We start from the raw sequence: 55331 nt of genomic DNA on the forward strand, positions 1-55331 counted from the left end.
TACTGCCCTCGCGAGGGGGTGGGAGAGTAGGACGCCGCCGGACACCCATTCACGAAAGGCCCACCCCACACCGGGGTGGGCCTTTCGCATACCCGTAACACCCCACCACGCCGTCGTGCCGATAGGCTCGTCGGGTGACTGGAGCACCGCACCTTCCTGCCACCGGACCGACGTCGTCGTGGCGAGCCCAACACTTCGTGAGCCTGCTGGACTTCGCGCGGCCGTCCCTGGGAGGGGACGGGACCGCCGGGTGGCTCGACGAGGCCGGGGCCGTCGACCCGGCACAGCCGGCTCACCTGTGGATCACCTGCCGGATGACGCACTCCTACGGGCTCGGACATCTCCTGGGGGTCGAGGGCGCAGGTGCGCTGCTGGACCGGGGGATCGCCGGCCTGTCGCGGGCGTTGGCGGACGCCGACGAGGGTGGCTGGCTGGCCTCCCGGGGGCCGGGCGACGCGTTCGACGGGATCAAGCAGGCGTACGGTCATGCGTTCGTCGTGCTGGCCGGTTCGACCGGGACCGTGGCGCGCGTGCCAGGTGCCGTGACGCTCCTCGAGGCGGCACTGTCGGTGCTCGACCGACGTTTCTGGGAGGCCGAGCACCTGCTGCACCTCGACGAGCGGTCGCGCGACTGGGGCACGGTCGACCCGTACCGCGGGGTCAACGCGAACATGCACTCCGTCGAGGCGCTCCTTGCCGCGCACGACGCCACGGGGGAGACCCGCTGGCTCGATCGGGCGGCGGTCGTGGCCGACCGCGTGATCGGCTGGGCTGCCGGCAACGACTGGCGGATCCCGGAGCACTTCGACACGGAGTGGCGGCCGCAGCTCGAGTACAACGCCGACCGTCCGCACGACCCGTTCAAGCCGTACGGCGCCACACCGGGCCACGGCCTGGAGTGGGCGCGGTTGCTCCTGCAGGTGGACGTCGCCGCGAGGACGCAGGGTCGGCGCACCGACGCAGCACGGCAGCTGTTCGATCGCGCCGTGGCCGACGGGTGGGACGGGCCCGGGGGCGGCTTCGTGTACACGACGGACTGGCACGGGACCCCGGTCGAGGCGCGCCGCTTCCACTGGGTGGCGGCCGAGGCGGCCGCGGCGGCCGACGTCCTGCACCGCACGACGGGCGAGGCGCGCTACGCCGAGCTCGCCGACACATGGTGGGCGTGGATCGACGCCCACCTGGTGGACCACGAGCGGGGCTCCTGGTTCCACGAGCTCGACACGGCCAACCGCCCCTCGGGCCGGACCTGGGTCGGCAAGCCCGACATCTACCACGCGGCCCAGGCCGTGATCCTGCCGGACCTGCCCCTCACCGGGTCGTTCGCGGCGTCCGCCCGGGAGGCCGGGCCGCTGCTGGCCGGCACCCGACTGGGCGACGCGGTGACGACCTCGTGAGGATCTCCGCGAAGGCCGACTACGCGGTGCGGGCGGCCGCCGAGCTCGCCGCGTCCGGCGAGGGCCCCGTGCCGGCCGAGGCTCTCGCCCGCGCGCAGCAGGTGCCCCACCGCTTCCTCGAGGCGATCCTGAGCGACCTGCGGCGCGAGGGCATCGTCGCGAGCCGTCGCGGCGCGGGCGGCGGGTACGTGCTGGCCCGTCCGGCCGACAAGGTCACCGTCGCCGACGTCGTGCGCGCCGTGGACGGGCCGCTGGTGTTCGTGCGCGACGCGCGGCCCTCGGACCTGGAGTACACCGGCGCGGCGGCGTCGCTGCTGCACGTGTGGGTGGCGCTGCGCGTGAACGTCCGGGCCGTGCTGGAACAGGTGACCCTGGCGGACCTCGCGGCCGGGACGATCCCCGACGTCGTGCGACGGCTCACCGAGCAGGAATCGGCGTGGATCAACCCGTGAGCCCCGCTCCCGCGGCCTGACCGGCACGGGGCGGTCGGGGCGCGGCACGGCCCGCGCCGACCCCGGAAGGCGCGTCTCAGCATGCAGACAGATTCTTGAGACCGTTGAATCCGATAGAGCCGATCGGGTAACTTCACTGCAGACGCGGCGGACCCGCTGCCGCGCCGAAACGGAGGGAACCCCCGTGCGGACTCTCGTCCTCCTTGCCCTCGTGGGCCTCGGTGCGCAGCTTGTCGACGGCAGCCTGGGCATGGCCTACGGCGTCACCTCGACCACCCTGCTGCTCGCGATCGGTACCAACCCCGCGGCCGCGTCGGCGACCGTCCACCTCGCCGAGGTCGGGACGACGCTGGCGTCCGGTGCGTCGCACTGGCGGTTCGGGAACGTGGACTGGAAGGTCGTCACCAAGATCGGCATCCCCGGTGCGGTCGGCGCGTTCGCCGGCGCGACCTTCCTCTCGTGGCTGTCGACCGAGATCGCCAAGCCGCTGATGTCGATCCTGCTGCTGGGGCTGGGCCTGTACGTGCTGCTGCGCTTCACGCTCCGCGGGCTGCGCACGGACCGCCTCGGGCAGCCGCTCCGGAAGCGGTTCCTCACCCCGCTCGGCCTGGTCGCCGGGTTCATGGACGCCACGGGTGGCGGCGGCTGGGGGCCGGTGGGCACGCCCGCCATCCTCGCGAGCGGCCGCATGGAGCCCCGCAAGGTGATCGGCTCGATCGACACCAGCGAGTTCTTCGTGGCCGTCGCCGCGAGCCTCGGCTTCCTCTTCGGCCTCGGGACCGCGGGCATCAACCCGACCTGGGCCCTGGCGCTGCTCATCGGCGGCCTGATCGCGGCGCCGATCGCGGCGTGGCTCGTCCGCCTGGTGCCGCCGCGCGTCCTCGGCTCCGCCGTCGGCGGGATCATCGTGCTCACCAACGTCCGCACCCTGCTGAGCCTCGACGAGTTCCCGGTGAGCGACGGCGTGCGGGGTCTCGTCCTCGGGCTCATCGCGGTCGGCTGGGCCGCCGCCGTCGCCTACTCGTTCCGCGAGCACCGCAAGGCGGTCGCGGCGGAGCGGGCCGAGGCGGCCGGCGAGCACCCCGAGGCCGCGGCGACGACGGTCGCCTGACGCCTGCCCCCGGCACGGCCGAGGCCACCGACGACACCGCCACCGCACGTCACCCGCCGTGCGGTGGCGGTGTCGCGCCGTCCCGGTACGGTGGTGAAGCCAGGATTACTGCGCGCCTGACCCAGCTGCACGGCACTGGGGGTGAGCCTCGATGTCCAGCACGACCAACGACACACCGCGCCGCGAGCTCGTCGCCCTCGCGGAGCTGCTGGGTGCGGGGAGCCAGCTGCTCGTGGGCCGGTACCGCGTCGACGTCGCCACGGGGGAGTGGTGGTGGTCGGACGAGGTCTTCCGGATCTTCGGTCGCGAGCCGGGCAAGATCGCGCCGGGACCGGAGGTGCTGCGCGCCCACCTGCATCCCGACGACCGCGAGCGGCTCTCCCGGACGGCGGTGGTCGCGCTCGGCACCGGGCGGCCGTTCTCGGGGGCGCACCGCGTCGTGGACGACCACGGGCGCACCCATACCGTCGTCGTGACCGGACAGGGAAGGCATGGGGCCGACGGCGCGTCGTCGCAGATCGTCGGCTACGTCATCGACGCGAGCCCGGTCGTGCGGGACGCGCTGGAGCGCGAGGCGCACCGGGCCGTGTCCCGAGCGTTCGTCGCGGCCGCGGCCGCCGAGCAGGCCAAGGGCGCCATCATGGCGGTGTGCGGCGTGGACGAGTCGGTCGCCACCGAGGTGCTCGCGGACGCCGGCGCGCAGGTCGGGATCTCCGCCCAGTCGGCGGGCGAACAGGTGATGAAAGGGCTCGCGCGGCCCGTCGGGGACCGCGACGCCGCGCTCACGGCGGCGGAGGTGGTGCGGTCCGCCCCGCCGGCCCAGGACGCGGCGGACCGGCTCAGCCAGGCGCTCGCCACCGTGCGGCCGGTGGACCGGCCGCACGGGCACGACGCGCAGCTCGCCCGCCGGCGTCCGCGCGCGAGCCACTGACCCGCAGGGCGGGCCCGTCAGGAGCGGGGGATCAGCGGCCGGGGACGAACCGGGCCGCCGCGCGCACGGCGCCCTTGCGGGCGAGGCGCTTCGCGAGCACCGCGACCCCGCCCGAGACCGCCGCGAAGGTGACGGCCTGGATGATCGAGATCTCGTCGTCGTCCACGTTGGTGGGCGCCACGCTGCCCGTCGTCTTCTCCCAGACCACCCCGATCAGCTTCTGCGCGACCCATCCGGCGGCGATCGTCAGCACCACCGTGCCGACCTTCACGCCCAGCGGCTGCTCGGTGTCCGTCACGTGCTCTCCCTCGGTAGGTCCCGGCGCGGCCTCGGCACGACCGCGCGTCGTCTCGCGTGCGTCCGCGGCCGCCGGGCGGCGTCACGGCACGTCAGGCACGTCACACCCCGAGGCCGAGGACTGCACCACGGTAGCGCGGCGTCGGCGGGTAGGCTCGTGGTGATACGACAGGGGAGCGCCCACCGGCGCTGAGAGTGCGGACCGCCGCAGACCCTCGAACCTGACCCGGTTAGCACCGGTGGAGGAAGTCGGGAATCTCGTTCCCTGCGGACGGCCGCACCACGACGGTGCCGGGTGCCCGCAGGACCCCCTTCTCGCACCTTGAGGAGGACAGCATGAAGCTCACGACCACCGCCCGGACCACGGCCGCCACCGCGGGCGTCGTCGCCCTGCTGCCGCTGCTGGCGGCGTGCGGCGGGACGCCCACGGACGACGCGAGCGGCGCGGCGTCGAGCACGGTCACGCTCGTCACCCACGACTCGTTCGCCGTCTCCGACGACGTCCTTGCCGCGTTCGAGAAGGAGTCCGGTCTCACCGTCGAGCAGGTGGCCCCGGGCGACGCGGGCACGCTGGTGAACCAGCTCGTGCTCACCAAGGACGCGCCGCTGGGCGACGTCGTCTTCGGCGTGGACAACACGTACGCGTCGCGGGCCGTCGACGCCGGGGTCCTCGAGGAGTACCAGCCGGCCGACCTCGCCCCGGAGGTCGCGGCCTACGCGCCCGACGACCTGGCGGGCACGCTGACGCCGGTCGACGTGGGCGACGTGTGCATGAACCTTGACGACGGCTGGTTCGAGAAGCACGGCGTCACGCCCCCGACGACGCTCGAGGACCTCGCGAAGCCGGAGTACGCGGACCTCACCGTCGTGACCAATCCGGCGACGTCGTCCCCCGGCCTCGCGTTCCTGCTCGCGACGATCGGCGCGTTCGGCGCGGACGGCTGGGAGGCCTACTGGGCCGACCTACGCGACAACGGCCTCAAGGTGGCCGAGAGCTGGGAGGACGCGTACTACGTGGACTTCTCCGGCGCCGGCGAGGGCGGGCAGCGCCCGATCGCGCTGTCGTACGCGACGTCGCCTGCGTTCACCGTGAGCGACGACGGGAAGACCTCCGCCACGAGCGCGATGCTCGACACCTGCTTCCGGCAGGTCGAGTACGCGGGCGTGCTGGCGGGCGCCGAGAACCCCGAGGGCGCCGAGAAGCTGGTGGACTTCCTGACGAGCGCCGAGTTCCAGGCCGACGTGCCCGGCCAGATGTACATGTACCCCGCGGACCCGGGCGTGGAGCTGCCCGCCGACTGGCAGCAGTTCGCGCCCCTGGCCGACGAGCCGTTCGACGTGGCGCCCGCCGACGTCGCCGCGCACCGCGACGAGTGGATCGAGCAGTGGACGGCGACGGTCGTCGGCTGACGCGCCCCGTGCCCCGCGTCCCGCGCGCCACCGCCCGCCCGGCAGCCCGGGCGGCGCGGTGGCGCGCCGCCCGGCGGGGTGCAGACCGATGGGGCGCGTGGCTCGGCTGGGGCGCGGCCGTCGCGCTCCCGCTGGGCTTCCTCGCGGTCTTCTTCGCGTGGCCGGTGGTGTCGCTCGTCCTGCAGGGGTTCTTCACCGAGACCGCGGCGGGGCGGGAGCTCGACCTGTCCGGCTTCGCAGAGGTGCTGTCCCAGGAGCGCACGTGGCGGATCGTCGGGCAGACGCTCGCCCAGGCGATCACGGGCACGGCGCTGTCGGTGCTGCTCGGCCTGCCCGGCGCGTACGTGCTGTACCGGTGCCGGTTCCCGGGGCGCACCCTCGTGCGCGGCCTGGTGACCGTGCCGTTCGTGCTGCCGAGCGTCGTCGTCGGCGTCGCGTTCCGCGCGCTCTTCGCCCCCGGCGGGCCGCTCGGCTGGGCGCACCTGGAGGAGAGCTTCGCGGGCATCGTGCTCGCCCTGGTCTTCTTCAACTACGCGGTCGTGGTGCGCACCGTCGGCGGCATGTGGGAGCGGCTCGACCCGCGCGCCGAGCAGGCCGCCCGCGCGCTCGGCGCCACGCCGTGGCGCGCGTTCCGCACCGTGACGCTGCCCGCGCTCGGCCCGGCGATCGCGTCGGCCGCCGCGGTCGTCTTCCTGTTCTGCGCGACGGCGTTCGGAGTCGTCCTCGTCCTCGGCGGCCTGCGCTACGGCACGATCGAGACGGAGATCTGGACGCGCACCACCCAGTTCCTCGACCTGCGCTCGGCGGCGGTGCTGTCGGTGCTGCAGCTCGTCGTGGTGGCCGGCGCGCTGCTGGTCAGCTCCCGCGCCCGGGCGCGCCGGGAGCGGGCCCTGCACCTCACGAGCGACAGCGTGTCCGCGCACCGGCTGCGGCTGCGCACCGGTGCCGACGGCACGGACGTCGTGCCGGCGCTCGTCACCCTCGTCGTGGTCGCCGGGCTGCTCGTGCTGCCCATGGCGGGGCTCGTCACGCGGTCGCTGCGGGCTCCCGACGGCTCCTGGGGCCTCGACAACTACGTGGCCCTCGGCACCACCGGCGGGCGCAACGCCCTGACCGTCACGGTCTGGGAGGCACTGGGCAACTCGCTGCGCACCGCGGCGTGGGCCGCGCTGATCGCCGTCGTCGTGGGCGGCCTCGTGGCGCTCGTCGTGTCGCGTCGCCCGCGGCGTGCGGGTCTGCGGAGCGCCGTCGGGGTGCTCGACGCCGCGTTCATGCTGCCCCTGGGCGTCTCCGCCGTGACGGTGGGCTTCGGCTTCCTCATCACGCTGGACAAGCCGTTCGGGCTCGACGTCGACCTGCGCACCTCCGGCGCGCTCGTCCCGATCGCGCAGGCCGTCGTCGCCATCCCGCTCGTCGTGCGCACGATGCTGCCGGTGCTGCGCGCCATCGACCCGCGGCTGCGCGAGGCGGCCGCCACGCTGGGCGCGGCGCCGGGGCGGGTGCTGCGGACCGTCGACGGCCCGCTGGGCGCGCGGTCGCTGGGGCTGGCGATCGGGTTCGCGTTCGCGGTCTCGCTCGGAGAGTTCGGTGCGACGTCGTTCCTCGCCCGCCCCGACACGGCCACGCTGCCTGTGGTGATCTACCGGCTGATCGGGCGGCCCGGGGCCGAGAACTACGGGATGGCGCTCGCGGCGTCGGTGGTGCTGGCCGTGCTCACCGCGACCGTCATGATGGTGGCCGAGCGCCTGCGCGGCGACCGGCCGGGAGGGGAGTTCTGATGGAGCAGGGCCAGACGACGGGGCTCGCCGTGCGCGACGCCGTCGTGCGGTACGGCGCCACGCGCCGCCGACCGGGGGCGGTCGCGGTGGACGGCGTCTCGCTCGACGTCGCGGCAGGCGAGATCGTCGCGCTGCTCGGGCCGAGCGGCTGCGGCAAGTCGTCGCTGCTGCGCGCCGTCGCCGGGCTGGAGCCGCTCGCGGGCGGCACCGTGGCGTTCGACGGCGCGGACCTCGCGGGCGTGCCCGTGCACCGGCGGAACTTCGGCCTGCTCTTCCAGGACGGCCAGCTCTTCCCGCACCGGGACGTCGGCCGCAACGTGGCCTACGGGCTCGAGACCCTGGGCGTGCCGCGTGCCGAGCGGGCCGCGCGGGTCGCCGAGCTGCTCGCCGACGTCGGGCTCGCGGGCTACGAACGCCGGTCCGTCGCGACGCTGTCGGGCGGGGAGAAGCAGCGCGTGGCGCTCGCCCGGGCCCTCGCGCCCCGCCCGCGGCTGCTGCTGCTCGACGAGCCGCTGTCCGCCCTCGACCGCCGCCTGCGCGAGCGGCTCGCCGTCGACGTCCGCGACACCCTCCAGGCCACCGGCACCACCGCCGTCTTCGTCACGCACGACCACGACGAGGCCTTCACCGTCGCCGACCGCGTCGCCGTCATGGACGCCGGGCAGCTGCTCCAGGTGGACGCCCCCGACGTGCTGCTGCGCGCGCCCGCGAGTCCGCGCGTCGCGGAGTTCCTGGGGCTGTCCGCGGACGGCGACGTGCCGGTGCCCGGCCGCCCCGAGGAGCCCGTGCGGGGCTGACAGGGCCTGCGCTCATGCCTCGCCGGCGTCGTGCACGAGCAGGGCGACCTGCGTGCGGTTCTCCAGCCCGAGCTTCTCGAGCACGCTCGACACGTGCGCCTTCACGGTCGGCACGCTGAGGTAGAGCCGGGCCGCGATGTCGGCGTTCGACGCGCCAAGGCCGAGCTCGACGGCGACGTCCCGCTCGCGGGCGGTGAGCGCGTCCAGGGCGGCGCGGGCGCGGTCGCGCGACCCGTCCGAGCCGGCGACGGCGGCCATCAGCCGCCGCGCGACGTCGGGCGCCAGCACCGGCTCGCCCGCGGCGGCCGCGTGGACGGCGGCGGCGATGCGGGCGGGCGGCATGTCCTTGAGCAGGTAGCCCGCGGCCCCGGCGCGCAGCGCCCCGCCCACCTCCTCGGCGGTGTCGAACGTGGTGAGCACGACGACGGCCGGCGGCGACGGGCGGGCGCGCACCCGCCGGGTGGCCGCGATGCCGTCCATGCCCGGCATGCGCAGGTCCATGAGCACGACGTCGGCCGGGTGCGCGTCCAGGACGCCGGGCACCTCCGCACCGTCGGCCGCCTCCGCCACGACCCGCATCCCGTGCGCGCCGTCGAGCATGAGGCGCAGGCCCGCGCGCACCAGCGCGTCGTCGTCCACCAGGACGATCCGCACGGGGGTCTCGTCCACGGGGCCGGTGGCGGGGAGCGGGCCGGGCCCGGGCGTCGTCGTCACGCGTCCCACGGTAGCCACGCCTCCACCGTGAAGCCGCGCGACGCGTCGGGGCCCGAGCTCGGCCCGGTGGCCAGCGTGCCGCCCAGCAGCGTGGCGCGCTCGCGCAGCCCGACCAGCCCCGTGCCCGTGCCCACCCCGTCCGGGGCGACGGCGCCCGGTGCCGCGCCGTCGTCCACCACCCGCACCCGGACCTCGCCCGGGGCGGTCGCGACGGTCACCCGCACGGCCGCGCCCGGCGCGTGCCGGCGCGCGTTGGTCAGCGACTCCTGCACGACCCGGAACACGGCCGTCGCGACCGTGGCCGGCGGGACGTCGTCGCCCGTGCGCTCGTACGTCACGTCGGTCCCGGCGGCGCGGGAGTCGTCGACGAGCCGGCGCACGTCGTCGAGGCCGGGTACGGGGCCGAGGTCGTCCGGGCCGGCGCGGAGCAGGCGGATGACCTGCCGCAGGTCCTCGAGCGCGTCGCTCACGCCCGCGCGGACCCGCCCCGCGGCGGCGGCGAGCGCGGCCGGGTCGGCGTCCGGGCGGTACTCCATCGCGCCCGCGGTGGCGGCCAGGAGCGAGAGGCGGTGCGCGAGGGTGTCGTGCATCTCGCGGGCGATCCGGGTGCGCTCGGCCGTGCGCGCCTCCGCGACCCGCCGCTCCTGCTCGGCCTCCGCGCGGCGCGCCCGGTCGCGCAGGGACCACAGCACGAGGGACCGCTCGCGCCCGTACGCGCCCCAGCCGAAGAGCGCGGCGTGGACCGCGACGTCGCACAGGAGCCACCAGCCCAGCGGCAGGCCCACCGGACGCCACAGCGCCTGGACCGCGTGCCCCAGGATCCCCGCCCCCGCGACCCACGCGGCGGTGCGGACCGGGTACCAGCGCGCCACCTGCAGCGTGCCCACGGTCGCCGCGGGAGTCGCCGCCCCCGACACGGCGGCCAGGGCGGCGAGCGCGAGCGCGGCGGGCACGCTGCGGCGCGTCATCAGGAACGGGACGAGGGCGAGGGACGCGAGCGCGACGGCGACGTCGACGACGGCGGGCACCTGCGGCGTCGTGCCGACGACGGAGGTGTCCGGTGCGGCGGTCACGACGGCCGCCGTCGCGGCGGCGGTGAGGACGGCGACGAGCCCCCAGGCGGTCGCGACGACGCCGCGCGGCACGGGCGGGGGTCCCTGGGCGGGCGGCGGGCCCGGGACGCCGGCCGGCCGGGGGCCGACGACGGCGGGCTGCGGGGTGGTGCCGGTGGACGTCATGACCGGGACGCTACGGCGGGCGGTCGCACCGCGACACCGTCGAAAGTCGGGGGTGGTCCCGACCGGCGACCAGGCGACGACCGACCGCGGCAGGGCGCGCGGCAGGCACGCCGCGCGGGAACGTCGTCGTGCCGGCAGGGTGCCGGCGCCGAGGAGGGGACGACATGGACACCACGACGAACAGGACCGGCGAGACGCAGGGCCGCACGCCGCGAGGACCGGCGGGGCGCACGTGGCGCGACCGGGCGTGGTGGAACCGTCCGCGGACGGTCGTGGTGGGTGCCGTGCTCACGGGGGCGGTGGTCTTCCTGGTCGGCACGCTGGCCGGCGTGGACCCCCAGGTCCGGGCCGGGTCGGGCACCCTCGAGGTCACGATCTCCCTGGTGATCGCCACGAGCCTCACGGCGGCACTGGGTGGCTGGGGCGTCCGCGCCCTCCTGCTGCGCCGCCCGGACGGCGGCCGCACGGCGTGGCTGGTGCTGAGCGGCGCCGTCCTGCTGGTGTCCCTGCTGGGCCCGCTGGGTGCCGAGAACGCCGGCGCGACGGCGCTGCTCCTGCTGGAGCACCTCGCCGTCGGCGGCGTGATCATGGTGGGCCTCAGCGGGGCGGAGCCTCGGGGCGCCAGAGCGGCGTGACGACGTCCCGTGCCGCGAGCATGAGCGCGAGCAGGGGGCCGCGCTGCCGCTCGAACGCGGCCCGGTCCACCAGCCCGCGGTCCAGGCGGCGGTGCAGCATCGCCAGCTCGGTCGCCGCCTGCTGGTAGTCCCGCATCGCGCGGGCCGGGCCGGGGCCGCCCGCGGCACGCACCTGGGCGCGGGCCCGGCGGCGGCGCTTCAGCGACGTGAGCATCACGACGTCCGGCAGGGCGACGACGCCCAGCGGACCGTACTGCGGCAGGTGCTGCCCGATGAGCGCCACGATGCGCGCGCGGTCGTGACGCACGACGACGAGCAGCCCGACGACGACCCCCAGTCCCAGCAGGTACACCGCGACGACGGCCTCGACGCCGAGCGACGCGGCGCCGTTCCACAGCGCGTGGTACGTCATCGCGCCGAGCAGGCCGAGGAGCACGGGCCACACCCGGGCCCAGCCGCGCGGGGCGAGCGCGGCCGTCGCGATCCCCAGGCCGGTGAGGGACGTGCACAGCGGGTGGATCAGCGGCGACAGGAGGCCGCGGGCCACGAACGTCGCGGCCAGCCCCTCCGGGCCGGCGACCGTGTAGTAGTGGATGTTCTCGATCGTGGCGAAGCCGAGGCCCACCATCGAGCCGTAGATGATGCCGTCGGTCGGGCCGTTGAGCTCGTGCCGGCGGAACCAGAGCATGCCGACGAGGACCAGCGCCTTGAGGGTCTCCTCGACGACGGGCGCGGTGAGCACCGCCGTCGCGACGAAGCCCTCCTCCTGGCCGAGCAGCGGCGTCCACAGCAGGGTGAGCCCGGCGGTGTTGATCCCCATCGCGACCAGCACGGACACGCCCGCGCCCCACAGGAACGCGAGCACCAGGGCGTCCGGCGGCTCCGGCTCGAGGCGGTCGAGGGCGAGCACGCCCGCCAGCAGCAGCGGGAGGGGCAGGACGGCGAGGAACAGGCCCTCGAGGAACGTCGGGCCCTCCGCGGACGTCACCACCAGCGCGGCGAGCAGGCACGCCGACGACACGGCGATCGCGACGATGACGCCCACCGACGGGCGGCGCGTGGGGCGCCCGTCGAGGATCGCGCGAGGGTCCAGGGCCGGCATGGGCCCTGATCCTAGGTGCGACGGGGCTGCGGCACCGCGATGATCTCCCCAGCGGACCAGGTCGACCCCGCCGTCCGCCCGTCCCGGAGGAGCCCTCATGGCCACGGTCGTGTCCACCCTGTTCATCTCGCTCGACGGCGTCGCGGAGATCGACCCCGCCTGGCACTTCCCCTACTTCGACGACCACATGGCCCGCGCCGTCGACGACGACTACCGCGACACCGACGTCCTGCTGATCGGCCGCGTCACCTACGACAGCTTCGCCGGCGCGTGGCCCGGTCGGGAGGAGGCAGGAGAGGAGGACGCGGCGTTCGCCCGGCGGCTGGGGGACATGCGCAAGGTGGTCGTGACCCGCTCGACGCACGACCTCGGCTGGCGCCACGTCGAGCGGCTCGACGGCGACCTGCCGGCCGCAGTCGAGGCGCTGAAGGCCGAGGACGGCGTGGAGAAGATCCTCGTGCCAGGGTCGCTGTCGGTCGTCCGCCAGCTCCTCGCGGCGGGGCTGCTCGACGAGCTGCGCCTGCTGGTGCACCCGGTCGCGGCCCGCCGCGGCGCGCGCCTCTTCGACGAGGGCGACACGGTCTACCCGCTGGCCCTGCGCCGGTCCGAGGCCTTCCCGACCGGCGTGGTCCGCCTGGTCTACGCGCCGGGCGAGCTGCCGAGCCTGGCGGAGTACGACGACGTGAAGGGTCAGGTGCCGAGCGGCGACTGAGGGTCGCTCGTCCGACGGACGACCACGACGGCGACGTCGTCCTCCCGGCCGGCGTCGGTGAACCTGTCCACGAGGCGTGCGCACACCTCCGCAGGGGTGAGCCCGGCGAGCGTGCGGGCCGCGTCCACGAGCTCGTGGACGCCCTCCCGCAGGGTGCGGTCGCGGCGCTCGACCAGCCCGTCCGTGACGAGCACCAGGAGGTCGCCCGGGCCCAGCGCGTCGCGCCGTGCGGGCCGCTCGTCCGGGCTCGCCAGGCCCAGGAGGCGGGCCGGCGACTTCTCCGCGACCACCGTCCCGTCGGTCCGGACCACGAGCGGAGGCAGGTGGCCGGCGTCGGTCATCTCGATGCTGCCGTCGGCGGGGTCGATGACGCAGACGCACACCGTGGTGAGCTCCGGGTGGTCCTGCCGCAGCGAGTCGTTGAGCAGGTCGAGCGCGCGGGCGGCATCGTGGCCCTCGCGCAGGTAGGCGCGGAGGGTGAGGCGCACCTCGGCCATGACGGTGGCCGCCCGCAGCGAGTGCCCCTGGACGTCCCCGATCACGACGGCGACCCGGCCGTCGGGCAGGTCGAAGGCGTCGTAGAAGTCCCCGCCGACGTCGAGGCGCTCGTCCGACGCCTCGTAGCGGGCGGCGACCTCGACACCGCCGCGCACCGTGAGACCGGAGGGCAGGAGCCGCCGCTGGAGCGCCATCGCGATGCGGTGCTCCTCGGCGAACGTCTTGAGGTTCCGGAGGGCCACGGTGATGCCCTCGGTGAACCGGGCGGCGACCTCACGCTCCTCCGCCGACGGGCTGCTGGAGGCGTCGTCGGCCTGCAGCGCCAGCCCGCCCACGAGGTTGCCCTCGGCGTCGCGCAGCCACACCGTCCACCAGGCGGACCGCGGCACGCCCGCCTGCGCCAGCAGGGGGACCCAGTGGTCGGGCACGTCGTCGGCGCCGAACGTGGCCGACGAGACCGGCCCCGGCGGCAGCACGGGGAGCGTCCCTCGCCCGCGCACCAGCGGCGCGTCCGGGGCAGGGCACACCGCGCGGACCACGGTCTGCTGGTCGACGACCACCATCGCGACGGCGGGCCGCCCGAGCACGGCGCAGGCGCCCTGGGCGACGAGGTCGGCCACGAGCTCCTGGGTCCGGGCCTGGTGCAGGAGGGCGAGCGCGTCGGCGAGCGCCTCGAACCGACGCACGGCGCGCCCGGCCCCGCGATGGGCGTCGTGCGCGCGGCACAGTGCGCCCACGGTGGCCAGGAACTCGTCCTGGTCGAGCGGCTCGGGCAGGTAGGCGTCGGCGCCGCCGGCCAGCCCGGCGGTCCGTGCGGCGGCGTCGATCGACGTGGCGGACACGTGCATCACCGGAACGTGGGCGGTCAGCGGGTCCGCCTTGATCCGGCGGCAGACCTCGGACCCGGTGAGGTCCGGGAGGTTGACGTCGAGGACCACCGCGTCGATCGTCGCGGCCACCAGGTCCAGCGCCTCCGCGCCGGTCCCCGCCTCGAGCACGTCGAAGCCCGCGCCCCGCAGCCACGTCGCCATGACGTAGCGGTGCGCGCGGGTGTCGTCCACGACGAGGACGGTGCGGTCGGCGGGCGTCATGCGGCACCGCCGTCACGGAGCGCGCGGGTGAGGGAATCTCGGTCGAGCGTCGACTTCGGCAGGAAGGGCGCCGGCCGCCCCACCCCTGTCTGGTCCGGGGCGGGGCCGCTGGACATGAGCGCGACGGCCAGGTGGGGGTGCTCGGCACGGAGCCGCGCGAGCAGGCCCACGCCGTCGAGCTCCGGCAGCCGCACGTCCACGACGGCCGCATCGGCAGGGGCGTCCCGCAGGAGAGCGAGCGCGTGCCGCCCGTCGTGGGCGACGCTGACGCGGTCGGCGTCCTCGCGCAGCAGTCCCGCGACGTACGCGCCGTACGACCGGTCGTCGTCGACGACCAGGACGTGGCCGAGCCCGGTCTCCGCGTCCCGCCCGGCCGTGGCGGGGGAGCGCGTGGGCGTGGGCACCGCCGTCGCGGTCCCCGCCGGGTCCGGGGGCGCGACGGGGAGGACGACGGTGAACGTGCTGCCGACGTCGGGGGCCGAGCTCGCCGTCAGCGTCCCGCCGAGAGCCTCGGAGGTGCGCCGGGCGTAGGGCAGGCCGAGGCCGGTCCCCCGGACGCCCGGCTGGAGGCGGTTGGGCACCTGGACGAACTCCTCGAACACGGCGTCCAGGTGCTCGGGGCCGATCCCCAGGCCGGTGTCCTCGACGACGAACCGCACGGCGTCGCCCTCGACGCGGGCGTCGAGCCGCACGCTGCCCCGTTCGGTGAACTTGACGGCGTTCGTCAGGAGGTTGCGCAGGACCCGCGCGACCAGCCGTCGGTCGCTCACGAGCGCCAGCCCGGGCTCGCACGCGACCACCAGCTCCACCCCGTCGCGCACCAGGGGGAGCGTCGTGCCCCGGAGCTCGTCGAGCAGCGCGGGCACGTCGATCGGCGCGGGCGCCACGTCCTGGTGCCCGGCCTCCGCGCGCGCGAGATCGAGGAGCTCGTCGACGAGGGTGAGCAGCGTGGCCGCGCTGTCGCGCACGAACTCCACCTGCTCGGCCTGGTCCCCGGACATCGTCGACGCCTGCAGGAGCGAGGTCAGCCCGATGATGGAGTTGACCGGGCTGCGCAGCTCGTGGCTGACGTTGCGCAGGAAGCGCGACTTGGCCTCGTTCGCGGCCGCCAGCTCCCGGCCGCGCTCGTCGAGCTCGGCGTACAGCGCGACGACGCCGGTGTTGGTCTCCTCCAGCTCTGCGGAGAGCTGGTGGTACATCGCGAGGACGCCGCGGTTGGTCTCCTCCAGCTCGGTGTTGAGCCGGCGGAGCTCCTCCCGCTGCGTCACCAGCTCGTCGTGCGTGCGCAGCAGCTCGGCGTTCTGCACCCGCAGCTCGTCGAGGGCGTTGGCCCCGTAGCCGACGGTGATCGCGCGGCGCAGGGCGTCGGTGGTCGCCGTGTCGAGAGGCGCGGAGGCGCCCAGCTCGACCACGAGGGTGACGTGGCGGCCGTCCGCGCCGAGCACGACCTCGTCGACGAGACGCCGTGCCGCCGGGACGCCACCGTCGGCGGCGCTGCCCGTCGTGGTCAGGCCGGCGGCCGACTCGAGGTCCGCACGCAGGAGCGGCCGGGCGCCCCGGTCGAGGCCGATGGTGACCTCCACGGGCCCGAGCGCGACGGCGGCACGACCGACCTCGGAGAGCGCGGTGGCGACCCGCACCTGGGTGTGGACGTCGAGGCCCAGGGCGCGGGAGATCTCGCGGCCCGCGCGGCGCAGGGCGAGCAGGTCCGTGTCGCCCTCGAGCCGGGTGGTGAGGAGCGGGGTGCCGGCCGTGGTCACGGGGTGCCTCCCAGGGGGACGACCACGACGCACGCGTCGTCCCGTCGCACGGCGAAGTCGCGCATGAGCACGCCCGCGACGACGAGAGGGGTGCGAGCCGTCAGCCCGGGGTAGGCGGCCAGGCTCGCGCGGTCGGTGAGCCCGTCGGAGTGCAGCACGAGCAGGTCGCCGGCGCCGACGGGCACGGCGACCTCGCGGACGGCCCGTGCGTGCGTGCCGGCGATGCCGGGCTGGCTCACGAGGCTCCGCGGCCGGTCGGCGCCCTGCACGGTGCCGCCGATGTTGCCGAGCCCGGCGTGCCGCAGCGTCCCGCGCTCCGCCCGCGACACGGAGACCGCCGCGCCGCGCGTGCCGCCCAGAGCGCCGTGGACCCGTGCGAGGAGTGCGGAGGGGCCGGCGGGCTCCGCCTCGAGGAACGCGCGGACCGCCGACTGCGACGCGACGGCGGCCAGGGGACCGTGGCCGAGCCCGTCGGCGACGAGGACCGAGGTCACACCGTCGTCCGTCCGGAGGGCGAACGCGTCGCCGCAGACGGCCTGCCCGGTCATCGGCCGCGTCAGCCCCGCCCCCGGTGCGGGATCGGGGCGGGAGCCGGGGGAGGCGAAGGTGGCGGCCACCACCGTGCCCTGCCCGGGCGCCGACCAGGCGTCCCACGACGAGGTGAGCCGCGGCAGCGTGCCGAGCCCGATGCCGAGGGTGCCGCGCGAGGACACCCCGTCCCGCATCGCGGCGTCGAGGTCGCGCATTCCGGGGCCGGAGTCCACCGCCAGCACCTCGAGCGCGGCATGGTCGTCCCAACGACGGACGCGCAGCACGACCGACCCCGAGCCGGCGTGCCGGGTCTGGTTGGACGCCAGCTCGGACACCACGAGGCCGGCCTCCGCGGCGCGCGCCTCGCCCAGCCCGAGGCTCAGCGCGGCCGTCGTCGCGGCGCGCCGGACCGCGCCGACGGCGGAGGGATGGTCGACCGTGTGCCACACCCCGGCCTCCAGGGCGACCGCCGCGTCGGGCGAGGACGGCCCCGACGGGGAGATCATCGCGACCAGGTCACGATCTCGACCCGGGTCCCGGCTCCCGGTGCCGTGTCGATCGAGAACTGCTCCACCAGCCGCCGTGAGCCGGACAGCCCGAGGCCCAGCCCGTTGCCGCTGGTCCAGCCGTCCGTCAGCGCGAGGTCGAGGTCGGCGATGCCCGGACCCTCGTCGGAGAAGACGGCCCGGACACCGGACCGTCGGCCGTCGGCGACGAGCTCCACCTCGACCTCGCCGCCGCCGCCGTAGACCAGCGTGTTCCGCGCGAGCTCGCTCGCGGCCGTGACGAGCTTCGTCTGGTCGACGAGGGAGAGCCGCGCCTGCTGCGCGACCGTGCGGACGAGCTGTCGGACCCGGACCACGTCGGAGTCGGCACGCACCTCGAGCCGTTCCGTCGCCGTGGCCGAGGGCGCGGTCGTCATCTCGACTCTCGTTCGGCGGCCGCCGCGAGCAGCACGCTCTCGGCGGACTCGTGGGCGGGGGCGAGCATCGCGAGACCGCGCTCCACGTCCAGCGCGGTGCGGACGCCGCCGAGGGACAGCCCCAGCTCCACCATCGTGATGGCCACGGCGGGCCGCATGCCGACCACCACCGTCTGCGCGTCCAGGACGCGGGAGATCGCGGCGACCGACGCCAGCATCCGGCCGATGAAGCTGTCGACGATCTCCAGGCCCGAGATGTCGATGACGACGCCGCGCGCGCCGGTGCGTGTGATGCGCTCGGCCAGGTCCTCCTGCAGCTGCAGCGCGGTGTCGTCCTGGAGGTCCACCTGGATCGACACGAGGAGCGTCGACCCGATCTTGAGGATGGGGACGGCGTCGCTCACGCGGTCACCTCGGTGTGCGAGCGGCGACCCTCCCGCAGCGCGTCCACGAGCGCGTCCGCCAGCGTCGCGCGGGTGCGGATGTCCCCGAACTCGATCCCGAGCGCGACGACGGTCTGCGCGATCTGGGGACGGATGCCGCTGATCGTGCACTCCGCGCCCATGAGGCGCGCCGCGACGACCGTCCGCAGCAGGTGCTGGGCCACCTGCGTGTCGACCGCCGGCACGCCGGTGATGTCGATGATGGCCTGCGTGCTGCCCGTCTCGACGAGGGTGTTGAGCAGCTTCTCCATGACGACCTGGGTGCGCGCGGAGTCGAGGGTCCCGACCAGCGGCACCGCCACGATGCCCTCCCAGAGCTTGACGACCGGGGTCGACAGCTCCAGGAGCTGCTCGGCCTGCTCGCTGATGATCGACTCGCGGGCGGCGGCGAACGCCTCGAACGTGAACAGCCCGAGCTCGTCCACGAGGCGCAGCAGCGGCAGGACGCGCGTCATGGTGTCGTCCGACCCGGCCAGCCCGTACAGCCCCTCCTTGAGCGCGAACACGCCCACGGCGGTCTCGCGGGGCGTGAAGCCGAGCCGGGCGCGCGCGGCGGAGACGTCCGCCAGGATCCCGCGCAGCTGGTCGAAGGCCTCCGACTGCAGGTCGGTGCCTCCCGCCTGCAGGCCGTCGACGAGGGCCTGGTAGATGTCGGACTGCTCGCGCTCGAGCTCGCCGCGGGTGGTGCGTCCGCGCAGCTCGTCCACCGCGGCGTCCAGCCAGGCGGGGCGGACGGTCTCCGCATGGTCGACGAGGGTCTGTGCCAGGGCACTCGGCGCGACAGCAGTCATCGCGGGATCCTTCCGGACGAGGGGGGCTGGCCGTCTGCTCGACCGCGGTCAGTGTACGCAGCGCCGGGAGCGCTGCCGCACCGTCGTGCGGCAGCGCTCCCGTGACCAGCGGCGCAGTCCCCGCGCACCCGGCAAACTTCACCCGCTCGCCGTCTGGTTCAGGCGCGGTGCTCCCGGTAGTAGCGGATGAGCGCCTGCGTGGAGGAGTCCTGCGCGGCCAGGGCGGCGTCGTCGCCCGACACGGCGGGCGCGATCTCCAGCGCCAGCTTCTTGCCGAGCTCCACGCCCCACTGGTCGAAGCTGTCGATGCCCCACACCACGCCCTGCACGAAGGTGATGTGCTCGTACAGCGCGACGAGCTGACCGAGCACCGACGGCGTGAGCGCCGGCGCGACGATCGACGTCGTCGGCCGGTTCCCGGAGAAGACGCGGGCCGCGACGATCTCCTCGGGCGTGCCCTCGGCGCGCACCTCCTCCGCCGTCTTGCCGAAGGCGAGCGCCTTGGTCTGGGCGAAGAAGTTGGCGAGGAACAGCTCGTGCACGTCGGCGCCCGCGGCCACGGCCTTCCCGTCGCCCTCGTCGTCCTTGAGGGGGTACGCGGGGGTGGCGACGGCGATGAAGTCCGCCGGGATGAGGCGCGTGCCCTGATGGATGAGCTGGTAGAAGGCGTGCTGGCCGTTGGTGCCCGGCTCGCCCCAGAAGACCTCGCCGGTCTGGGTGGTGACGGGGGACCCGTCCCAACGCACCGACTTGCCGTTGGACTCCATGGTGAGCTGCTGCAGGTACGCCGGGAAGCGGTGCAGCTGCTGCGCGTACGGCAGGACGGCGTGCGTGTGGGCGCCGAGGAAGTTGCCGTACCAGACGTTCAGCATGCCCATGAGGACGGGCACGTTCGCCTCGAACGGCGTGCTGCGGAAGTGCTCGTCGACGGCGCGGAAGCCGGCCAGCAGGTCGCGGAAGACGTCGGGGCCGAACGCGATCGCCAGCGACGTGCCGATGGCGGAGTCGACCGAGTAGCGGCCGCCCACCCAGTCCCAGAAGCCGAACGCGTTGGCCGGGTCGATGCCGAAGTCGGCCACCTTGTCGAGGGCGGTCGAGACGGCCACGAAGTGCGCCTTGACGGCGGCCTGCTTCGCGTCCGGGTCGTCCTCGATGACGCCCGCCGCGATGAGGCTCTCCCACAGCCAGGCCCGGGCGAGCCGCGCGTTGGTGAGCGTCTCCAGGGTGCCGAACGTCTTGGACGCCACGACGAACAGCGTGGTCTCCGGGTCGAGGTCCGCCGTCTTCTGCGCGACGTCGGTGGGGTCGATGTTCGAGACGAACCTGGCCTCGATGGCGTCCCTGCCGGTGCGGCCGTACGGCTTGAGCGCCTCATAGACCATGACCGGCCCGAGGTCGGAGCCGCCGATGCCGATGTTGACCACCGTGCGCACCGGCTTGCCCGTGATGCCCGACCACGACCCGTCGCGGACCTGGTCGGCGAACGCGCTCAGCTTGTCGAGCTCGGCCTGGACGTCGGCGTCGACGTCCTGCCCGTCCACGACCAGCGGCGGCTGCGTGCCGGGTGCGCGGCGCAGCGCCGTGTGCAGGACGGCGCGGTCCTCCGTGACGTTGATGTGCTCGCCGGTGAACATCGCCTCGATGCGCTCGGGCAGGTGCACCTCGTGCGCGAGGCGGACCAGCAGGTCCAGCGTCTCGTCCGTGGCGAGGTTCTTCGAGAGGTCCACGTGCAGGTCGCCCGCGACGTGGGTCATGCGCGCGGCGCGGCCGGGGTCGGCGGCGAACCAGCCGCGCAGGTCGCCCCGGAACTCCTGGTAGTGGGCGTACAGGTCGCCCCAGGAGGTCGTGGTGGTGGGATCGACGGGGGAGGAGGTCATGGGCCCCACGGTACTGACCGCCCCGCCCGGTTGCGCGGCCTGTTCACGCTGCCAGGATGACGACTGCCGGGGACGGACCCGGCCTGGCGCAACGGAGGCACGCATGGCGAATTTCACGGTCTGGAAGTTCGACGACCCGGGTGCGGCCGACCGCGCCTTCAAGGCCGTCAAGGGCGGCGAGGCGGACGGTCTGGTGAAGGTCGTCGACCACGCTGTGGTGAGCTGGCCGGAAGGCGCGAAGAAGCCCGACACGCACGGCTCGCACGACGACACCGCCAAGGCCTCGGGCTGGGGGGCCGTGTGGGGCCTGCTGCTCGGGGCGCTGTTCTTCCTGCCGGTCCTGGGGGCCGCCGCCGGGGCGGCGATCGCCGGCATCACCCGGTCGCTGTCCGACGTCGGGATCACCGCGAAGGACATCGAGCAGATGAAGAAGGAGATCGTGCCCGGCACGTCCGCCCTCTTCATCGTGACCGAGCCGATCGACCCCGACCGGCTGGGGGAGCGGCTGCACGGCGTCAACGCGACGCTGGTCAGCACCAACCTCACCGACGCGGAACGCCGGAACCTGCTGGAGGCGTTCGGGCAGTGACCCCGGGCGGCCCCGACGCCGCCCGCACGACGAGCCCGCCGCGCCTCTCGGGGCCGGCGGGCTCGTCCGTGCCGTCGGGGCCCCGCGTCAGGCGGGCTGCCAGCGGCCGCCCCACCGCCGGGTGAGCGTGCCGCCGAAGGTGTCGGCCAGCGCGTCGACGCGGTCGTGGACGGCGTCCGCCACGCGGTGCGCGGCGGCGTCGTCCTCCGCGGTGAAGCGGACCGTGAGACGTGCCCGGCCCCGCACGACGCCGACGTCGTACGCCTCGACGGTGACGAGCTCGCGCGCCGCGTCCGCCGCGGCGGGCAGCACGTCGGCGGGGTCCACCCCGGGCTGCAGCAGGCCGACGGCGAGGCTCACGCGGTAGGAGGGCACCCGGCGATCCTGCCACCCTCACGGGACAGCGCCTCCGACCAGCACCGTCCCGTCACAGGTCGCCCCGGTCCCGGACACCTGCGCCCCCGTAGACTCGCCGCCGTGACTGCCGACCCCTCGACAGACCCCGTGCCCATGCTCTCCACCGGCCAGGACTCCGCCCCTCGGGGCGGCGTCGCCCTGGAGATCGCCGTGCAGGACGTCGCGGGCGCGCGCGACGCGGTGGCGGGCGGCGCGGACCGCCTCGAGCTGTGCGCCGCCCTCGCTGGCACGGGCGGGCTCACCCCGTCCCTCGGCATGGTCGCCGCCGTCGCCGACGCGCTGCGCGGCTCGGGCGTCGGCGTGCACGTGCTGGTACGCCCGCGGGCAGGGGGCTTCGTCTTCGCGGCCGACGAGGTCGACGTGCAGGTGCGCGACGTACGCGCGGTGCTGGACGCCGGCGCGGACGGCGTCGTCGTCGGCGCCACGACCGCGGACGGCGCGCTCGACGCCGTGGCGCTCGCGGCGTTCGTGGACGCGGCCGGCGGCGCGGACGTCACGTTCCACCGCGCGATCGACCAGGTGCCAGGCCCGGTCGCCGTCCTCGACGTCCTCGCGCGCGCGGGCGTGCACCGCGTCCTCACCTCGGGCGGCGCCCCGCGGGCCGGCGAGGCCCTCGATGTCCTGGCGGCGCTCGCGACGCGCGGCCGCGAGCTCGGCGTCGAGGTCATGGCCGGCGGCGGCGTCCGCCTGGACGACGTCCCCGCCCTCGTCGGCGCGGGCGTGCACGCCGTCCACCTCTCGGCCAAGCGCACCTTGGTCGCCGACGGCGGCCCCGGGGGCGGGGGCAGCAGCGGCTACGACGTCACCGACCCCGAGGTCGTGGCCGCGACCCGTGCCGCCCTCGACGCCGCGCTCGCGGCGACGCCCGACGCCGGGGCGGGCGCGTGACCGGCGTCGTGCACGCCGCCGCCGTCGCAGCCTCGGCGACGGACCCGTCCGCCGAGTACGACGGGTTCATCGGCTGGGTGCTGGGCCTCATGACCACGCTCGGCGAGATCGGCGTCGGCGCCGCCGTCCTCATCGAGACGTTCGTGCCGCCCATCCCGTCCGAGGCCGTGCTGCCGGCGGCCGGCTTCCTCGCCTACGACGGGCAGATGAACGCCTGGCTGGCGATCCTCGCCGCCACGGTCGGCGCCGTGCTCGGCGCCTGGGTCTGGTGGTACCTGGGCCGGTTGCTCGGGCGCGACCGCACCCGCGCGATCGTCGACGCCATCCCCCTGATGGACGGCTCCGACTTCGACAAGGCCGAGGCGTTCTTCGCGAAGTGGGGGCGCGTCGCGGTCCTCGTGGGGCGCTGCGTGCCGCTCGTGCGCAGCTTCATCTCGATCCCCGCGGGCATCGAGCGCATGCCGTTCTGGTCGTTCACGCTGTACACGGCCATCGGATCCGGCGTGTGGAACGCCATCTGGGTGGGCCTCGGCTACGCCTTCGGCCCCGCCATCGAGCCGGTCCTGGCGCAGTGGAGCGGCATCATCTCGAACGCCGTGCTCGTCGTCATCGGGCTGCTCGTGCTGTGGTTCGTCGTGGTGCGGCTGCGGCAGCGCTACCTCGCCCGGCGCGGTCCGCGCGAGCCCGAGCGCCGGCACGGACGCGCCCGCTGACGGCGCCGAGGCAGGACGGGTACTACCTCGCGGGATCTCGTACTACCTCGGCAGTGCGGGTACTACCTCGCGGGATCTCGTACTACCTCGGCAGTGCGGGTACTACCTCGCGGGATCTCGTACTACCTCGGCAGTGCGGGTACTACCTCGGCGGGGGCGCCGTGGAGGCACGGACGACGAGTGACGTGGGCAGGCGCAGGTGCCGCTCGCGGGCGGTGCCCTCGAGGAGGTCGAGCACCATGCGGAGCGCCTCGGCGCCCATGCGGTGCAGGGGCTGCGCGACGGTGGTGAGCGGGGGAGCGCTGCCCCAGGACTCGGGGATGTTGTCGAAGCCGACGACGGACAGGTCCTCGGGGACACGCAGGCCGAGCTCGGCGGCGACCTCCAGCACGTGGATGGCGGACAGGTCGTTCGCGGCGAACACCGCGGTGGGCCGGTCCGGCCGGTCGAGCAGGGTGCGCACGGGCGCGTCGGCGAGGTCCGGCCGGTAGCCGCCCACCTTGATGAGCAGGGGGTCGACGGCGATGCCGGCGCCCTCGAGCGCCTGCCGGTAGCCGAGCTCGCGCAGGCGGGCGGACTCGAGGTCGGCGCGGCCGCCCAGGTGCGCGATCCGCCGGTGGCCGAGGTCGATGAGGTGCTCGACGGCCTCGCGCGCGCCGGTCGTGTTGTCGGAGTCGACGGTGGGCGTGCCCTCGGGCCCGGTGTGCGGGTCGACGGCGACCACGGGCACGGGGGAGTCCGCCGACATCACCATGGTGGGCGTCACGACGATCGCCGCGTCGACCAGGGTGCCGGCCAGCCGCGACAGCGACCGTCGCTCCCAGCCCGTGCGCGCACCGCCGTCGGTGCGGCCGGCGTAGGCGAGGAGCTCGTAGCCGGTGCCGTCGACGGCGGCCGAGATGCCCTTGAGCAGCTCGGTGGAGTACGGCTCGAACTCCGCGACGAGCACGCCGATGACGTTGGTGCTGGTGCGGCGCAGGCTGCGGGCCACCAGGGAGGACTCGTAGCCGAGCTCCTCGACGACGGCGAGCACCCGCTCGGACGTGCCGGCGGCCACGCCGTACCGGTTGTTGACGACCTTCGACACGGTGGCGACCGAGACGCCGGCGACGCGGGCGACGTCCGAGATGGTGACGCGCCCGGCGACGGGCGCGGAGGGACCCCTGGACGGGTCGGCGGCGGTGCTCACGAGTCGACAGTATGCGCCATGAGGGCGGCGGTCACGCGGCGTCGTCCGGCGTCGGGGGCGACGACGGGTGAGGTTTCGAAATCGTTATCGACAACGATTGACGGTCGCGCTGTCCGCCTGCCACTCTCGTGTCAGGCACAACACCTACCTCGCGGCAGCGTCGCTGCCGTGCCCGTCGACGAGGACAAGGGATCGATGATGACGAGGACGAGGTTCATGCGAGGCGCCACCGCGGTCGCGCTCGGGACCACCGTGGCGCTCCTGGGCGCCGCCTGCGCGGGCCAGGGCACCGGCTCGCAGGGCGACGACGACGGCAGCAGCGCCGACGCCAGCACCATCACGTGGTGGCACAACTCCAACACCGGTGAGGGCAAGGAGTACTACGACAAGGTCGCCGCCGACTTCGAGAAGGACCACCCCGGCACGACCGTCGAGGTCAGCGCCATGGCCCACGAGGACATGCTCACCAAGCTCGACGCCGCCTTCCAGGCGGGCGACGCGCCCGACGTGTTCATGGAGCGAGGTGGCGGCGAGCTCGCCGACCACGTCGAGGCCGGGCTGCTCAAGGACCTGTCGGAGCCGGCCGCCGACACGATCAGCACCATCGAGCCGTACATGTCCGGCTTCCAGGTGGACGGCGCGTCGTACGCGCTGCCGTTCTCCATGGGCGTCGTCGGCTTCTGGTACAACAAGTCGCTGTTCGAGAAGGCGGGGATCACCGAGACCCCGACCACGATGGACGAGCTGTACGCCGCGTTCGACAAGCTGCAGGCCGCGGGCATCACGCCGGCCTCGGTCGGTGCGGGCGACAAGTGGCCCGCCGCGCACTACTGGTACTACAACGTGATCCGCCAGTGCTCGGCAGACACCCTCGACACCGCGGTCACCTCGGTCGACTACTCCGACCCGTGCTTCGTCAAGGCGGGCGAGACGCTCGACGAGCTGCTCGCCACGGAGCCGTTCAACAAGGGCTTCCTCACCACCCCGGCCCAGACCGGCGCGACGTCGGCGTCCGGCCTGCTCGCCTCGGGCAAGGTCGCGATGGAGCTGGCCGGCCACTGGGAGCCCGGCGTCATGCAGGGGCTCACGGAGGACGGGTCCGGCCTCGGCGAGGACACGGGCTGGTTCCCCTACCCCTCGATCGACGGCCAGCAGGGCACCGACGGCGCCCAGATGGGCGGCGGCGACGCCTGGGCCGTGTCGAAGGACGCGCCCGACGTCGCGGTCGACTTCGCGCAGTACCTCCTGAGCGACGAGGTCCAGCAGGGCTTCGCGGAGCTCGACATGGGCCTGCCGACCAACCCGACGGCCTCGGAGAAGGTCTCCGACCCCGCCCTGGCGGAGCTGCTGGAGGTGCGTGACAGCGCCCCGGAGATCCAGCTCTACCTCGACACGCTGCTCGGCGCGTCCGTGGGTGGCGCGATGAACGACGCGATCGCCCTGCAGTTCGCCGGCAAGGCGACCCCGCAGGACGTCGTCGACGCGGTGCAGTCCGCCGCGGAAGCGGACCAGTGACCGCACGATGACGGACACCGCAGTCCGGTCCGCCGACCGTGCCCCGGCACGGTCGGCGGACCGCCGTCCGGAGCGCCGCGGCAGGTCCGCCGTGTGGCGCAAGCGGGCGGAGATCGCCCTGTTCGTGACGCCGGCGCTCGCGCTGCTCGTCGCGTTCGTCGTCGTCCCCGTGGCCACCGCCGTGCAGATGTCGCTGTACAGGTGGAAGGGCTTCGGGCCGATGGTCGACTTCGTCGGCCTGCGCAACTACGTGTCGGTGCTGACCAACGAGGTCTTCACGGACGCCGTCGTGCACAACCTCGTCATCGTGGTGGGCTCGATCCTGCTGCAGCTCCCGCTCGGGCTCGCGATCGCGCTGCTGCTCAACCGCAAGATGTGGGGCCAGGGCCTGCTGCGCACGATCATCTTCGTGCCGTACGTGCTGGCGGAGGTCATCGCCGGCGTCGTGTGGTTCCAGCTGCTGCAGCCGGAGTACGGCGTCATCGACACGATGCTCGCCGCCGTCGGCCTGCACGGGCCGGAGCAGGGCTTCCTCGGCACGCCCGAGTACGCGCTGGGGACCGTGCTCGTGGTGCTCACCTGGAAGTACCTCGGCCTCGCCGTGATCCTGTTCCTCGCGGGGCTGCAGGGAGTGCCCGACGAGCTCTACGAGGCCGCCCAGCTCGACGGCGCCTCCTGGTGGCAGGTGCAGCGGCGCATCACCATCCCGCTGCTCGGCCCGACCATGCGGACCTGGGGCTTCCTGTCGATGATCGGCTCGCTCCAGCTCTTCGACATGGTGTGGATCCTCACCGGCGGCGGGCCCGCGAACGCCACGACGACCATGGCGACGTTCCTCGTCAACGAGGGCACCAAGCGGCAGAACTTCGGCATCGCCGGCGCCGCCTCCGTGGTGCTGTTCGTCATCGCGCTGGTGCTCGCGCTCGCGTACCAGAAGTTCATCCTGAGCCGCGACAGCAAGGAGGGCGGCCGATGAGCGCCGTGACGACCCCCGCCCGCACCTCCGGCCCTGCCCCCGCCCGCAGCGGCCGCAGGACGACCTTCTCCGGCGGGAACCCGCTGGTCTACGCGATCGCGCTGGTCGTGGTGGCGGTGACCCTCGGGCCGGTGCTGTACGGCGTGCTCGGTGGGTTCCGCACGAACGCCCAGCTCGCGGAGGACCCGGCCGGCCTGCCCAGCCCGTGGGTGTGGGACAACTACGCCGGCGTGCTCTCGGCCGGCTCGCCGTTCTGGGGCTACTTCCTCAACTCCACGATCATCGCCGTCGTCACGACCGCCGTCGTCGTGGTGTTCGGCATCATGGCCGCCTACCCCCTCGCGCGGTACCGCTTCAAGGGGCGCGAGGCGCTGTTCATGGTGTTCGTGATCGGGCTGCTGTTCCCCGCGACCGTGGCGATCATCCCGCTGTTCATCCTGATCACGCAGAACTACCACATGGGCAACACCTGGTGGGGGGTGGCGCTGCCGCAGGCGGCGTTCGCGCTGCCGATGACGGTCGTCATCCTGCGCCCGTTCCTCCAGGCGCTGCCCACCGAGCTCGAGGAGGCGGCGCAGCTCGACGGCGCCAGCCGCGTCGGGTTCTTCTGGCGGATCCTGCTGCCCCTGTCCGGGCCGGGGATGGTGACCGTCGGCGTGCTCGCGTTCGTCGGCTCCTGGAACGCCTACCTCCTGCCCCTGCTGCTGCTGCAGGGCGACATGCGGACGCTGCCCCTCGGCGTCGCCGACTTCTCCTCGGAGCACTCGGCCGACACCGCGGGCGTGTTCGCCTTCACGACGCTGGCGATGATCCCTGCGCTGGTGTTCTTCCTCGCGATGCAGAAGCGCATCGTGAACGGCCTGCAGGGAGCCGTGAAGGGATGACCCAAGGAGAGCACGTGACCCACCCTGTCCCCACGGCGCCGGAGCTGCCGGCGCTGCCCGTGGTGTCCGAGCGCGTGACCGCGCTGCACGCCCGCATGACCCTGGAGGAGAAGCTCGCGCAGCTGGTCGGCTACTGGCTCGACCAGGGCGGCGACGTCGTCGCCCCCATGCAGGGCGAGATGGCCGCCGGCGACGGCGGCCGCCTCGAGGAGGTCACCCGGCACGGCATCGGCCACTACACCCGGGTCTACGGCACGCGGCCGGTCGACCCGGCGGAGCGCGCCGCCTGGCTGTGGGCGGAGCAGCAGCGGCTCCGGCGCGAGACGCGGCTCGGCATCCCCGCCCTCGTGCACGAGGAGTGCCTCACGGGCCTGTCCGCGTGGAAGGCGGCGACGTTCCCCACGCCGCTCGCCTGGGGTGCGTCGTTCGACCCCGACCTCGTGGCCGAGATGGGCGACGTCATCGGGCGGTCCATGCGGGAGCTCGGCATCCACCAGGGCCTCGCACCTGTGCTCGACGTCGTGCGGGACCCCCGCTGGGGCCGCGTCGACGAGTGCATCGGCGAGGACCCGTACCTCGTCGGCACGGTCGGCACCGCGTACGTGCGGGGCCTGCAGGACGCCGGCGTGCACGCGACGCTCAAGCACTTCGTCGGGTACTCGGCGTCGCGCGCCGGGCGCAACCACGCGCCCGTCTCGGCGGGCCCGCGCGAGATGGCCGACGTCTTCCTCCCGCCGTTCGAGATGGCGGTGCGCGACGGCGGCGTGCGGTCGGTCATGGCGTCGTACGTCGACGTCGACGGCGTGCCGATGCACGCCAGCCCGGAGCACCTCACCGGGATCCTGCGCGACGAGTGGGGCTTCGACGGCACCGTCGTCGCGGACTACTTCGGCGTCGCGTTCCTCGAGGTGATGCACCGGGTGGCCGCCGACCGCGGCGAGGCGGCGGCGCAGGCGCTCGCGGCCGGCCTGGACGTCGAGCTGCCGTCGGGTGACGCGTACCTCGAGCCGCTCGCGGACGTCGTCCGTGCGGGCGGCCTGGACGAGCGGTACGTGGACCGCGCCGTGCTGCGCGCCCTCGCGCAGAAGGAGGAGCTCGGCCTGCTCGACGACGACGCCTTCGCCGGCGAGCCGCCCGCCGTGGTCGACCTGGACTCGCCCGCCCACCGCGACGTGGCGCGCCGCCTGGCGGAGGAGTCGCTCGTGCTCCTCGGCAACGACGGCGTGCTGCCGCTGACCGGGTGGAGCGCCGCACCGTCGCGCGTCGCCGTCGTCGGCCCCAACGCGCACCGCAGCGACGCGCTCATGGGCTGCTACTCGTTCGCCAACCACGTGCTGGCGCACCACCCCGAGGTGCCGAAGGGCTTCCACATCCCCACCGTGTTCGAGTCGCTCGGCGGCGCGTTCCGCACCGCGGGCCTGCCGCAGCCCGAGCTCGTGCACGCCGCGGGCTGCGACGTCGAGGGCGAGGACACGTCCGGCTTTGCCGAGGCGGTCGCCGCCGCGTCGTCGGCGGACGTCGCCGTCGTCGTCGTGGGGGACCACGCGGGCCTGTTCGGCCGCGGCACCGTGGGCGAGGGCAACGACGCGGAGTCGCTGGAGCTGCCCGGCGTGCAGCGCGGGCTCGTCGAGGCCGTGCTCGCCACCGGCACCCCCGTCGTCATGGTGGTGCTCAGCGGCCGGCCGTACGCGATCGACTGGGCGCTCGACGTCGCCGGGGACTCCGACGACCGGCGCCCGGGCGCGGTGCTCCAGGCGTTCTTCCCCGGCGAGGAGGGCGGCACGGCCGTCGCCGCGGCGATCGCCGGCGCGGTGAACCCGTCGGGCCGCCTGCCGGTGTCGCTGCCGCGGTCGGCCGGGGCGCAGCCGTACTCGTACCTGCACCCCGTGCTCGGCGGGCCGTCCGACGTGACGTCCACGGACTCGACGCCGCTGCGGCCGTTCGGCTTCGGCCTGTCGTACACGACGTTCGCGTACACCGACCTGGCCGTCGACGGCGAGGTCGCCGCGGGCGGCAGCTTCGCCGCCGCCGTCCGGGTGACCAACACCGGGACCGTCGCCGGGTCGGACGTCGTGCAGCTCTACGGGCGCGACGTCATCGGGTCGGTGACCCGGCCCGTCGCGCAGCTGCTCGGGTACCGCCGCGTCGCGCTCGAGCCGGGGGAGTCCGTCGTCGTGACGTTCGACGTGCCGACGACGCGGCTCGCGTTCGCCGACCGCCGCCTCGTGCGCGTCGTCGAGCCGGGCGACGTCGAGGTGTGGGTGGGGTCGCACGTGGCCGCCACGCCCGACGCCGAGGCCGAGGACGTCCAGCACGCCACGGGCGGCGCCATCACCAGCGCCCGCCGCTCGGAGAAGCGCGACCTGCCGGGGACGGCGACGCCGCGCGCGACGCTCGTCGTCACCGGCGACACCTACGAGGTGACCGTCGCCGACCCGCGGGTGGTGACGTCCACCGTCGCGTGACCGGCAGGGCCGGGCCCGGGGTGACCCCTCGGGCCCGGCCTGTGCCTGCTCGGTCAGAGGTGTTGCGCCCGCCCCGTTGACCGGACGGCTCCCCTGGCCCGATGTCAGGAGTCCGCCAGCCAGCCGCGCCGGGCCGCCTGCACGCCGGCCTGGAACCGGCTGCTCGCCCCGAGGCGCGCCAGCAGCGCCGTGATGCGGCGGCGGGCCGTGGCCACGTGCACGTCCAGCTGGCGCGCCACGGCCTCGTCCTTGAGGCCCGCCGCCAGCATCGTCAGGAGCTCGCGCTCCTCGGTGGTGAGCGCGCCGTCCGGGTGCGGGGCGTCGCCCGGCGGTGCCACGACCGGCACCGCGTCCTCCCACAGGGCCTCGAAGAGCGGCACGAGGACGTGCGCGAGCACGCCGCCGCGCAGCACCAGGGCCGTGGTGGCGGCGTCGGCGGACGACGACGGCGGCAGCAGCGCGGTCTCGCGGTCCACGACCAGGAGCTTCGTAGGCAGCGTCGCGCGCACGCGGACGGTCATCCCTGCGCCCCCGAGCTCGAGGATCCCCTCGGCCCGCCCGGGCGTGTCGAGCCCGTCCTGGGAGACGATGCGCCGCGAGACGACGCCGCGGGCGAGCGCCTGGTCGACGTCGTCGTCCGCGCCGACGCTGAAGTGCGCGGACGAGGCGTCCGAGCGGCCGGTCCCGATCTGCACGTACGGCGGCGTGTCCAGCACGAGCACCTCGTGCCGCGCGGACATCACGAGGTGGGTCGTGAGACGCGCGATCTCGGGGGTGCCGACCACGAGGCTGGCGTCGCCGACGGGCAGGCGCGCGTCGGAGGGCCACAGCCCGTCGGCCAGGCCGTCGACCATCGCGTCCACCGTGCGCAGCTCGGCCTCCTGCTCCGCGAGCTCGGCCATCCGCCGCGTGACGACGGTCCGCAGGGCCGCGCGCGGGGCCACCGCCCCGAACGCCGTGAGGAAGCCGTCCGCGGCGAGCCGCGCCAGCCCGCGCTCCGTCCGGTCGAGGTCGAGACCCGACAGCGCGGCCAGCTCGCCCGACGCCGTCGCGCCGGTGCGGAGGGCCGCGCGGTACAGCCGCAGCATGTCGTCGTCCAGCCCGAGCCGGGACAGCTCGGGCGGGTCGGACCCGAGGTCGACGGGGGCGGTCCCGTCCTCGGTCGGCGGGCGGTCGGGCTCGGCGGTGGGCACGCCCGGAGTGTGCGGTCTGGCGACAGGGGAGACAAGCCGACACGTCGTCCCGCGCACGACCGCGGCCGGGCGCCCCCGTGGGGCACCCGGCCGCGGCCTGTCAGGAACGACAGGTCAGCACCTGCCGACCGGGCGGTCCCGCTTCACCAGGTTGGTGTGGCTGGTGGTGCCGTCCAACCACAGCACACGGGATCCCTCGTCGGCGGCGGCGAACATCTGCTCGCCGCGGCTGCAGGACACCCGCTGCGCGCCCTTCGTACCGTCGGCGGGCACCTGGAAGAGCTTCGGCAGCGTCGCGTTGGCCCACGTCGTCGCCGGCGGGATCGACGTGACCGTCACCGCGGTGCCGGACGCCGTCAGCGAGTAGGGGTAGAGCGCGCCGTCGGCCGCCTCCGGGGCCAGCGTCACCGGCGTGGAGCCGTCGAAGGACGCCTTGCGCACCGCGGCCTGCCCGGCGTCGGTGATGTCCGTGTCCTCGATCCAGACGACGCCGTCGTCGGTGACAGCGGTCTGCCCGATGCCCATCACCGTGGCGTTGTCCATCGGCATGAGGGTCTTGGTGCCGGCGACGGTGTCGAAGACCTCGACGCCGAGCTGCGGGCCGTCCACCGTGTACCAGAGCTTCGCGTAGGCGATCTTGCCGTCCTTGACCGAGGGCAGCGCCGTGGACACCGCGGGGGTGCCGGGGTCGACCAGGCCGGACGCGCCGGTCTTCAGGTTGACCCACCCGACGTGCTGGGTGCCGGTGGTGTAGTCGGTCACGGTGCGGACCGCGAGGTCGCCGTCGACGGCCAGGGACCCGACGGGGCCGTTGTGGCTGAAGACGACCCGCTTCGGCAGGCCACCGGCCACGGCACGCGACCAGATGTCGATCTGGGTGCCGGTGTACTCGGCCCAGACCACGGTGGTGCCGTCGGTGTCGGCGTACACGTTGAAGTTGCCGTTGTTGCCGCTCACGAGCTCCGGCCGGCCCTTGCCGTCGGTCCTGCCCACCCACACCGAGTACGGCATCGAGCCGTCCTCGTTGCTCCGCGAGACGGCGTACCTGCCGCCGCCGGCGCCGACCCCGGTGTCGCCGACGTTGACGTCCGCGATCAGGAGGTCGCTGTCGACGCCGAGCGTCTTCTCCCAGCCGGCCACGATGCCGTGCGCGTCGAAGGCACCGTTGACGATCTTCAGCTGCGCCTTGGTGGCGCCCAGCTCCTTTGCGGCGGCGACGACGGCCGCGCGGCCGTCGAGGAAGTCGTCGAGCGGGGTCATGTACGCGGACAGCGCACGGTAGACGATCTGGTCGGCGAGCTCGGAGCCGAGCCGTTCCCGGACGTCCCACAGGGAGCCCGAGAAGATCGTGGAGTTGAGGTGCACGCCGCCGTTGTCGCCGCTGATGCCGGCGCCGACGAAGTCGGCGAAGGTGGTGGCGCCGTCGTTCAGGTCGCGCAGCGCGCAGTCCCTCGGGGCGGCGGTCGTGCACAGGTCCTCGCCGAGGAGCGCGGCGTCCGGGTCGTCCATCGAGACGCCGCCCGCCTCGAGGTCGATCGCGTTGCCGAAGTAGTCGGCGACGGCCTCGTTCATCGCCCCGGACTGGCCCACGTACACGAGGTTCGCGGTGTGCTCGACGACCCCGTGGGTCATCTCGTGGCCGACGACGTCGGTGTCCGCCGAGAAGGTGCGGAAGTCGCCGCCGCCCTGGCCGTAGACCATCTTCTGGCCGTCCCAGAAGGCGTTGTTGTAGGGGCCGCCGTTCGAGGTGACGCCCACGATCGAGTTGATGAAACCGTCCCGCCCGTCGAGCCCGGCCCGGCCGAAGGTGTCCTTGTAGTAGTCGTAGACCTGGCCGGCCGCCCAGTGCGCGTCGACCATGCCGGAGTCGGTGAACTCCTGGCCGAGGTCTGCGGTGGCGCTCTCGCCGATCGTCGCCTGGCTGGGCCAGACGCCGGAGGCGTAGGCGGCCTCGGCGCCGTGGGCGTCGTAGGTCTTGATCAGCGGGCCCTCGAACGGCTTGTCCTCGGCCCGGCGGGTGTAGTCGAGCATCTGGAAGGGCTTGTCCGCGCCGGCCTGGTAGAGGCCGAGGTCGACCGTCTCGCCGTCGTAGCGGACGCCGGTCCCCACGACGGAGCCCGGCGTGGAGCTCACTGCCGCCTCCGGGGCCTCGGCGGTCGAGGCGGACCCTGCCGCCGCGGCGGCGGGGTCGCCGTCCGGCGCACCGAAGGTCTTGATCGCGCTGTACTGCAGCACCGGGAAGCCGCCGGCGCCGTCCACGTACACCTCCTGCCTGACCGGCATCCCGTCGGCGTCCACGCCGGTGACGGTGATGTGGCGGGTCAGCACGCCGTCCCCCTGCGGGAGGATGGCCACGCCCTGCGACTCGCCGCTGAACGACGTGAGGGTCTCGGGCGTGTCCTTGCGGAGCATGCCCCCGGGGGTGCCGGCGACGGCGGCGACCGCGCGCTGGACCGCGACCTTCTCCGAGACGGCCGGGGTCACGGTGTCCAGGTCCAGGTCGGTGTAGTACTTCCCCGACGTGCCGGTGACCGTGCGCCGGCCGCCGGACTTCTCCATCCGGACCACGTACTCGCCGCCGAGGACGTCGACGCCCTGGTACTGCTGCTGGAGGCGGACGACCTCCTGGCCGTCGGCGCTCTCGGTGCCGGCGGCCTTCAGGGTGGTGGCCGGGTCGGCGATGTGGAAGCGGGCCTTGCGGGACTTGAGGTAGCCCCGCGCGGCCGTGGCGGGGGTGGCCGACGCGTCGGCCTTCTCTTCCAGCCCGGTGACCAGCGCGGGCGTGTCCGTCGTGGTCTCGCCGCCCGGGGTCGGCGTGGTCGCGGTCGCCGCCGGAGACTGCTGCGCGGTGCCGGCCGTCTGCGCCGACGCGACGGAGGGCATCCCCGTCATGACGAGACCGGCGACGACGAGCGCCGTGAGGCCGTAGCCGGAGGCCCGCCGGCATCTCTGCCCGGTCCTCGGCGTGTCCGTCCCTGCCCGTGCCCTGTGCTCGTGCGCTGAGGTCGCCATCGGCGTCTCCTTCGTCCCAGGTGAACCAGCTCGACGGGTTCAGGGAACGTGCGGACCGGTATCACGGTCAACGATCTGCCGTGCCGACTAGTCGGCGTGCACAGATGTGAACGGGGGAGGCGAGCCTTCCGTGCGTGGCCGGGCACCCGCCAGGATGGGGCATGGCCAGCGTGCTGCACGTCGTCCGGTCCGTCGTCGCGCCGATCACCCGGACGCGCGCGTTCCGGGCCGTCGCCCCCGCCGCCCTGCCGCCCGTGGAGCGCGCGCTGGCGCGGCTCACGCGCGGGCGGTTCCAGCTCTCCGCCGTGCTGGTGCCCTCGCTGGTGCTGCACGCCGTCGGGGCCCGGTCGGGCGAGCCGCGCGACACGTACCTCATGTACACACCGGTGGGCCGGGGGAGGCTCGTGGTCGCCGGCACGTCGTTCGCGCGCGACCGGCACCCTGCGTGGACGTACAACCTGCTCGCGCACCCGGACGCCGCCGTCAGCGTCCGCGGCCGGCGCTTCGATGTCCGCGCGACGCCTGTCACCGACGACGGCGACCGGGACGCGCTGTGGGCGCGCATCGAGGCGCAGTGGCCGGGGTACCGCGCCTACGAGCGGGAGTCCGGGCGGGTGGTGCGGCTGTTCGTGCTCGAGCGGGCGGACGCGGGCGACCGCTGATTCGTCCATGTCGTCCGCCGGATCGGACATTCCCCGCCCCTGCGCGGGGTCCCTACCGTGATCGTCAGGCCGCTCGAGGACGAGGGGGCGACGCCACGGCGGCGTCGCGGTCCTCGTGCCTCGGTCGCATCGCACGACTGACCAGCACGACACCCGATCACCGGAAGGCCGCGCCGTGCCCCACCCCGCGTCGAAGGTGCCCTCGCACCTCCCCACCCGCCTGGCGATCAGCCTGTGGGACTTCACCTGGTACACCCAGACCACCCCGGGTGAGGCGTTCGCCGACCTCGACGCCGCGTTCGGGCAGGCCGTCGAGCGGGGCTACAACACCGTGCGCATCTGCGCGATGCCGTTCCTCCTCTTCGGCGAGCACCGCATCGACACCTCCGCGCTGCGCCTCACGAGCATGGGCGGCGACGTCGGGGTCCGGACGCGGTGGTACGACGCCGCCGGCGGGGCCGTCCTGGACGGGCGGGCCCGTCTCCTGGAGCTCTTCCGGGCGGCGGAGCGCCACGGCTGCTACGTCATCCTGTCGTCCTGGGAGTACCAGCAGAGCCCGGCATTCCTCGAGGGGCCGGAGTGGTACGAGGCCCTCATGGCGGTGGATCCCGACGACCGTCACCGCGTCATGGCCGACGCCATGTCCGACCTCGTGCAGTTCCTCAAGGACCACGGCCTGGCCGAGCGCATCGCCTACGCGGAGCTGCACAACGAGGTCGACCTGAGCCGCCTCTCCCTGGCGGGCGGTGGCGGCCCGTCCGACGTCTACTGGCCGCAGCGCCCGTTCGTGGAGTCTGCGGTCACCCGCATGCAGCAGCGCCACCCCGACATCCTGGCCACGAGCTGCTACGGCATCCCGCCGCACCTCGACATCGCCGCCGTCCCCGACAACGGCGAGGTCGCCCACTTCCACGTCTACGTCTACGGCGTGCTCGGCGCGCTCGAGAAGTGGGCGGGGGTGCGCTCGACGGAGGGCTTCCCCTCCCCGGAGCTGCGGTCCCTGCTGCGCGACGACGCCCCCGACGTGGCGTCGTACGAGGGCAAGGTCGACCCCTGGCGTCTGTCCGCCACCGGCGTCTCCGCGAGCATGTTCTACAGCCACGACTGGATGGACACCGCACGCTGGGACCGGTGGCTGTACGAGAACTACGGTCAGTGGCGCGAGGCCATGAGCACCGCGGTCGACGAGCGGCTCGACGTGCTGGCGCGCCACGCGCAGCGCACGAGCACCCCCCTCGTGATCGGCGAGGGCTGGGTCGGTTACACCCCGCTGCTCGCCGAGTTCGAGGACGGCCCCGTCGGGCAGGGTATCGCCGAACGAGCGATCACCCGGTGCATCGAGCTCGGCGCCTGGGGCGCCGTCCTCGGCTCCAACTCGGCGCCCCACCACCCCGGCTGGGACAACGTCGAGTGGCAGCGGCGCTGGAACCGCCGCCTGATCCAGGGGGACGCCTCCGCCTGAGGGGCGCTCGACCCTGCCGCGCCGGGGCCTCGGCCCTCCCGCCTAGCGGCCCCGGGCGCGATAGGTGGTCGGTGACGACCCGTGCACACGGGTGAACTGGCGCGAGAAGTACAGGGCGTCGTCGTACCCGCTGGCCTGCGCGACGGCTGTGACCGGGAGGTCCGTGCTGTCGAGGAGTTCTCGCGCCCGGGCCATCCGCAGCCCGGTCTGATAGCGCAGCGGCGAGGTGCCGACCTGTGCCCGGAACAGGCTGCCGAGCTGCGACGGGCTCAGCCCGACCATGGCCGCCAGCGACTCCACCGACGTCCGGCGCGGGGCGGTCGACCGTAGGTGCTCGACGGCGCGCTCGACGGGGTCCGGTGCGGGGCCCGGGGAACGGCGCCCCGTGGCCACGACCTGCGCGAGGGCGTGCCAGGCGGCCCCGCCGGCGCGCACCAGCCCGCCCGCCGTGCCGTCGTCGAGGGCGTCGATGGCCTGCGAGACGAGGCTCGCCACGGACGCCGGTTCGCGGAGGTGCGAGACCGGGCCCCCGGCGGCGTCGCGGGCGGCGCCGACGAGTTCGTCCGCGTCCCGCCCGGTCACGTGCAGCCACCAGAGCGTCCAGGGGTCGTCGTCCGCGGCGGCGTACTCGTGGGCCGCGCCGGCGGGCAGCAGGACGACGTCCCTCGGCCGGACGGCCGTCCGCCCGTCCGGCGTGCGGCACCACCCGGACCCGTCGGTGCAGACCAGCAGGACGTGCTGCCGCGCGCCCTCGGGCCGCGCGCGCCCGTGCCGAGCGGCGTGGGGGAAGAAGCCCGCGTCGGTGACGAGGAGGCGTCCGGTCACGGGGCGCGCGAGCGCCGCGCGCACCGTGGGCCGCGGTACGACGACCATGCGCTGACCCGCGAAGCCGTCCCGGAGCGCCGCAGCGGCGTCGACCGTCGTTTCGTCCATGTGCGCCAGGGAATCGCCCATCGTGCCGCGCGGTCAAGCGGCCTACGTTCGTCCCATGCCAGGAGAAGAGTCGCGGATCGTCCTGCCGGCCGTCCCGGACAGCCTCGCCGACCGGCCCGTGCGCGGGTGGCGCGAACCGGTGTCCATCGACACGTACGACATCGGCGAGCCGGACCGGTACCCGGCGTACCTGGACCAGCGGGTGTACCAGGGGTCGTCGGGGGCGGTGTACCCGATGCCGTTCGTGGACCGTGTCGAGCAGCAGAAGGCCCCGCGCGAGTGGGACGCGGTCCACCTGGAGAACGCGTTCGTGCGGCTCATGGTGCTGCCCGAGCTCGGCGGGCGCATCCACGTGGGCCTGGACCGCACGCGCGGCTACGACTTCTTCTACCGCAACGACGTCATCAAGCCCGCGCTGGTGGGGCTGCTCGGGCCGTGGCTCTCGGGCGGCGTCGAGCTCAACTGGCCGCAGCACCACCGCCCGGCCACCTTCCTGCCGACCGAGTCGTGGATCGAGGAGGAGCCCGACGGGGCGGTCACCGTCTGGTGCTCCGACCACGACCCGTTCGCGCGCATGCAGGGGATGCACGGGGTGCGGCTGCGCCCGGACAGCGCGCTCGTCGAGCTGCGCGTCCGTCTCGTCAACCGCACCGACGACGTGCAGACGTTCCTGTGGTGGGCCAACGTGGCCGCGGCGGTGCACGACGACTACCAGGCGTTCTTCCCCACGGACGTGACGGTCGTCGCCGACCACGCCAAGCGCGCCGTGACGACCTTCCCCGCGGCGTCGGACCGCTACTACGGCGTCGACTACCCGGCGCGGCGCACGCCCGAGCGGCCGGACGGCGACCGCCTGGACCGGTACCGCAACATCCCCGTGCCGACGTCGTACATGTGCCTGGGTTCGCAGGACGACTTCTTCGGCGGTTACGACCACGCGGCGGGCGCCGGGTTCGTGCACTGGGCGGACCACCGCGTCTCGCCCGGCAAGAAGATGTGGACGTGGGGGAACGCGCCGTTCGGCTGGGCGTGGGACCGGCACCTCACGGACACGGGCGGCCCGTACGTGGAGCTCATGGCGGGCGTCTTCACCGACAACCAGCCCGACTTCGCGTTCCTGCGCCCGGGCGAGACGACGGCCTTCTCGCAGTACTGGTACCCGATCCAGGACGTCGGCCCGGTGCACCAGGCGACGCGGGAGGCCGCCGTCCGGCTCGACGTCGAGGGCACGGCGGTCCGCGTCGGCGTCGCGGCGACGTCCCCGCGGCCCGGGGCGCGGGTCGTGCTGCGCGCCGGCGGCGAGGTGCTGCTGGACGAGCGGGCCGACGTCGCGCCCGGCGCGCCGCTGGTCCGCGAGCTGACGGGGCCCGCCGGCGTCGACCCCACCGCCTACGAGCTGGTCGTGGAGCACGCCGGCGTGACCCTCGTGGCCTGGCGTCCGCGGGCCGGCGCGGACCCCGACGCCCCCGCACCGGCACCAGCCACCGAGCCGCCCGCGCCGGCGGAGATCGGCTCCGTCGACGAGCTGTACGTCACCGGGCTGCACCTGGAGCAGTACCGGCACGCGACGCGCTCGCCGGAGCCGTACTGGGCGGAGGCGCTGCGCCGCGATCCCGGGGACGCGCGGTGCGCGACGGCGCTCGCGGCCCGGCGGGCGCGCGCCGGCCGGCTCGACGAGGCCGAGCGGCTGCTGCGCACCGCGACGGCGCGACTCACGGTGCGCAACCCCAACCCGCGCGACGGCGAGGCGCACTACCGGCTGGGCGTGGTCCTCGCCCGGCAGGGCCGGACTGCCGAGGCGCGCGAGGCGCTGGGGACGGCGTCGTGGGACCAGGCGTGGCGGGACGCCGCGGCCGTCGCCACGGCGCGCCTCGATCTCGCCGAGGGGCGCGACGCCGAGGCCGCGGAGGGGCTGGACGCGCTGCTGCGCCGCAGCCCCGAGCACGTGCAGGGGCGCAACCTCGCGGCGATCACCGCGCGGCGGGTCGGGGACGCGGACCGCGCCCGCGACCTGGTGCGCGGGACGCTCGCCGTCGACCCCCTCGACGCGTGGGCACGCGACCTCGGCGCCCGGCTCGGGCTCGCCGACCTGCCAGCCGGCCCGACCTCCGACTCGACGATCGCGCTCGACGTCGCGCTGGAGCACGCGTCGGCGGGCGAGGTCGAGGACGCCGTCGAGCTGCTGGAGGACGTCGCGACGCGCCCGTCCCCGCGCGGGCAGCGGGACGTTCGCGTGCTCGCGCTGCTGCACCGCGCCGACCTCGAGCTGGCCCGCGGCGACCGGGCGGCCGCGGCTGACGCGCTCGAGCGGGCCCGGCGCGCCCCGCGCGGCTGGGCGTTCCCGGCCGCCACGGACGACGACGCCCTCGCGCGGCTGCGCCGGGCCTGGCCGCAGGACCCGCTCGTCGCGGGGCTCGCCGGGCACCGCCTCTACGCGGCGGGCCGCCGCGAGGACGCGGTCGGGGCCTGGGAGGTCGCGGCGGCGGGCGACGGGACCGACCCCGTCGTGCTGCGGAACCTCGGCGTCGCGGCCTACAACGTGCGCGGGGACGCCGCGGCGGCGGCCGGCTGGTACGCCCGGGCGCGGGACCTCGCCCCCGACGACGCCCGCCTGCTGTACGAGGCGGACCAGCTCGAGGCGCGGCGGGGCACGGCCCCGGAGCGCCGGCTGGCGACGCTGCTCGACCGCCCCGACCTGGTCGGCGCCCGGGACGACCTGTCCGTGCAGCTCGCGGAGCTGCTCACCGCGCTCGGCCGCGCGGCGGAGGCGCTCGACGTCCTGGCCGGCCGGTCCTTCCAGCCGTGGGAGGGCGGGGAGGGGCGCGTGCTGGCGGCCTGGGACGCCGCGCACCTGGACCTCGGCCGCCAGGCCCTGGACGGCGGCGACGCCGCGGCCGGGCTGGGGCATGCCACCGCGGCCCTCACTCCGCCGCAGTCGCTCGGGGAGGCGCGCCACCCGCTCGCCAACACCGCCGACCTGCACCTGCTGCTCGGCGACGCGCTCGACGCGCTCTCCGTCGTCGACCCGTCGCGGGCCGACGAGGCCCGGGACGCCTGGCGCACCGCGGCCGACCAGCAGGGCGACTTCGAGGGCATGGCCGTCCAGGAGTTCTCCGAGCGGACGGGGGCCTCCGTGCTCGCGCTGCGCAGGCTCGGCCGCGACGACGAGGCGCGGCGGCTGCGCGACGGCCTCGCGCGGTACGTCCAGGAGGAGTCCGTCCGCCGGGCGACCGTCGACTACTTCGCGACGTCGCTGCCCGCCATGCTGCTGTTCGCCCACGACGTGCAGGACGACCACGACGACCGGGTCCGTGGCCTGCGGGACCAGCTCGCGGCCCTCGACCGGCACGTCGCCGCCACCGCCTCGGCCTGACCGGCCCCGCCCCGACCCCGCTTCTCGAAGGAGAGAGCCCATGCCCGACGCCCTCGACAGCCGACGGTCCGTCACGCACCGCGTGCGGGTCGACCGTCCGTCCCCGCCGCGCCGCGGCCACCTCGAGCTGGGCGACCCGCCCGGTGCGCCGGACCTGGTGGCGGTGACCAGCCGATACCTCGAGCGGGCCGGGGCGCCCTGGTTCCCGGTGACGGGCGAGGTGCACTACTCGCGCGTCCCGCGGGAACGCTGGTCCGAGGTGCTGGGGCACGCGAGGGCGGGCGGGCTGGACTCCGTCGCCACGTACGTGTTCTGGCAGGCGCACGAGCCCGCGCCGGGCGACTTCCGCTGGGACGGGAACCTCGTCCTTCGTGCCTTCGTCGAGCTCGCCGGGCGGCACGGTCTGGACGTCGTCGTGCGGCTCGGGCCCTGGGCCCACGGCGAGGCGCGGTACGGCGGCTTCCCCGACTGGCTCGTCGAGCGCGGGCTGGCGACGCGCACGAACGACCCGGCGTACCTGGAGCTGGTCCGCGCCTACTACGCGCAGACGGTCGCGCAGCTCGACGGCTTGACCCACGCCGAGGGCGGACCCGTCGTGGGGGCCCAGGTGGACAACGAGCTCTACGACCAGCCCGAGCACCTCGCCACCCTGCGCACCATCGCGGAGGAGGCGGGCCTGCGGGTGCCGCTGTGGACCGCGACCGGGTGGGGCGGCGCGCAGGTGCCGGCCACCCTGCTGCCGCTCTACTCCGCGTACGCCGACGGGTTCTGGGAGGACGGCGAGACCGAGTGGCCGGCGTTCTCGCCGGTGCACTTCCGGTACAGCACGGTGCGCGACGACCTCAGCGTGGGCGCCGACCTGCGCGAGGCCCTCGACGGCATCGTCGTCGCGCCCGACGCCGTCCCCTTGAAGGACGACGACGCCCTGCCGTACGCGACGTGCGAGCTGGGCGGCGGGATGCACGTCGCCTACCACCGGCGGCCGCTGGTGACGCCGGACGACGTGGCCGCTCTCGCGCTGGCGAAGATCGGCAGCGGCTCCGTGTGGCAGGGGTACTACATGTACGCCGGCGGCACGCAGCGCGTGGGGCCGCGCGGCACCGAGCAGGAGTCGCATGCCACCGGCTACCCGAACGACGTGCCCACGCGCACCTACGACTTCGGGGCTCCCGTCGGCGAGCACGGCCAGGTGCGCCGCCACCACCACCTGCTGCGCCGCCAGCACCTGTGGCTGCAGGCCGACGGGGCGGCGCTCGCGGCCATGACCACGACCGTGGGCGGCGGGAGCGAGGACCCGGACGAGCTGCGCTGGTCGGTGCGGTCGGACGGGCGCCGCGGGTACGTCTTCCTCACCACGTACCAGCCGGCGCGCCGGCCGCTGCCGCCGCAGCCGGGCGTCCGGGTCGCCGTCGAGCTCGACGACGCGACGGTGACCGTGCCCACGCGTCCCGTCGACCTGCCCGCGGGCGTCTCCGTGGCCTGGCCCGTCCGGTACCCGCTCGCCGACGGGCTCGTGCTGCGCAGCGCGACGGTGCAGGTCCTCACACGGATCGACGCCGGGCGGGACCTCGTCGTGCTCGTCGCGACCGACGGCGTGCCCGTCGAGCTCGCTGTCGACGGTGACGTCGCCGCGACCGGCCCGGTCGAGGCGCGCGCCGAGGACGGCGTGACCGTCCTCGACCTGGTCGGCGAGCCGGGGCCAGAGACGGTCGTGCGTCTGCGCGGCCCGTCCGGAGAGGTCGACGTCCTGGTGCTCGACGAGGCGTCCGCGAACCGCCTGTACCGGCTCGACGTCGGCGGCCGCGAGCGCCTCGTCCTCGCCGACGCCCCGGTGCACGCGCTCGACGGCGCGCTCGTCGTGCACACGGAGGACCCGGCGGTCACGGTGTCGATGCTGCCCGCGCCCCGGACCCTCGAGGTGGCGGGCGGCGACGAGGCCCACCTCGACCCGTCCGGCGCCGCCGGCCCGTGGTCGTCGTGGACGCTCGCCGTGCCCGCCGCCGGGCGTCGCCGGGTCGCGACGGACCTGCACCCGGACGCCCCCGCGCCGCCGGAGCCGACGCGCGGCGGCCCGATGGACCGGCTCGGCGCGCCGACCGACTTCTCCGGCGCGGCCCGCGTGCCCCTGGACGTGCCCGCCGACGCGCTGGGCGGCGTCGACCGCGCGCTGCTGCGCGTCGCGTGGAAGGGCGACGTGGGCCGCGCCGTCGTGCACGGAGCGGGCGGCGACGTCGTCGTGAGCGACCACTTCTGGCACGGCCGCGAGTGGGACGTCGACCTCACGCCGTGGCGCGACGACGTCGCCCGCGACGGCCTGACGCTGGAGCTGCTGCCGTGGCGCGCCGCGACCGGCGTCTGGGTGGACCCGTCCGTGCGCGACGTGCCCGACGGGATCGCCGTCGCCGCGGTCGACGTCGTCCGGGTGGCGCGGGTGGTCCTGGCCGTGGGGGAGGGGGCATGAGCGGCACGGCGGCCCGCATGGTGACGGGCGCGGGCGCGGGCGCGGTGACGGGGACCGCGGCCGCCGCGGGGGTGCCCGCACACCTGCCCGGGCGGCTGGCGATCACGCTGTGGGACTTCTCCTGGTACGTGCGCACCGGGCCGGGGGAGCCCTTCGAGGACCTGGACGCGGCGTTCGCCCGCGCGGTGGAGCTCGGGTACAACGCCGTGCGGGTCTGCGCGATGCCGTTCCTGCTGTTCCGGTCCGGCCTCGACACGACCGCCCTGCGGCTCGGGCCGATCGGCGGCGGCTACGCGTCGCGGGTGCGCTGGTACGACGTGCGCGAGCCGACGACGATCGACGCCCGCGCGCACCTGCTGGAGCTGTTCCGCGGCGCCGAGCGGCACGGCATGACGGTGATCGCGTCGTCGTGGGAGTACCAGCAGAGCCCGGCGTTCGCGGCCGACCGCGCCTGGTACGACGCCCTCCAGGCCGTGGATCCCGAGGACCGTCTCACCGTGCTCGGCGAGGCGATGGCCGACCTCGTGGACCTGCTGCGGGACGAGGGGCTCGACCACGTGCTGGCGTACGTCGAGCCGCACAACGAGGTCCAGGCCGGGCACCTCACCGCCGGGCTGCCCGGCGTCGAGGACCCGGTCGTCGAGCTGCGCGACCGGCTCGAGCGCGGCATCGCCGCGTTCTCCGCGCGCCACCCCGGCGTGCTCTGCGGCCCGAACTACGCCGCCGTCCCGGTCACCGCGATGCGGGGCCTGCCGCGCAACGCCCAGGTTCTCGGCGTCCACCCGTACGTCTACGGGGTCCTGGACGACCTGGTCCGCGAGTTCGCGCTGCGCGGCGACCCCGCCGACTTCCCGCAGGCGCGGGCCGACGCCGAGCTGCTCCGGCCCGGAGCGCCGCGGCTCGGCGAGTGGGCGCCGCCGGCGGACGAGGAGTGGAAGCGGCGCGCGTCGATCGTCGGCCACGCCGAGATCTACGTGCACGACTGGTGCGACCCGCAGGCCGTGGACCGGTGGCTGTACGAGCGCTACGGCGCGCACCGCATCGCGATGGCGGAGCGGCTGCGCGAGTGGATCGGCGTCGCGGCCGACCACGCCGCCCGGCTCGGGATCCCGCTCGTGCTCGGGGAGGGCTGGGTGGGCTACACGCCGCGCGACACCCGGTTCGAGGAGGGGCCGGTCGGGGCGCAGATCTGCCGGGACGCCGTGCGGCACGCGGCCGACGTCGGCGCCTGGGGCTCGGTCGTGTGCTCCAACGCCGCGCCGCAGCACGCCATGTGGCAGGACGACGAGCTGCAGCGCGAGTGCACCGCCGTCGTCCGCGGCACGGCCGCCTGAGCCCGCCTAGGGTGACCGCATGGCCGCCGCGAACGACCCGTACGAGCTCGTCCCCACCGCGCCCGACGTCGACGCGTACCTGCGCCTGCGTCGGGACTCGGGCCTCAGCCCGAAGACGGCCGAGCAGGCCGGCTACGCGGTCGCGAACAGCTGGGCGTTCGTCCACGTCAGGCACCGGCCGACGGGCGAGGCGGTCGCGATGGGGCGGGTGCTCGGCGACGGCGGCTGGTACTTCCACGTCGCCGACATGGCGACCCTGCCCGACCACCAGCGGCAGGGACTGGGACGACAGATGCTCGAGTGGCTGCTCGCCCAGATCGACGAGCGCGCGCCCGCGCACCCGTACGTCACGCTCATGGCGGACGCGCCGGGCCGCCCGCTGTACCGCAGCCTCGGGTTCGTCGAGTCCGCGCCGCAGAGCCTGGGGATGGTCCTGGCCGACCGGCCCTGACGGCCGGTCGGCCGCCGTCAGCGCCCGACCATGCTCATGCCGGCGTCGTTGTAGCGGTTCCCCCGCACCCCGACGCGGGCGGCGAGGGCGTCCAGGCCCGCCCGCTCGTCCGCCGACAGGGCGACGGCGGTGGCGGCGGCGTTCTCCTCGACGCGTTCGAGGCGTCGGGTACCAGGGATGGGCACGACCCACGGCTGCTGGGCGAGCAGCCACGCGAGCGCGACCTGGCCGGGCGTGGCGCCCTTCGCGTCGGCGAGCGCGCGGACGTGGTCGACCAGGGCGAGGTTCGCGGCCCGGTTCTCTGCGGTGAACCGAGGGATCGTGCGACGGATGTCCCCGTGCGTGAAGGACGTGCCGGGGTCGACCGTGCCCGTGAGGAACCCCTTGCCCAGCGGGCTGAACGGGACGAACCCGATCCCCAGCTCGGCGAGGGCGGGCAGCACCTCGGCCTCCGGGTCGCGCGTCCACAGGGAGTACTCGCTCTGCACGGCGGTCACGGGGTGCACGGCGTGGGCGCGGCGGATCGTCGCGGCCGACGCCTCGGAGAGCCCCAGGTGGCGCACCTTGCCCTCGGCGACCAGCTCGCCGACCGTGCCCGCGACGTCCTCGATCGGCACGTCGGGGTCCACGCGGTGCTGGTAGAACAGGTCGATCCGGTCGGTGCGCAGCCGGCGCAGCGAGGCGTCGGCGACGCGGCGGACCTGCTCGGGCCGGCTGTCGAGGCCCACGCTGCGGCCGTCGCGGATGTCCCAGCCGAACTTGGTGGCGATCACCACGGCGTCGCGGACGGGCGCCAGGGCCTCCCCGACGAGCTCCTCGTTGACGTACGGGCCGTACACCTCGGCGGTGTCGACGAACGTGACGCCGCGGTCGACGGCGCCGCGCAGGACGCCGATCATGTCGTCGCGGCTGCCCGGGTTCGGCCCGTAGCTCTGGGACATGCCCATGGCGCCGAGGCCGATCGCCGAGACGTCGAGGCCCTGTCCGAGGGTGCGGGTGTGCATGTGCGGTCTCCTGGTGGTCGGTGGTCGGTGGTCGGTGGTCGGTGGTCATGCCTCCGCGGCAGCGAGCCGGCCTGACGCGACCGCGTCCAGGAAGGCGGCGTAGTCGCGGTCGTTCTGGTCCGCGTAGTCGGCGGCGAAGTCCGCGACCGCCCGGTCGAAGACGTCGTTGCGGCCGAGGTAGGCGGCGAGGGCGATGCGGTCGCCGGTGCGGGCGTGGGCCCGCGCGAGCGCCTCGCCGCAGAGCTGGGCGTAGGCGCGTGCGCCCGCGGCGTCCATCACCTCGACGTCGACGCCGCCCTTCCAGTCGTAGAGCTGGCGGAGGTAGTAGTCGCGGACGACGCCGTCGACGCCGGCGACGCGCTGCCAGCCGAGGAAGACGTCGCCCGCCGCCTGCATGAGCCGCTGCCCGCGCACGACCCGCTCGCCGTGGTTGTCGTACCGGCTCGGCGGGAGGAAGCGCTCCAGCACCGACCGCTCCGCCTGCTTGGCCTGCAGCACGAGGGTGTCGGCCTCGTCCCGGCCGCGCAGCAGCACCACCCACGCGCGCGTGCCCACGCTGCCGACGCCGACGACCTTGCGCGCCATGTGCACGTAGGAGAACTCCGCCATCGGGTGGCGCTCCGGCTGGAGCGTCGACAGGTACGACGCGATCAGGCCCCGCATCCAGTCCTCCGCCCGCTCCCGGTCGCGTGCGAGGGGCACGAGGTCCTCGACCGGGACGACGAGCGGTGGGCTGGCGGCGATCCGCGGCTCGCCGTCGACCACCTCCACGAGCTTGGCGGCGGCACGCGTGCTGTCCTTCGTGCGGGCCTTCGCGAGGTCCGCCTCCATCCGCTCCACCTGCTTGCGGCCGAGGCGCTTGGCGCGGTGCTCCGTCTTGATCCAGGCCACGACGCGGTCCGCGTCGAGCCGGTCGTACCACCCCTCGAGCACACCGGACCCGGCCAGCCGCAGCAGGCGCTCGCGGTAGGCCCGCACGACGGCGAGGTCGAGGTCGCGGCGCTGTCCGGCGTCGAACCCGCGGTGCCGGCCCGCCACCTCGACGCTGGCGACCAGCCGCTTCACGTCCCACTCCCACGGGCCGGGGAGGGTCTCGTCGAAGTCGTTGATGTCGAACACCATCGCCCGCTCCGGCGTGCCGAAGACGCCGAAGTTCGACAGGTGCGCGTCGCCGCAGACCTGGGTGACGATCCCCGACACGGGGGTGCGGGCCAGGTCGGTCGCCATGAGCAGCGCAGCGCCCCGGTAGAAGGTGAACGGCGACACCATCATCCGGCGGTGACGGATCGGCACGAGGTCCGGCTCTCGGGTCGCCTCCTGCTCCTCGAGCAGGGCGACCGGGTCGGGGCGGTCAGGCGGGGGCGCCCACCCCGCGTGGGACGACCTCGGGGCGCGGCGTCGGGCGGCGCGGCCGTGCTCGGCCCGGAGCCCGAAGTCGGTCGGCGGGGGCGGCGCGAGCTGCTCTGCCACGTCGTCACGGGTGCTCATGGGCCCACCTCCGATACCTCCTCGATGGTGGGCCCCGCCGCCGGGGGTCGCACCCGGGGGTCGCGACCGCAGGAAGGTCAGCGCGGGTCCACGCGCAGCGTGGTCGACGTCGCGGCCGGGCTCGTGATCGAGCGGACCGCCGAGCCGTCGCCGTACTTGGCGTGGTAGGCGCGGTCGACGGCGTCGTCGTGGGCGTCGTCCCGGGTGAAGGTCACCTCGGTGCGGACGCCGCCGGCGTCGATCACGCCGGTACCGGTGCGCTGCACGCCCCGGTACCAGGCCCCCTCGGCGCCGCGCACCGACCGCAGGTACAACGCGCCGTCGACGACGACGTGCCACACGATCCGGGGCGTGCGGAGCGAGCCGTCGGGCCGGTGCGCTGCGACGCGGAGCTCGCCGTCGCCGTCGATCGCCGCCAGGTCGGCGGGGTTCCAGTCGGTCATGACTCCTCCTCGGTGGGGGGCTCGGGGGTGCACGGGGCGACGTCGTCGACGGCGCGCAGGGCGTTGAGCGTGCGCGGGTAGCCGACGACGGGCAGCAGCTGGGTGACGACCGCGACCAGCGTGGCGCGATCGTTGCCGACGTTGAGGTTCGCGCGCACGTGCCCGGCCACCTGCGGGTCGGCGCCGCCGAGGGCGACGAGCAGCGCCAGCGTGACCAGCTCGCGGGTCGGCACGTCGAGGCCGCCGCGCGTGTAGTGGTCGCCGAAGCAATGCGCGGCCAGGGCACGCTGCACGTGCTGCTCGTCGGCGGGGGCGTTCGCGTGCATGGCGTCGACGACGTCGGCGCCCACGATGCGCTTCTGCACGGCGAGGCCGTCGGCGTCGCGGGTCGCGGGCGTCACCGTGGCCTGCCCGGGCAGGGGGAGCTCGACGTCGCGGTCGGCGAGCAGCTCGCTCGCCACGACCAGCGCGTCGACCGCCCGGCCGAGCCCCGCGTACGGGACCGCCTGGTACAGCACCTCCTTCAGCGCGACGGGCGTGACGCCGGTGGCGAGTGCGTCCTCGAGCTCGACCCGCAGGACGGCGGTGCCGCCGGTGGCGACGAGCGCCGCGACCCGGAGCAGGGCCCGCAGGCGCGGGTCGAGCGGGGCGTCGCGCTCGACGTCGTCGGCGAACCGGTCGGCGATCGCGACGAGCTCCGGGTCGGTGGCCACGAGCGAGGTGGCGGTGAGGGGCATCGGTCAGGCCTCCGGGATCTCGCGGCCGAACGTCTCGAGCGTGACGTCGGCGGGCTCGGGGCCGCCGCGCCGGCCGGTGTCGAGGGCGTCGATCGCGGCCAGCTCGTCGGCCGACAGCTCGAAGCCCGTGACGTCGAGGTTCTCCGCGATGCGGCTCGGGGTGACCGACTTGGGGATGGCGGAGCGGCCCTGCTGCAGGTGCCAGCGCAGCATCACCTGTGCGGGCGTCGCGCCGTGCGCCTCCGCGAGGCCCACGATCGTCGGGTCCTGCAGCGTGCTGGTGTGCCCGGTGTCCCGGTAGAACGTGATGCCGCCGATGGGCGACCAGGCCTGGGTGAGGATGCCGTGCTTCGCGTTGGCGGCGAGGACGTCGGGCTGGCGGAAGTACGGGTGCACCTCGACCTGGTTCACAGCCGGCACGACGGAGGTCTCGGCCAGGAGCCGGTCCAGGTGCTCGGGCATGAAGTTGCTGACGCCGATGGCGCGGACCTTGCCGTCGGCGAGCAGCGTCTCGAGGGCCTGGTAGGCCTCGACGGTGAGGTCGAACCGGCTCGGCAGCGCCTGGTGCAGGATCAGCAGGTCGATGGTGTCGACGCCGAGCTTGCCGGCGGACTTGTCGAACGCGTGCAGCGTCGCGTCGTAGCCGTAGTCGCTGATCCAGACCTTCGTCTCGAGGAAGACCTCGTCGCGCGGGACGCCGGAGCGGCGCAGCGCCTCGCCGACCTCGCGCTCGTTGCCGTACGCGGCGGCGGTGTCGATATGCCGGTAGCCGACGCGCAGCGCCTCGACGGTCGCCGCGACGGTCTCGTCCGGCGGGGTCTGGAAGACGCCGTACCCGAGGGCGGGCATGGTGACGCCGTGGTGAAGCGTGAGGGTGGGGACGGGGTTCGTCATGTCGTCCACGCTACGAACGTGTCGCCGATCCTGGGAGACCCTGCTGGTACCTGGCTGGTCAAACCCCTGAACCTGCGTGTGCTCGTCATGCCGAGCCGCCGCGAACCCACGGACGTGGCGCCGCGAATCCGCGAGAAACTGGTCATGGCGACCAGTCGACGCCCGGTCGGGGCGGCGGGGAGTCCCGGACGTGCCCGGTAACGCCAGTACCTCCCGGCTCCGAGGGCTTCGACGTACCGTCGAGGGCATGGACCTGAAGGCGGAGACGCGCGAGTTCCTGGCCACCCGCCGGGCGCGGATCACCCCGGACAAGGCCGGCCTGCCCGCGTACGGCGGCAACCGGCGCGTGCCGGGGCTGCGGCGCGAGGAGGTGGCGATGCTCGCGGGCGTGAGCGTCGACTACTACACCCGGCTGGAGCGCGGGAACCTCGGCGGCGTGTCCGAGGAGGTGCTGGAGTCGCTCGCGGAGGCGCTCCAGCTCGACGAGGCGGAGCGGCTGCACCTGTTCGACCTCGCGCGGGCCGCCAACGCCTCCGGCGCGGCCCGGTCGCGAGCGCGCCGCACGCCCGCCGGCTCGGTGCGACCGTCCGTGCAGCGGATCCTCGACGTGATGGGCGACGTCCCCGCCTTCGTCCGCAACGGCCGGCTCGACGTCCTCGGCACGAACGTCCTGGGCCGCGCCCTGTACGCGCCGCTGTACGACTCGCGGGAGCAGGTCGCGGGCAAGCCGGTCAACAGCGCCCGCTTCCACTTCCTCGACCCCGACGCCGCGGCCGCGTTCTTCGGCGAGAAGTCGCCGCGGATGGCGCACGACGCCGTCGCGATCCTGCGCGCCGAGGCGGGCAAGAATCCGTACGACAAGGCCCTCACCGCCCTCGTGGGCGAGCTGTCCACCCGCAGCGAGGACTTCCGCCGGCTGTGGGCGTCGCACGACGTGCGCCTGCACCGCACGGGCACGAAGGCGTTCCACCACCCGGCGGTCGGGCTGCTCGAGCTCGACTACGAGGCGCTCGTGCTCCCCGCCGACCCGGGCCTGCAGATGAACGTCTACACCGCGCAGCCCGGTTCGCCGTCAGCCGACGGGCTCGCGCTGCTCGCGTCGTGGGCGGCGACCACGCTCGCGGCGCCCGCCGAGGACGCCTCCACCCGAGAAGGAGCCACCGACCGATGAAGAAGATCCCCCGCCCGGCGACCACCAAGAACCCGCCCGAGCAGTTCCACGGCGACGTGTGGCTCGACCCGATCACCACGCCGCAGGAGGGAGACCAGCGCATGGTCGTGGCGCTGGTGCGGTTCGCGCCCGCGGCCCGCACCGCGTGGCACTCGCACGCCCGCGGGCAGACGCTGCACGTCGTGTCGGGCGTGGCGCTGGTCGGCACGCGCGACGGCGTCGTCGTCGAGGCCCGGCCCGGGGAGACCGTGTACTGCCCGCCGGGGGAGGAGCACTGGCACGGGGCCTCACCGGACGACTTCATGGAGCACCTGGCGATGCTCGAGAACGCCGACGACCCGGCGGCCACGACCACCTGGCTGGAGCACGTCACGGACGAGGAGTACGCCCGCGCGCCGTGGCTCGACGTCTGATCGGCGCCAAAAGTTTTAAAAGTTATGGCTCCGTGCGTGAAGGTCTTGCCGGTCTCATAAATGTGCATCACGATGACTGTCGTGGACACGCCGAGCCTCCTCGCAGCGGGTGAGGACCTGACGACCGAGTTCAAGACGCATGTCAACGATCGCGAACTTGCGAAGGCCGTGGCCTGCATCGCCAACGGCGATGGTGGAGTTCTCCTCCTCGGCGTCGACGACGACGGGACAGTGGTCGGGGCTCGACCACGGCACGGGAGAGCGACGGTGCCGGAGCGCGTCGCCGCAGTCATACAGAATCTGACCGAACCGCCCCTGGCCGTTCGAGTCAGTGTCGACCTGATCGAAGGGCTAGAGGTCGTGCGCGTCGACGTACCCCGCGCCGATCCAGGACCCGTGGGTACGAAAGAAGGCGTGTTCACCCGGCGTGCCATCGACGCCACGGGACAACCGCAGTGTGCTCCGATGACCGCGCACGAGATCGTCAGCATGGGGATGGTCACCCGGGGGCAGGACTATGCCGCGGCTGTCGCCTCGGAGGCGACGATGAGCGACCTCGACCCGCGGGAGTTCGATCGCTTCCGAGCGATGTGTGCCGCCAGCGGTGATGACCTGGGACGTCTCTCCGACTCCGACGTGCTCAAGGCGCTCGGACTGGTGCCGTTGACGGCACCCGTCAGCCTGGGCGCCGTTCTCCTGTTCGGCCAGGAAGCCGCCGTCCAACGGTGGATCCCGAACGCAGAGTTCCTCTTTCAGGATCTACGGGGGACAGATGACGCCGTGAATCATCGCGTGGTCGGTCCGCTCCTGCGGGTCGCGTCCGATCTGGGGGAACTCCTCGACGCGCGCAACTCCACGACCGAGTTGCTTGCTGGGCTCCACAGGATCGAGATACCTCTCATCCCTTCGGTGACTCGCCGCGAAGCGATCGCGAACGCGTTGGTGCATCGCGATTACGCGGCGCTCGGACCCACCCGAGTACAGATGACGGCTGGTGAGTTCGTCGTCGCGAACCCAGGCAGCCTCCCGCCCGGCGTGACGATCGACAACATCCTCGAACAATCTCGACCTCGCAGCCCGATACTTGCGGCAGCCTTCAAGCGGGCAGGCCTCGTCGAGCGTCGGGGCAAAGGCGTCAACGACATGTTCGAGCAGCAGCTTCGAGCAGGTCGAGACGCTCCCGACTACTCCCGAACCACGCCCGACTCAGTGTTGGTGGCAGTGTCTTTGGGCTCAGCCGACATCGATCTCGTGCGCTTCCTGCTCACCTGGGAGGACTCGCACCAGCGACCCCTCGACCTCGACGAGCTTCGGGTGGTGCACGAGGTCAAGGCCGCCGGTTCAGAGTCCGGGCCGGGGATCGCGAGCATACTTTCCTTGCCGACACCGGCTGTTCGGCGTGTCACGACAAGGCTCGTCGAACTGGGGATCCTCGAGGCGCGAGGCAACGGCCGAAGCCGCAAGTTCCATCTCACGGCACGCTTCTACGACGTCGCGCAAGATCGTGACGCTTACGTGCGGATCAAGGGCGTGGACCCGCTTCAACAAGAGCGCATGATCTTGGACTATGTCAGTGCCTACGGCTCGATCACACGGGGCCAGGCGGCTGGCCTCTGCCAGACCTCTCCGACGCAGGCTCGGGCGGCACTCAAACGTCTTGTCGATGTGGGAAGACTGCGCATCGTCGGTGAACGACGTGCTGCTCGCTACGAAGCGACCTCACGAAGCCGGTCGACGTGATGCTCAGATCAGCAGCGGCGCCAGGCCGAAGCCGATGGCGACGGCGGTCGCGACGGCCACCAGCCCCGGCACCATGAACGAGTGGTTGAACAGGTACTTCCCGATGCGGGTGGTGCCGGTGTCGTCGAGCTCGATGGCGGCGACGACCGTCGTGTAGGTGGGCAGCAGGAACAGGCCGGTGACGGCGGGGAACGACGCGACCATCGTCGTCGCCGCCACGCCCATGCCGGCGGCCACAGGCATGAGGGCGATCGTCGTCGCCGCCTGCGAGTACAGCAGCGCGGACGCGAGCAGCAGCACGACGGCGAGCATCCACGGGTAGCGCTGGATGATGTCGCCGCCCAGCTCCTCGATCTCGGCGGTGTGGCCCTGCACGAACGTGTTGCCCAGCCAGGCGACGCCGATGATGCAGACGGCGGCGCTCATGCCGCTGCGGAACGTCTGCTGCGTGATGACCGTGCTGACGTCGATCTTGCAGAGCAGGGCGATGAGAAGCCCCGCCAGCAGCATGAACGTCATGATGGCGCCGCTGCGCGTGATGGTCGGGTCCTCGATCAGCCCGACCGAGTCGGACACGGCCGTGGAGTAGAGCACGACGACGAGCAGCGCCGCCGCGAAGATGATCAGCGACAGCAGCGCCCGCGGCTTGGCGACGAACTCCGTGCGCTCGCGCCGTTTCACCAGCCCCTTCGCGAGCCGCTCCTGGTACACCGGGTCGTCCTGCAGCTCGACGCCCTGCCGGGACGCGACGACGGCGCCGACCATGCAGCCCACCAACGTGGACACCCCCGCCACCGTCAGCAGCGTGAGGTAGTCGACGCCCAGGGGCTCGACGACGGCGGCCATCGCCACCACCGCCGCGGAGATGGGCGACGCCGCGATCGCCATCTGCGACGCCACGACCGCGATGGACAGCGGCCGCGACGGCCGCACGTTCGACTCCTTCGCCACCTCCGCGATCACCGGCAGCGTGGAGAAGGCGACCTGGCCCGTGCCGGAGAACACCGTCATCACGTACGTGACGAGCGGGGCGAGGAAGGTGATGCTGCGCGGGCGGGCGCGCAGCAGCACCTCCGTCTTCGCCACGAGGTAGTCCAGCCCGCCGGCGGCCTGCATCGCGGCGATGGCCGCGATGACGCACATGATGATGCCCAGCACGTCCCAGGGGACACCCGTCGCCGGGTCCACCTCGAGGCCGAGCAGCCCGAGGACGATGACGCCGGCGCCGCCCGCCAGCCCGATCCCGATACCGCCGAGGCGCGCCCCGATGAAGACGAAGACCAGGACGACGGCGAACTGGACGACGATCACCGGGCGGCCTCACCCTCCTCGTCGGCAGGGGCGTCGTCGTGCTCGTGCTCCGGGTCCGACGGCGCCCCCGCCGCGTCGTCGGACTCCACGACGCGCGACGACTCGCCCTCCTCGCCGGGGGCCGGGATGCCGCGCTCGTCCGGCGCGTAGAAGCGGCCGCTGTAGCGCGGGTGCAGGAAGTTCTCGGTGGTGAGGATCGAGTCGACCTCGTCGGCGGTGAGCAGGCCGCGCGCGACGACGACGTCGCGCACCGAGGCGCCGGTGCGGGCGGCCTCCTTGCCGACGAGGTCGCCGTTGTGGTGCCCGATCACCTCGTTGAGGTACGTGACGATGCCGATGGAGCCGAGCACGTGCTGGCGCATCACGTCGGCGTTGGCCGTGATCCCCACGACGCACTTGGTGCGCAGCGCGTCGCACGCGTTGGTGAGCAGCCGGATCGACTCGAACATGGACTCCGCCAGCACGGGCTCCATGACGTTGAGCTGGAGCTGCCCGGCCTCGGCGGCGTGCGTGATGGTGACGTCGTTGCCCATCACCTTGAAGCACACCTGGTTGACCACCTCGGGGATCACCGGGTTCACCTTGGCGGGCATGATCGACGAGCCGGCCTGCAGCTCGGGCAGGTTGATCTCGTTGAGCCCCGCGCGCGGCCCGGAGGACAGCAGGCGCAGGTCGTTGCAGATCTTCGACAGCTTGGCCGCGAGCCGCTTCACCGCGGAGTGCACGGCCAGGTACGCGCCGTTGTCGTACGTGGCCTCGACGAGGTTCTCCGCCGGCACCGTGGCGAGCCCGGACACCTCCGCGAGCCGCCGCGCCGCGACCTTCGGGTAGCCGGGCGGGGTGTTGAGGCTCGTGCCGATCGCCGTCGCGCCCAGGTTCACCTCGAGCAGCAGGTCGGCCGCGTTCCGCAGGCGCTTGACCTCCTCGGCGACGTTCACCGAGAACCCGGCGAACTCCTGCCCCAGGCTCATCGGTACCGCGTCCTGCAGCTGGGTGCGGCCCATCTTCGGCAGGTCCGCGAACTCCGACGCCTTCTCGTCGAACGCCCGCGACAGCCGCCGCACGGCCACCACGAGCGACTCGGTCAGGGCGTGGACGGCCAGGCGGAAGCCGGTGGGGTAGGCGT

48 protein-coding genes and 1 riboswitch (1 of these 49 running past the window's edge) are annotated in these 55331 nt (G+C 74.3%); of the genes, 25 read left to right on the plus strand and 23 right to left on the minus strand.

All coding sequences use genetic code 11. The features are described 5' to 3' along the window. Positions 1–134: 134 nt before the first annotated feature. The 4 genes from ACFCZN_RS15685 to ACFCZN_RS15700 all read left to right on the plus strand — a co-directional run bounded on the left by ACFCZN_RS15685 (position 135) and on the right by ACFCZN_RS15700 (position 3891). Positions 135–1397, plus strand: a complete 1263-nt coding sequence (locus tag ACFCZN_RS15685) for an AGE family epimerase/isomerase (protein WP_430557353.1) — start codon at positions 135–137, stop codon at positions 1395–1397. After that, positions 1394–1849: an RrF2 family transcriptional regulator gene (locus ACFCZN_RS15690; protein WP_430545905.1), complete on the plus strand. Its 456-nt coding sequence runs from the start codon at positions 1394–1396 to the stop codon at positions 1847–1849. Before ACFCZN_RS15685 ends, ACFCZN_RS15690 begins: the two co-directional genes overlap by 4 nt. A gap of 184 nt (positions 1850–2033) precedes the next feature. Further along, complete coding sequence (locus ACFCZN_RS15695; RefSeq protein WP_429766304.1) at positions 2034–2960, plus strand: sulfite exporter TauE/SafE family protein; 927 nt, start codon at positions 2034–2036, stop codon at positions 2958–2960. Positions 2961–3111: 151 nt separating this feature from the next. Next, the gene (locus tag ACFCZN_RS15700) at positions 3112–3891 is read left to right on the plus strand and encodes a PAS domain-containing protein (RefSeq protein ID WP_429766306.1); all 780 of its coding nucleotides are present in this window, start codon (positions 3112–3114) and stop codon (positions 3889–3891) included. 31 nt (positions 3892–3922) lie between these two features. On the opposite strand, the gene ACFCZN_RS15705 is transcribed toward ACFCZN_RS15700, so the two are convergent. Further along, positions 3923–4189 carry a DUF4235 domain-containing protein gene (locus tag ACFCZN_RS15705; RefSeq protein ID WP_429766307.1) on the minus strand — a complete coding sequence of 89 codons (267 nt, stop codon included), beginning with the start codon at positions 4187–4189 and terminating at the stop codon, positions 3923–3925. A gap of 159 nt (positions 4190–4348) precedes the next feature. Then, positions 4349–4453: riboswitch (TPP riboswitch) on the plus strand. A 71-nt stretch (positions 4454–4524) separates the two neighbouring features. On the opposite strand from ACFCZN_RS15705, the gene ACFCZN_RS15710 reads away from it, so the two are divergent. From ACFCZN_RS15710 to ACFCZN_RS15720, 3 genes are read left to right on the plus strand one after another with little or no spacing between them, the layout of a single operon-like run. Beyond that, positions 4525–5598, plus strand: a complete 1074-nt coding sequence (locus tag ACFCZN_RS15710; RefSeq protein WP_430557354.1) for a thiamine ABC transporter substrate binding subunit — start codon at positions 4525–4527, stop codon at positions 5596–5598. Further along, on the plus strand, positions 5574–7376 hold the full coding sequence (locus ACFCZN_RS15715) for an ABC transporter permease (protein ID WP_430557355.1): 1803 nt from the start codon (positions 5574–5576) through the stop codon (positions 7374–7376). The genes ACFCZN_RS15710 and ACFCZN_RS15715 overlap by 25 nt, the downstream gene beginning before the upstream one ends. After that, complete coding sequence (locus ACFCZN_RS15720) at positions 7376–8173, plus strand: ABC transporter ATP-binding protein (RefSeq protein WP_430557356.1); 798 nt, start codon at positions 7376–7378, stop codon at positions 8171–8173. Before ACFCZN_RS15715 ends, ACFCZN_RS15720 begins: the two co-directional genes overlap by 1 nt. 12 nt (positions 8174–8185) lie before the next feature. On the opposite strand, the gene ACFCZN_RS15725 is transcribed toward ACFCZN_RS15720, so the two are convergent. Together ACFCZN_RS15725 and ACFCZN_RS15730 are read right to left on the minus strand one after the other, a co-directional pair. Then, positions 8186–8887, minus strand: coding sequence for a response regulator (locus ACFCZN_RS15725; protein WP_430557357.1), 702 nt, complete (start codon positions 8885–8887; stop codon positions 8186–8188). Next, complete coding sequence (locus tag ACFCZN_RS15730) at positions 8884–10125, minus strand: sensor histidine kinase (RefSeq protein ID WP_430557358.1); 1242 nt, start codon at positions 10123–10125, stop codon at positions 8884–8886. The genes ACFCZN_RS15725 and ACFCZN_RS15730 overlap by 4 nt, the downstream gene beginning before the upstream one ends. A 164-nt stretch (positions 10126–10289) precedes the next feature. On the opposite strand from ACFCZN_RS15730, the gene ACFCZN_RS15735 reads away from it, so the two are divergent. Continuing rightward, positions 10290–10760: a DUF6069 family protein gene (locus ACFCZN_RS15735; protein ID WP_430557359.1), complete on the plus strand. Its 471-nt coding sequence runs from the start codon at positions 10290–10292 to the stop codon at positions 10758–10760. Here ACFCZN_RS15735 and ACFCZN_RS15740 read toward each other — a convergent pair. Further along, complete coding sequence (locus tag ACFCZN_RS15740; RefSeq protein ID WP_430557360.1) at positions 10723–11862, minus strand: PrsW family intramembrane metalloprotease; 1140 nt, start codon at positions 11860–11862, stop codon at positions 10723–10725. The genes ACFCZN_RS15735 and ACFCZN_RS15740 overlap by 38 nt on opposite strands. Positions 11863–11959: 97 nt before the next feature. On the opposite strand from ACFCZN_RS15740, the gene ACFCZN_RS15745 reads away from it, so the two are divergent. Then, positions 11960–12574, plus strand: coding sequence for a dihydrofolate reductase family protein (locus tag ACFCZN_RS15745; RefSeq protein WP_430557361.1), 615 nt, complete (start codon positions 11960–11962; stop codon positions 12572–12574). Here the strand turns inward: ACFCZN_RS15745 and ACFCZN_RS15750 are convergent. The 7 genes from ACFCZN_RS15750 to pgi form a co-directional block, all read right to left on the minus strand. After that, positions 12553–14163 (minus strand): SpoIIE family protein phosphatase, encoded by a 1611-nt coding sequence (locus ACFCZN_RS15750; RefSeq protein ID WP_430557362.1) that lies wholly within the window; start codon positions 14161–14163, stop codon positions 12553–12555. The two genes, ACFCZN_RS15745 and ACFCZN_RS15750, sit on opposite strands and share 22 nt — an antisense overlap. Beyond that, a complete protein-coding gene (locus ACFCZN_RS15755) occupies positions 14160–15923 on the minus strand; it encodes an ATP-binding protein (RefSeq protein WP_430557363.1) in 1764 nt (587 codons plus the stop codon). Before ACFCZN_RS15755 ends, ACFCZN_RS15750 begins: the two co-directional genes overlap by 4 nt. Continuing rightward, positions 15920–16960 (minus strand): ATP-binding protein, encoded by a 1041-nt coding sequence (locus ACFCZN_RS15760; RefSeq protein ID WP_429766324.1) that lies wholly within the window; start codon positions 16958–16960, stop codon positions 15920–15922. Before ACFCZN_RS15760 ends, ACFCZN_RS15755 begins: the two co-directional genes overlap by 4 nt. Continuing rightward, the gene (locus ACFCZN_RS15765; protein ID WP_429766326.1) at positions 16957–17376 is read right to left on the minus strand and encodes an ATP-binding protein; all 420 of its coding nucleotides are present in this window, start codon (positions 17374–17376) and stop codon (positions 16957–16959) included. The genes ACFCZN_RS15760 and ACFCZN_RS15765 overlap by 4 nt, the downstream gene beginning before the upstream one ends. Continuing rightward, a complete protein-coding gene (locus ACFCZN_RS15770; protein ID WP_429766327.1) occupies positions 17373–17780 on the minus strand; it encodes an STAS domain-containing protein in 408 nt (135 codons plus the stop codon). The genes ACFCZN_RS15765 and ACFCZN_RS15770 overlap by 4 nt, the downstream gene beginning before the upstream one ends. Beyond that, positions 17777–18610 (minus strand): STAS domain-containing protein, encoded by an 834-nt coding sequence (locus ACFCZN_RS15775; protein ID WP_429766328.1) that lies wholly within the window; start codon positions 18608–18610, stop codon positions 17777–17779. Before ACFCZN_RS15775 ends, ACFCZN_RS15770 begins: the two co-directional genes overlap by 4 nt. A 158-nt stretch (positions 18611–18768) precedes the next feature. After that, positions 18769–20487, minus strand: a complete 1719-nt coding sequence (gene pgi, locus ACFCZN_RS15780) for a glucose-6-phosphate isomerase (RefSeq protein ID WP_430557364.1) — start codon at positions 20485–20487, stop codon at positions 18769–18771. 103 nt (positions 20488–20590) lie between these two features. On the opposite strand from pgi, the gene ACFCZN_RS15785 reads away from it, so the two are divergent. Further along, on the plus strand, positions 20591–21076 hold the full coding sequence (locus ACFCZN_RS15785) for a DUF1269 domain-containing protein (RefSeq protein WP_429766330.1): 486 nt from the start codon (positions 20591–20593) through the stop codon (positions 21074–21076). Positions 21077–21163: 87 nt separating this feature from the next. Here the strand turns inward: ACFCZN_RS15785 and ACFCZN_RS15790 are convergent, their stop codons facing one another. Continuing rightward, a complete protein-coding gene (locus ACFCZN_RS15790) occupies positions 21164–21451 on the minus strand; it encodes a hypothetical protein (protein ID WP_429766331.1) in 288 nt (95 codons plus the stop codon). A gap of 135 nt (positions 21452–21586) precedes the next feature. Here ACFCZN_RS15790 and ACFCZN_RS15795 point away from each other — a divergent pair, with 135 nt between their 5' ends. Then, on the plus strand, positions 21587–22381 hold the full coding sequence (locus ACFCZN_RS15795) for a copper homeostasis protein CutC (RefSeq protein WP_430557404.1): 795 nt from the start codon (positions 21587–21589) through the stop codon (positions 22379–22381). Then, entirely contained in the window at positions 22378–23094 is a 717-nt protein-coding gene (locus ACFCZN_RS15800; RefSeq protein ID WP_430557365.1) for a DedA family protein, read from the plus strand. The genes ACFCZN_RS15795 and ACFCZN_RS15800 overlap by 4 nt, the downstream gene beginning before the upstream one ends. A gap of 142 nt (positions 23095–23236) precedes the next feature. On the opposite strand, the gene ACFCZN_RS15805 is transcribed toward ACFCZN_RS15800, so the two are convergent. Further along, positions 23237–24283, minus strand: coding sequence for a LacI family DNA-binding transcriptional regulator (locus tag ACFCZN_RS15805; RefSeq protein ID WP_429766335.1), 1047 nt, complete (start codon positions 24281–24283; stop codon positions 23237–23239). A gap of 216 nt (positions 24284–24499) precedes the next feature. Here ACFCZN_RS15805 and ACFCZN_RS15810 point away from each other — a divergent pair, with 216 nt between their 5' ends. The 4 genes from ACFCZN_RS15810 (at position 24500) to ACFCZN_RS15825 (ending at position 30123) form a co-directional block, all read left to right on the plus strand. Beyond that, positions 24500–25798 carry an ABC transporter substrate-binding protein gene (locus ACFCZN_RS15810; RefSeq protein WP_430557366.1) on the plus strand — a complete coding sequence of 433 codons (1299 nt, stop codon included), beginning with the start codon at positions 24500–24502 and terminating at the stop codon, positions 25796–25798. Between the two features lie 7 nt (positions 25799–25805). Continuing rightward, the gene (locus tag ACFCZN_RS15815) at positions 25806–26774 is read left to right on the plus strand and encodes a carbohydrate ABC transporter permease (protein WP_430557367.1); all 969 of its coding nucleotides are present in this window, start codon (positions 25806–25808) and stop codon (positions 26772–26774) included. After that, the gene (locus ACFCZN_RS15820) at positions 26771–27658 is read left to right on the plus strand and encodes a carbohydrate ABC transporter permease (protein ID WP_430557368.1); all 888 of its coding nucleotides are present in this window, start codon (positions 26771–26773) and stop codon (positions 27656–27658) included. Before ACFCZN_RS15815 ends, ACFCZN_RS15820 begins: the two co-directional genes overlap by 4 nt. A gap of 95 nt (positions 27659–27753) precedes the next feature. Beyond that, the gene (locus tag ACFCZN_RS15825; protein WP_429766817.1) at positions 27754–30123 is read left to right on the plus strand and encodes a beta-glucosidase family protein; all 2370 of its coding nucleotides are present in this window, start codon (positions 27754–27756) and stop codon (positions 30121–30123) included. 104 nt (positions 30124–30227) lie between these two features. On the opposite strand, the gene ACFCZN_RS15830 is transcribed toward ACFCZN_RS15825, so the two are convergent. Together ACFCZN_RS15830 and ACFCZN_RS15835 are read right to left on the minus strand one after the other, a co-directional pair. Further along, positions 30228–31316 carry a LuxR C-terminal-related transcriptional regulator gene (locus tag ACFCZN_RS15830; protein ID WP_430557369.1) on the minus strand — a complete coding sequence of 363 codons (1089 nt, stop codon included), beginning with the start codon at positions 31314–31316 and terminating at the stop codon, positions 30228–30230. A gap of 114 nt (positions 31317–31430) precedes the next feature. Next, positions 31431–34328, minus strand: coding sequence for a M4 family metallopeptidase (locus ACFCZN_RS15835; RefSeq protein ID WP_430557370.1), 2898 nt, complete (start codon positions 34326–34328; stop codon positions 31431–31433). 161 nt (positions 34329–34489) lie between these two features. Between ACFCZN_RS15835 and ACFCZN_RS15840 the strand changes: the two genes are divergently transcribed. Both ACFCZN_RS15840 and ACFCZN_RS15845 read left to right on the plus strand, forming a co-directional pair. Then, on the plus strand, positions 34490–34990 hold the full coding sequence (locus tag ACFCZN_RS15840) for a nitroreductase family deazaflavin-dependent oxidoreductase (RefSeq protein WP_430557371.1): 501 nt from the start codon (positions 34490–34492) through the stop codon (positions 34988–34990). Positions 34991–35165: 175 nt separating this feature from the next. After that, positions 35166–36452: a cellulase-like family protein gene (locus tag ACFCZN_RS15845; RefSeq protein ID WP_430557372.1), complete on the plus strand. Its 1287-nt coding sequence runs from the start codon at positions 35166–35168 to the stop codon at positions 36450–36452. 42 nt (positions 36453–36494) lie between these two features. Here ACFCZN_RS15845 and ACFCZN_RS15850 read toward each other — a convergent pair whose 3' ends face one another. Further along, positions 36495–37385, minus strand: coding sequence for an AraC family transcriptional regulator (locus tag ACFCZN_RS15850; protein WP_430557373.1), 891 nt, complete (start codon positions 37383–37385; stop codon positions 36495–36497). Between the two features lie 55 nt (positions 37386–37440). Here ACFCZN_RS15850 and ACFCZN_RS15855 point away from each other — a divergent pair, with 55 nt between their 5' ends. The 4 genes from ACFCZN_RS15855 to ACFCZN_RS15870 are packed head-to-tail and all read left to right on the plus strand — an operon-like array spanning position 37441 to position 45004. Next, on the plus strand, positions 37441–40758 hold the full coding sequence (locus tag ACFCZN_RS15855) for a DUF5107 domain-containing protein (RefSeq protein WP_430557374.1): 3318 nt from the start codon (positions 37441–37443) through the stop codon (positions 40756–40758). 40 nt (positions 40759–40798) lie between these two features. Next, positions 40799–43219 (plus strand): beta-galactosidase, encoded by a 2421-nt coding sequence (locus tag ACFCZN_RS15860; RefSeq protein WP_430557375.1) that lies wholly within the window; start codon positions 40799–40801, stop codon positions 43217–43219. After that, positions 43216–44553 (plus strand): cellulase-like family protein, encoded by a 1338-nt coding sequence (locus ACFCZN_RS15865; protein ID WP_430557376.1) that lies wholly within the window; start codon positions 43216–43218, stop codon positions 44551–44553. The genes ACFCZN_RS15860 and ACFCZN_RS15865 overlap by 4 nt, the downstream gene beginning before the upstream one ends. A gap of 19 nt (positions 44554–44572) precedes the next feature. Beyond that, entirely contained in the window at positions 44573–45004 is a 432-nt protein-coding gene (locus tag ACFCZN_RS15870) for a GNAT family N-acetyltransferase (protein WP_430557377.1), read from the plus strand. Between the two features lie 17 nt (positions 45005–45021). Here ACFCZN_RS15870 and ACFCZN_RS15875 read toward each other — a convergent pair whose 3' ends face one another. From ACFCZN_RS15875 to ACFCZN_RS15895, 5 genes are all read right to left on the minus strand, one after another. Continuing rightward, positions 45022–46008 carry an aldo/keto reductase gene (locus ACFCZN_RS15875; RefSeq protein ID WP_429766354.1) on the minus strand — a complete coding sequence of 329 codons (987 nt, stop codon included), beginning with the start codon at positions 46006–46008 and terminating at the stop codon, positions 45022–45024. A 45-nt stretch (positions 46009–46053) separates the two neighbouring features. Next, the gene (locus ACFCZN_RS15880) at positions 46054–47496 is read right to left on the minus strand and encodes a DUF2252 domain-containing protein (RefSeq protein ID WP_430557378.1); all 1443 of its coding nucleotides are present in this window, start codon (positions 47494–47496) and stop codon (positions 46054–46056) included. A gap of 77 nt (positions 47497–47573) precedes the next feature. Beyond that, the gene (locus ACFCZN_RS15885; protein WP_430557379.1) at positions 47574–47939 is read right to left on the minus strand and encodes a DUF2255 family protein; all 366 of its coding nucleotides are present in this window, start codon (positions 47937–47939) and stop codon (positions 47574–47576) included. Beyond that, positions 47936–48676: a carboxymuconolactone decarboxylase family protein gene (locus tag ACFCZN_RS15890; protein WP_430557380.1), complete on the minus strand. Its 741-nt coding sequence runs from the start codon at positions 48674–48676 to the stop codon at positions 47936–47938. The genes ACFCZN_RS15885 and ACFCZN_RS15890 overlap by 4 nt, the downstream gene beginning before the upstream one ends. Positions 48677–48679: 3 nt before the next feature. Next, positions 48680–49570 (minus strand): aldo/keto reductase, encoded by an 891-nt coding sequence (locus ACFCZN_RS15895; protein WP_430557381.1) that lies wholly within the window; start codon positions 49568–49570, stop codon positions 48680–48682. A 247-nt stretch (positions 49571–49817) separates the two neighbouring features. Here ACFCZN_RS15895 and ACFCZN_RS15900 point away from each other — a divergent pair, with 247 nt between their 5' ends. From ACFCZN_RS15900 to ACFCZN_RS15910, 3 genes are all read left to right on the plus strand, one after another. Further along, complete coding sequence (locus ACFCZN_RS15900) at positions 49818–50741, plus strand: helix-turn-helix transcriptional regulator (RefSeq protein ID WP_430557382.1); 924 nt, start codon at positions 49818–49820, stop codon at positions 50739–50741. Beyond that, positions 50738–51154, plus strand: coding sequence for a (R)-mandelonitrile lyase (locus ACFCZN_RS15905; RefSeq protein ID WP_429766370.1), 417 nt, complete (start codon positions 50738–50740; stop codon positions 51152–51154). The genes ACFCZN_RS15900 and ACFCZN_RS15905 overlap by 4 nt, the downstream gene beginning before the upstream one ends. 81 nt (positions 51155–51235) lie before the next feature. Then, positions 51236–52894, plus strand: a complete 1659-nt coding sequence (locus tag ACFCZN_RS15910; RefSeq protein WP_430557383.1) for an RNA-binding domain-containing protein — start codon at positions 51236–51238, stop codon at positions 52892–52894. A 3-nt stretch (positions 52895–52897) separates the two neighbouring features. Here the strand turns inward: ACFCZN_RS15910 and ACFCZN_RS15915 are convergent, their stop codons facing one another. Together ACFCZN_RS15915 and aspA are read right to left on the minus strand one after the other, a co-directional pair. Beyond that, complete coding sequence (locus tag ACFCZN_RS15915; RefSeq protein ID WP_430557384.1) at positions 52898–54205, minus strand: anaerobic C4-dicarboxylate transporter; 1308 nt, start codon at positions 54203–54205, stop codon at positions 52898–52900. Continuing rightward, on the minus strand, positions 54202–55331 hold the 3' portion of the coding sequence (gene aspA / locus ACFCZN_RS15920) for an aspartate ammonia-lyase (protein ID WP_430557405.1). 481 nt of this gene lie beyond the right edge of the window; the window shows 1130 of its 1611 coding nt (coding positions 482–1611); its start codon lies off the right edge, out of view; it ends in the stop codon at positions 54202–54204. Before aspA ends, ACFCZN_RS15915 begins: the two co-directional genes overlap by 4 nt.

This window comes from Isoptericola sp. NPDC056134, from assembly GCF_042264825.1.
Classification (GTDB): Bacteria; Actinomycetota; Actinomycetes; order Actinomycetales; family Cellulomonadaceae; genus Isoptericola; species Isoptericola nanjingensis.

Bases quoted from the DNA above. Each gene is read 5' to 3' on its own strand.
- ACFCZN_RS15875 (WP_429766354.1), bottom strand. From the start codon at position 46,008: ATGCACACCCGCACCCTCGGACAGGGCCTCGACGTCTCGGCGATCGGC.
- ACFCZN_RS15870 (WP_430557377.1), top strand. From the start codon at position 44,573: ATGGCCGCCGCGAACGACCCGTACGAGCTCGTCCCCACCGCGCCCGAC.
- ACFCZN_RS15735 (WP_430557359.1), top strand. From the start codon at position 10,290: ATGGACACCACGACGAACAGGACCGGCGAGACGCAGGGCCGCACGCCG.
- pgi (WP_430557364.1), bottom strand. From the start codon at position 20,487: ATGACCTCCTCCCCCGTCGATCCCACCACCACGACCTCCTGGGGCGAC.
- ACFCZN_RS15765 (WP_429766326.1), bottom strand. From the start codon at position 17,376: ATGACGACCGCGCCCTCGGCCACGGCGACGGAACGGCTCGAGGTGCGT.
- ACFCZN_RS15795 (WP_430557404.1), top strand. From the start codon at position 21,587: ATGCTCTCCACCGGCCAGGACTCCGCCCCTCGGGGCGGCGTCGCCCTG.
- ACFCZN_RS15700 (WP_429766306.1), top strand. From the start codon at position 3,112: ATGTCCAGCACGACCAACGACACACCGCGCCGCGAGCTCGTCGCCCTC.
- ACFCZN_RS15745 (WP_430557361.1), top strand. From the start codon at position 11,960: ATGGCCACGGTCGTGTCCACCCTGTTCATCTCGCTCGACGGCGTCGCG.
- ACFCZN_RS15890 (WP_430557380.1), bottom strand. From the start codon at position 48,676: ATGCCCCTCACCGCCACCTCGCTCGTGGCCACCGACCCGGAGCTCGTC.
- ACFCZN_RS15810 (WP_430557366.1), top strand. From the start codon at position 24,500: ATGCGAGGCGCCACCGCGGTCGCGCTCGGGACCACCGTGGCGCTCCTG.
- ACFCZN_RS15710 (WP_430557354.1), top strand. From the start codon at position 4,525: ATGAAGCTCACGACCACCGCCCGGACCACGGCCGCCACCGCGGGCGTC.
- ACFCZN_RS15750 (WP_430557362.1), bottom strand. From the start codon at position 14,163: ATGACGCCCGCCGACCGCACCGTCCTCGTCGTGGACGACACCCGCGCG.
- ACFCZN_RS15775 (WP_429766328.1), bottom strand. From the start codon at position 18,610: ATGACTGCTGTCGCGCCGAGTGCCCTGGCACAGACCCTCGTCGACCAT.
- ACFCZN_RS15900 (WP_430557382.1), top strand. From the start codon at position 49,818: ATGGACCTGAAGGCGGAGACGCGCGAGTTCCTGGCCACCCGCCGGGCG.
- ACFCZN_RS15835 (WP_430557370.1), bottom strand. From the start codon at position 34,328: ATGGCGACCTCAGCGCACGAGCACAGGGCACGGGCAGGGACGGACACG.
- ACFCZN_RS15740 (WP_430557360.1), bottom strand. From the start codon at position 11,862: ATGCCGGCCCTGGACCCTCGCGCGATCCTCGACGGGCGCCCCACGCGC.
- ACFCZN_RS15885 (WP_430557379.1), bottom strand. From the start codon at position 47,939: ATGACCGACTGGAACCCCGCCGACCTGGCGGCGATCGACGGCGACGGC.
- ACFCZN_RS15825 (WP_429766817.1), top strand. From the start codon at position 27,754: ATGACCCTGGAGGAGAAGCTCGCGCAGCTGGTCGGCTACTGGCTCGAC.
- ACFCZN_RS15865 (WP_430557376.1), top strand. From the start codon at position 43,216: ATGAGCGGCACGGCGGCCCGCATGGTGACGGGCGCGGGCGCGGGCGCG.
- ACFCZN_RS15855 (WP_430557374.1), top strand. From the start codon at position 37,441: ATGCCAGGAGAAGAGTCGCGGATCGTCCTGCCGGCCGTCCCGGACAGC.
- ACFCZN_RS15860 (WP_430557375.1), top strand. From the start codon at position 40,799: ATGCCCGACGCCCTCGACAGCCGACGGTCCGTCACGCACCGCGTGCGG.
- ACFCZN_RS15850 (WP_430557373.1), bottom strand. From the start codon at position 37,385: ATGGACGAAACGACGGTCGACGCCGCTGCGGCGCTCCGGGACGGCTTC.
- ACFCZN_RS15760 (WP_429766324.1), bottom strand. From the start codon at position 16,960: ATGATCTCCCCGTCGGGGCCGTCCTCGCCCGACGCGGCGGTCGCCCTG.
- ACFCZN_RS15815 (WP_430557367.1), top strand. From the start codon at position 25,806: ATGACGGACACCGCAGTCCGGTCCGCCGACCGTGCCCCGGCACGGTCG.
- ACFCZN_RS15720 (WP_430557356.1), top strand. From the start codon at position 7,376: ATGGAGCAGGGCCAGACGACGGGGCTCGCCGTGCGCGACGCCGTCGTG.
- ACFCZN_RS15905 (WP_429766370.1), top strand. From the start codon at position 50,738: ATGAAGAAGATCCCCCGCCCGGCGACCACCAAGAACCCGCCCGAGCAG.
- ACFCZN_RS15820 (WP_430557368.1), top strand. From the start codon at position 26,771: ATGAGCGCCGTGACGACCCCCGCCCGCACCTCCGGCCCTGCCCCCGCC.
- ACFCZN_RS15895 (WP_430557381.1), bottom strand. From the start codon at position 49,570: ATGACGAACCCCGTCCCCACCCTCACGCTTCACCACGGCGTCACCATG.
- ACFCZN_RS15730 (WP_430557358.1), bottom strand. From the start codon at position 10,125: ATGACGTCCACCGGCACCACCCCGCAGCCCGCCGTCGTCGGCCCCCGG.
- ACFCZN_RS15880 (WP_430557378.1), bottom strand. From the start codon at position 47,496: ATGAGCACCCGTGACGACGTGGCAGAGCAGCTCGCGCCGCCCCCGCCG.
- ACFCZN_RS15840 (WP_430557371.1), top strand. From the start codon at position 34,490: ATGGCCAGCGTGCTGCACGTCGTCCGGTCCGTCGTCGCGCCGATCACC.
- ACFCZN_RS15785 (WP_429766330.1), top strand. From the start codon at position 20,591: ATGGCGAATTTCACGGTCTGGAAGTTCGACGACCCGGGTGCGGCCGAC.